The 57671-nt window shown below is 72.1% G+C and carries 40 protein-coding genes, 3 pseudogenes and 1 riboswitch (2 of these 44 only partly in view); of the genes and pseudogenes, 23 read left to right on the top strand and 20 right to left on the bottom strand.

What is annotated here, in order from left to right:
* The 3 genes and pseudogenes from J7F03_RS05685 to J7F03_RS05675 all read left to right on the top strand — a co-directional run.
* Positions 1–1173, top strand: a pseudogene (locus tag J7F03_RS05685) (isopeptide-forming domain-containing fimbrial protein) (its annotated part extends 54 nt beyond the left edge of the window); the annotation flags it as partial.
* 133 nt (positions 1174–1306) lie between these two features.
* Positions 1307–1450, top strand: a complete 144-nt coding sequence (locus J7F03_RS05680; RefSeq protein ID WP_214947573.1) for a hypothetical protein — start codon at positions 1307–1309, stop codon at positions 1448–1450.
* A gap of 989 nt (positions 1451–2439) precedes the next feature.
* The gene (locus J7F03_RS05675) at positions 2440–2709 is read left to right on the top strand and encodes a metal-sensing transcriptional repressor (RefSeq protein ID WP_251071485.1); all 270 of its coding nucleotides are present in this window, start codon (positions 2440–2442) and stop codon (positions 2707–2709) included.
* A gap of 17 nt (positions 2710–2726) precedes the next feature.
* Here J7F03_RS05675 and J7F03_RS05670 read toward each other — a convergent pair whose 3' ends face one another.
* From J7F03_RS05670 to J7F03_RS05660, 3 genes are all read right to left on the bottom strand, one after another.
* Complete coding sequence (locus tag J7F03_RS05670) at positions 2727–3542, bottom strand: lysyl oxidase family protein (protein WP_214947539.1); 816 nt, start codon at positions 3540–3542, stop codon at positions 2727–2729.
* A gap of 86 nt (positions 3543–3628) precedes the next feature.
* Positions 3629–4030 (bottom strand): nuclear transport factor 2 family protein, encoded by a 402-nt coding sequence (locus J7F03_RS05665; RefSeq protein WP_214947538.1) that lies wholly within the window; start codon positions 4028–4030, stop codon positions 3629–3631.
* Entirely contained in the window at positions 4027–5613 is a 1587-nt protein-coding gene (locus tag J7F03_RS05660) for a cytosine permease (RefSeq protein WP_214947537.1), read from the bottom strand. Before J7F03_RS05660 ends, J7F03_RS05665 begins: the two co-directional genes overlap by 4 nt.
* Before the next feature lie 147 nt (positions 5614–5760).
* Between J7F03_RS05660 and J7F03_RS05655 the strand changes: the two genes are divergently transcribed.
* Positions 5761–7278: a PucR family transcriptional regulator gene (locus J7F03_RS05655; protein WP_214947536.1), complete on the top strand. Its 1518-nt coding sequence runs from the start codon at positions 5761–5763 to the stop codon at positions 7276–7278.
* A 378-nt stretch (positions 7279–7656) separates the two neighbouring features.
* Here the strand turns inward: J7F03_RS05655 and J7F03_RS41925 are convergent.
* A pseudogene (locus tag J7F03_RS41925) lies at positions 7657–8090 on the bottom strand (MFS transporter); the annotation flags it as partial.
* Positions 8091–8192: 102 nt separating this feature from the next.
* Positions 8193–8861 carry a metalloregulator ArsR/SmtB family transcription factor gene (locus J7F03_RS05645; RefSeq protein WP_214947535.1) on the bottom strand — a complete coding sequence of 223 codons (669 nt, stop codon included), beginning with the start codon at positions 8859–8861 and terminating at the stop codon, positions 8193–8195.
* Between the two features lie 94 nt (positions 8862–8955).
* On the opposite strand from J7F03_RS05645, the gene J7F03_RS05640 reads away from it, so the two are divergent.
* The 4 genes and pseudogenes from J7F03_RS05640 to J7F03_RS05625 form a co-directional block, all read left to right on the top strand.
* Positions 8956–10314, top strand: coding sequence for a rhodanese-like domain-containing protein (locus J7F03_RS05640; protein ID WP_214947534.1), 1359 nt, complete (start codon positions 8956–8958; stop codon positions 10312–10314).
* Entirely contained in the window at positions 10311–11603 is a 1293-nt protein-coding gene (locus J7F03_RS05635; protein WP_214947533.1) for an MFS transporter, read from the top strand. The genes J7F03_RS05640 and J7F03_RS05635 overlap by 4 nt, the downstream gene beginning before the upstream one ends.
* An 87-nt stretch (positions 11604–11690) precedes the next feature.
* A complete protein-coding gene (locus tag J7F03_RS05630) occupies positions 11691–12098 on the top strand; it encodes a transposase (protein ID WP_214947571.1) in 408 nt (135 codons plus the stop codon).
* A gap of 230 nt (positions 12099–12328) precedes the next feature.
* Positions 12329–12514 (top strand): annotated as a pseudogene (locus tag J7F03_RS05625) (Loki-CTERM sorting domain-containing protein); the annotation flags it as partial.
* 231 nt (positions 12515–12745) lie between these two features.
* Here J7F03_RS05625 and J7F03_RS05620 read toward each other — a convergent pair.
* On the bottom strand, positions 12746–12919 hold the full coding sequence (locus J7F03_RS05620; RefSeq protein WP_214947532.1) for a hypothetical protein: 174 nt from the start codon (positions 12917–12919) through the stop codon (positions 12746–12748).
* Between the two features lie 619 nt (positions 12920–13538).
* Here J7F03_RS05620 and J7F03_RS05615 point away from each other — a divergent pair.
* The 7 genes from J7F03_RS05615 to J7F03_RS05585 all read left to right on the top strand — a co-directional run bounded on the left by J7F03_RS05615 (position 13539) and on the right by J7F03_RS05585 (position 20047).
* Complete coding sequence (locus tag J7F03_RS05615; protein ID WP_214947531.1) at positions 13539–14726, top strand: ATP-binding protein; 1188 nt, start codon at positions 13539–13541, stop codon at positions 14724–14726.
* Positions 14723–15565 (top strand): roadblock/LC7 domain-containing protein, encoded by an 843-nt coding sequence (locus J7F03_RS05610; protein ID WP_251071470.1) that lies wholly within the window; start codon positions 14723–14725, stop codon positions 15563–15565. The genes J7F03_RS05615 and J7F03_RS05610 overlap by 4 nt, the downstream gene beginning before the upstream one ends.
* Complete coding sequence (locus tag J7F03_RS05605; RefSeq protein ID WP_214947530.1) at positions 15558–15953, top strand: DUF742 domain-containing protein; 396 nt, start codon at positions 15558–15560, stop codon at positions 15951–15953. Before J7F03_RS05610 ends, J7F03_RS05605 begins: the two co-directional genes overlap by 8 nt.
* Before the next feature lie 3 nt (positions 15954–15956).
* A complete protein-coding gene (locus J7F03_RS05600) occupies positions 15957–16517 on the top strand; it encodes an ATP/GTP-binding protein (RefSeq protein ID WP_214947529.1) in 561 nt (186 codons plus the stop codon).
* A gap of 10 nt (positions 16518–16527) precedes the next feature.
* A complete protein-coding gene (locus tag J7F03_RS05595; RefSeq protein WP_214947528.1) occupies positions 16528–17907 on the top strand; it encodes a cytochrome P450 in 1380 nt (459 codons plus the stop codon).
* 104 nt (positions 17908–18011) lie between these two features.
* On the top strand, positions 18012–19259 hold the full coding sequence (locus tag J7F03_RS05590) for a cytochrome P450 (protein WP_214947527.1): 1248 nt from the start codon (positions 18012–18014) through the stop codon (positions 19257–19259).
* Positions 19256–20047 carry an enoyl-CoA hydratase/isomerase family protein gene (locus tag J7F03_RS05585; protein WP_214947526.1) on the top strand — a complete coding sequence of 264 codons (792 nt, stop codon included), beginning with the start codon at positions 19256–19258 and terminating at the stop codon, positions 20045–20047. The genes J7F03_RS05590 and J7F03_RS05585 overlap by 4 nt, the downstream gene beginning before the upstream one ends.
* 350 nt (positions 20048–20397) lie before the next feature.
* Here the strand turns inward: J7F03_RS05585 and J7F03_RS05580 are convergent, their stop codons facing one another.
* The gene (locus J7F03_RS05580; protein WP_214947525.1) at positions 20398–21714 is read right to left on the bottom strand and encodes an MFS transporter; all 1317 of its coding nucleotides are present in this window, start codon (positions 21712–21714) and stop codon (positions 20398–20400) included.
* A complete protein-coding gene (locus J7F03_RS05575; protein ID WP_214947524.1) occupies positions 21711–22949 on the bottom strand; it encodes an aminotransferase class V-fold PLP-dependent enzyme in 1239 nt (412 codons plus the stop codon). Before J7F03_RS05575 ends, J7F03_RS05580 begins: the two co-directional genes overlap by 4 nt.
* On the opposite strand from J7F03_RS05575, the gene J7F03_RS05570 reads away from it, so the two are divergent.
* Positions 22948–24375 (top strand): PLP-dependent aminotransferase family protein, encoded by a 1428-nt coding sequence (locus J7F03_RS05570; protein ID WP_214947523.1) that lies wholly within the window; start codon positions 22948–22950, stop codon positions 24373–24375. The genes J7F03_RS05575 and J7F03_RS05570 overlap by 2 nt on opposite strands.
* A gap of 140 nt (positions 24376–24515) precedes the next feature.
* Here J7F03_RS05570 and J7F03_RS05565 read toward each other — a convergent pair whose 3' ends face one another.
* From J7F03_RS05565 to J7F03_RS05555, 3 genes are all read right to left on the bottom strand, one after another.
* Positions 24516–24641, bottom strand: a complete 126-nt coding sequence (locus tag J7F03_RS05565) for an ALQxL family class IV lanthipeptide (RefSeq protein ID WP_189745961.1) — start codon at positions 24639–24641, stop codon at positions 24516–24518.
* An 88-nt stretch (positions 24642–24729) separates the two neighbouring features.
* Positions 24730–27585 (bottom strand): class IV lanthionine synthetase LanL, encoded by a 2856-nt coding sequence (gene lanL, locus J7F03_RS05560; protein WP_214947522.1) that lies wholly within the window; start codon positions 27583–27585, stop codon positions 24730–24732.
* 70 nt (positions 27586–27655) lie between these two features.
* Positions 27656–27847, bottom strand: a complete 192-nt coding sequence (locus J7F03_RS05555; RefSeq protein ID WP_214947521.1) for a hypothetical protein — start codon at positions 27845–27847, stop codon at positions 27656–27658.
* A gap of 206 nt (positions 27848–28053) precedes the next feature.
* Between J7F03_RS05555 and J7F03_RS05550 the strand changes: the two genes are divergently transcribed.
* On the top strand, positions 28054–29094 hold the full coding sequence (locus tag J7F03_RS05550) for a hypothetical protein (protein WP_214947520.1): 1041 nt from the start codon (positions 28054–28056) through the stop codon (positions 29092–29094).
* Here the strand turns inward: J7F03_RS05550 and J7F03_RS05545 are convergent.
* Positions 29063–32521, bottom strand: a complete 3459-nt coding sequence (locus tag J7F03_RS05545) for an NACHT domain-containing NTPase (RefSeq protein WP_214947519.1) — start codon at positions 32519–32521, stop codon at positions 29063–29065. The genes J7F03_RS05550 and J7F03_RS05545 overlap by 32 nt on opposite strands.
* Positions 32522–32726: 205 nt before the next feature.
* On the opposite strand from J7F03_RS05545, the gene J7F03_RS05540 reads away from it, so the two are divergent.
* Entirely contained in the window at positions 32727–32993 is a 267-nt protein-coding gene (locus J7F03_RS05540) for a hypothetical protein (protein ID WP_214947518.1), read from the top strand.
* 41 nt (positions 32994–33034) lie between these two features.
* Here J7F03_RS05540 and J7F03_RS41920 read toward each other — a convergent pair whose 3' ends face one another.
* Together J7F03_RS41920 and metE are read right to left on the bottom strand one after the other, a co-directional pair.
* A complete protein-coding gene (locus J7F03_RS41920; protein ID WP_214947517.1) occupies positions 33035–37693 on the bottom strand; it encodes a HEAT repeat domain-containing protein in 4659 nt (1552 codons plus the stop codon).
* A 191-nt stretch (positions 37694–37884) separates the two neighbouring features.
* The gene (metE, locus tag J7F03_RS05530; protein WP_214947568.1) at positions 37885–40182 is read right to left on the bottom strand and encodes a 5-methyltetrahydropteroyltriglutamate--homocysteine S-methyltransferase; all 2298 of its coding nucleotides are present in this window, start codon (positions 40180–40182) and stop codon (positions 37885–37887) included.
* 321 nt (positions 40183–40503) lie between these two features.
* Positions 40504–40650, bottom strand: a riboswitch (cobalamin riboswitch).
* A 196-nt stretch (positions 40651–40846) separates the two neighbouring features.
* On the opposite strand from metE, the gene J7F03_RS05525 reads away from it, so the two are divergent.
* A complete protein-coding gene (locus J7F03_RS05525; protein ID WP_214947516.1) occupies positions 40847–41962 on the top strand; it encodes a TDT family transporter in 1116 nt (371 codons plus the stop codon).
* A 352-nt stretch (positions 41963–42314) separates the two neighbouring features.
* Here J7F03_RS05525 and J7F03_RS05520 read toward each other — a convergent pair whose 3' ends face one another.
* Positions 42315–43259, bottom strand: coding sequence for a LysR family transcriptional regulator (locus tag J7F03_RS05520; RefSeq protein WP_214947515.1), 945 nt, complete (start codon positions 43257–43259; stop codon positions 42315–42317).
* 11 nt (positions 43260–43270) lie between these two features.
* Here J7F03_RS05520 and J7F03_RS05515 point away from each other — a divergent pair, with 11 nt between their 5' ends.
* From J7F03_RS05515 to J7F03_RS05505, 3 genes are read left to right on the top strand one after another with little or no spacing between them, the layout of a single operon-like run.
* Positions 43271–43444: a hypothetical protein gene (locus J7F03_RS05515; protein WP_214947514.1), complete on the top strand. Its 174-nt coding sequence runs from the start codon at positions 43271–43273 to the stop codon at positions 43442–43444.
* A gap of 58 nt (positions 43445–43502) precedes the next feature.
* Positions 43503–44771 (top strand): VWA domain-containing protein, encoded by a 1269-nt coding sequence (locus tag J7F03_RS05510; protein WP_214947513.1) that lies wholly within the window; start codon positions 43503–43505, stop codon positions 44769–44771.
* Positions 44771–45598 (top strand): hypothetical protein, encoded by an 828-nt coding sequence (locus J7F03_RS05505; protein ID WP_214947512.1) that lies wholly within the window; start codon positions 44771–44773, stop codon positions 45596–45598. Before J7F03_RS05510 ends, J7F03_RS05505 begins: the two co-directional genes overlap by 1 nt.
* 96 nt (positions 45599–45694) lie before the next feature.
* Here the strand turns inward: J7F03_RS05505 and J7F03_RS05500 are convergent, their stop codons facing one another.
* From J7F03_RS05500 to J7F03_RS05485, 4 genes are all read right to left on the bottom strand, one after another.
* Positions 45695–49426, bottom strand: coding sequence for a pentapeptide repeat-containing protein (locus J7F03_RS05500; protein WP_214947511.1), 3732 nt, complete (start codon positions 49424–49426; stop codon positions 45695–45697).
* Positions 49423–50541 (bottom strand): MoxR family ATPase, encoded by a 1119-nt coding sequence (locus J7F03_RS05495; RefSeq protein ID WP_214947510.1) that lies wholly within the window; start codon positions 50539–50541, stop codon positions 49423–49425. Before J7F03_RS05495 ends, J7F03_RS05500 begins: the two co-directional genes overlap by 4 nt.
* Before the next feature lie 135 nt (positions 50542–50676).
* Positions 50677–52803 (bottom strand): caspase family protein, encoded by a 2127-nt coding sequence (locus tag J7F03_RS05490; RefSeq protein WP_214947509.1) that lies wholly within the window; start codon positions 52801–52803, stop codon positions 50677–50679.
* Positions 52800–54035: a hypothetical protein gene (locus J7F03_RS05485; protein ID WP_214947508.1), complete on the bottom strand. Its 1236-nt coding sequence runs from the start codon at positions 54033–54035 to the stop codon at positions 52800–52802. Before J7F03_RS05485 ends, J7F03_RS05490 begins: the two co-directional genes overlap by 4 nt.
* A 192-nt stretch (positions 54036–54227) precedes the next feature.
* On the opposite strand from J7F03_RS05485, the gene J7F03_RS05480 reads away from it, so the two are divergent.
* Complete coding sequence (locus J7F03_RS05480; protein WP_308379112.1) at positions 54228–56558, top strand: immune inhibitor A domain-containing protein; 2331 nt, start codon at positions 54228–54230, stop codon at positions 56556–56558.
* A gap of 68 nt (positions 56559–56626) precedes the next feature.
* Here J7F03_RS05480 and tsaD read toward each other — a convergent pair whose 3' ends face one another.
* Positions 56627–57671: the 3' portion of a tRNA (adenosine(37)-N6)-threonylcarbamoyltransferase complex transferase subunit TsaD gene (gene tsaD / locus J7F03_RS05475; protein WP_214947566.1), read on the bottom strand. It continues 11 nt past the right edge of the window; the window shows 1045 of its 1056 coding nt (coding positions 12–1056); the start codon falls outside the window, past its right edge; it ends in the stop codon at positions 56627–56629.

Below are 57671 nucleotides of genomic sequence, written 5' to 3'. Positions count from 1 at the left end.
CTCTTCCACTCCGCCAGGAGCCCTCGTCCAGTTGCTGCAGCCGGGTGCCGCCGCGAGCTTCTGGAGCTTGAGCAGGCTCATCCGGATCACCTCCTTGGTCGTGCGGGCCACGCACGCGGGCTCGGGTCCGGGTACCACCCGTCCGGCCGGTCGGCCGGTCGGCATGTCCAAGTCAACTGCGGCCCCGGGTACAGCACATGCGCGCTGAGCCCCCACATTTCTTGCGCCGCCCACCAACGGGCCCGACCGTGGGCCGCGTACTCCGATCGGTGGAATACGGGCCCGCGTCCAGCGCGCCGCGGGCCCCACAACACGCCCGCCGGCGCGGTCACCGAGTTCCCGATTCCGGGCGGCGGCGCCCCGACCGGGATCGCCGCCGGTCCTGACGGCGCCCTGTGGTTCACCGAGTTCGGCGGCGAGAAGATCGGCCGGATCACCACGGCCGGCGCCATCAGCGAGTACCCCATCCCCACCACCTCGGGTCAGCCGGAGGAAATCACCGCGGGTCCGGACGACAGCCTGTGGTTCACCGAGCGCAACAGCGGGAAGATCGGGCGGATCAGCACGGCCGGTGTCATCGCCGAGTTCCCGCTGCCTTCCTCGGAGAGCGGCCCCTGGGGGATCACGACCGGACCGGACGGTGACATCTGGTTCGCCGAGACCGCGGGCCGGATCGGGCGTCTCGACCTGACCGAGGCCGACCTCGGGGTCGCGAAGTCCGACACCGGTTCCGACCCCGTGGAGGTGGGGCAGAGCGTGACGTACACCCTCACCGCCACCAACAACGGCCCGCAGACCGCCGAGGGGGTCGTCCTGAAGGACACCCTGCCCGCCGGGCTCCAGTTCGCCTCCGCATCCGCCGGATGCACCGCCTCCGGTACCACACCGGACGTCGTCACCTGTGAACTCGGGACGCTCACCGCCGGGTCCACCGCCATCAGGACCATCACCACCACGGCCACCACCGCCGGCCTCCACACCGACACGGCGGCGGTGGCCGGCGCCGTCTCGGACCCGGTCCCGGCGAACGACCTCGCCCCGGAGACCACCACTGTCGATCCGGACACGTGCTTCGGCGAGCAGCCGACGATCACCGGCACCCCGGGCGACGACCAGATCACCGGCACGCCCCAGCGCGACGTCATCCTGGCCCGCGCCGGGAACGACACCGTCAACGGGGGGGGCCGGCAACGACCTCATCTGCGGCGGTCGCGGCGCGGACACGGTCACCGGCGGCGCCGGCAACGACCAGATCTCCGGCGATGCCGGCAACGACATCCTGCACGGCCAGGCCGGCGACGACACCATGACGGGCGGCGACGGCGACGACGCCCTGTTCGGTGAGGTCGGCCGTGACACCCTCGACGGCGGCCCCGGCACCAACACCAATGACGGCGGTCCGGGCGCTGACGTCTGCACCAACCCCGCCACGGGCCCCGGCTGCCCGTAGGACCGCAGGGGGGGTGCTCCGGAGCGCCCCCCGACCGGGGTTTCCGCCCCGACGCCGAAATCCTCGCCTGGCGGTCGCCGGTAGGGGCAATAGGACGACAGCATGACGGGAGAATCCTCCGCCGCCCCGGCTGCGGCTCGGGGTGCCAGTGCGGGCAGCGGCCCGGACCCGACCGGAGCGGCGGTGGCGGCGGTGGCGGCGGGCGAGGCCGGCAACGACGTACTCAACGGCGGCACTGAGACGGCCGACGCGACCGAGACCACACGTGCGACGGCAAGGAGGGCAGTGACATCGCGATGGCCTGCGAGTCCGCCGTGAACGTGCCGTCACCGGGTGCATTGTCCGCATGATGCCGCGACCCCTGCCGCTCCCCCGGCGGCCCTCCCCGCGGCGTGCGCGGCCCCGGCGATCCCGTGCGGCCGACACCAGGTGGCCGAGGGCCGCGACGGGAAACGGCGACCCACCGCTCGACGGACTACGCAGGGCGCCCTCTGTCAGCGGCGATTCGCTGTCGGGGGCGCCGTCGCTGGGGAGAATCTGGGGAGAATGAAGCCGCGTGGCCGGAACTCAAGTGGGCAGGCGGCTACCAGACGCGGCGCGACCTCGGTCGCGCCACTCTTCGTGTTGAACAGTTTCAGGCTCGACACCTCCCCCTTGTTGCCGGCCTTCACCCAACACAGCGCCGCATCAGCGGGTGTCGGCGGCGGACGGGTCGGTGCGATAGTCGCACCCGATCGGGCGGGGCGGGTGATCGCCTAGGGATCGGGGATCCGGCCGTTGCCGCTCGCTGCGCCGGACTGCTTAACCCAGTGATCGCAGGAGCGGCCATGGCCTTCTCCTCCGTCCTCGTCGTCGGCAGCAGCCTGCGTCTGAGCGGCTTCCGGGCCCCGCCAACGGAGGAGGCCCTGGTGCCCGGTTACGTAGAACACAAGGACGACGTCATCAAACGCCTGCGGCGGCTCGAGGGCCAGGTCCGCAGGGTGCAGCGGATGGCGGACGGCGACATCGACTGCGTTGACGTACTGACCCAGGTGTCCGCGATCAACGCCGCCCTTCAGTCCCGCGCCGTGACCCTGCTCGACCCAACACCTCATCTGCTGCTTCACCGAGGCCATCGCCCAGAGCCGGGGCCAGGCCAAGGTGGACGAGGCAACCAAGGCCATCGCCCGACTGACACGCACGTAGTCCGCCGGCTTGGCGGCGTCGGGACAACCGTCCCTACGCGGAAGGCGGCTTCGCGTAGGGACGGTTCGCTGTAAGCCGGATGCAGCTCCGGTCAGGCGCCCGGACGTGGGCCGCCGACCCCCACCGGTACTCCCTGGCCGATCGTGACGTTCACGGATGTCGTCCTGGGGGCGGTCCGGTTGGTCTCGTGCAGGACGCCGAGCGGGTTTGTCGTCATCTCCAGCGTGTATTGCTGCGGCGGGAGATTCATCAACGCGCCGACGTCGAAGGACTGTCCGACCAGGTCCTTGGCGTAGACGTCCGCCCAGCCGACGGAGATGCCCATCGTCAGGGACGTCGCGTTGGCGTTGTGCGAACAGGAGTTGTAGACCGGGTTGACAGGGAACCCGGGGAGCGTGGAGTTCGCGATGTCCAGGTCGACCAGGCAGAACGCCACCTTCGGCGACTCACGCACCACCTGGCCGGCCCCGTTGATGAGCCGGTAGCGGGAGATGCCTTCCATGTGGAAGTGCTTGTGCTCCTCGTGGTACGTCATCCGCCCGACGGGCACCTCGTACGAGGAACCGTCAGAGCGGGTGATCCGCTGGTACGCGGGCAACACATTGTTTCCGGGAGTGGCGGCGGCCGCCTCCTCCCTGGTGCGCCGCCCGGTTACCTCCAGGGCGCCGGTGCCGAGGTTCGCGGGCGCGCCGGTGAAGCGGAGCCAGGTGATGCCGGTGACGGGCTCACGGACCAGGTCGTTGTCCGCGAGTTCCCGCTGGAGCGGTTCGAGGGCGGGTAGCAGATCCGTCGGGCCGTCGGTCGCCGAGGCCGGGCCGATGCCGGTGGCCAGCAGCGCGCCGAGCGCCATCGCCGCCGCGGCGATCCAGGTGCGGGCCGTGCGTCCGCTTCGTGCTGTGCGTCTCATGACTGTCCTTCCTGTGGTGGATGATGCCGTGCGCCCCGGGCGCGGTGCCCGTGGCCTACCCTCCCGCCCGAGTCGGGGAGCCGGTATCACGGCTCGGGCGAGAGGTGTTCGTGGACGACGAGCCAGCGCCCGTCCGGGGACCGCCGGAAGACGACGGTCTCCCGCTCCCGGACCTCCTCGCCGTCGGCGGCGTCCTTCGCGGCGAGGCGGGTGTGCACCCGGTGGGTCAGCACCGCCAGGCCGTCGGCGACGACGCGTACCTCGGTGTCGTCCGTACGGCAGCCCAGCACGCGGAACCCGTCCAGCTCCCAGGCACGCCAAGCGGCCTCGTAAGCGGCTCGGGTGGCGAGAAGGCCGTGATGCGTAGGGAAGAGGAACGTGGCGTCCTCGGCGAAGGCCGCGAAGTAGCGGTCCGTGTCGTGTGCGGCGAAGGCGGCCAGCAGTTCGGCGGCGGCGGTCCGTACCTCGGTTTCGGCGCCGGTGCTCATCGGTCCACCGTCGGGGGGCCGTCCACGGTCGGGAGCCCGTCCGCCGAAGCGGTCCGGCCGCCGGGCGCCGCCGGCTCGCCGGTCCTGCCGACGGCCTGCGCCGGGACCGGCGCGGCGTCGGCGGCCGCCGGTTCCCGCTGGGCGAGTTCACGCTCGCTGGCGGCCACCGCGGGTTCCTCCGCCGACAGATCCATCCCGCGAGTCAGGGCGTAGTACAGGGTCCCGGAGACGGCGAGCCCCACCACGAACGCCACGTCGACCCCGCCGAGGGCCTGGGCGACGGGCCCGGTGAAGGGGCCCATCACCATGAACGGCACCATCAGAAGCAGGCCCGTGCCGTAGGACAGCAGACCGCGCCAGGCCCAAGTGCCATAGATGCCGTCGGTGCGGAAGAGGTGGGTGATGGCGTAGTGGCCGCGCCGGACGAAGAAGTAGTCGACCAGATTCACCGCGGTCCACGGGATCAGCAGGTACAGCATGAGCAGCAGGGCGTTGCCCAAGGCGGTGGAGAAGTCGGCCGAGACGCCCAGGCCCACGGCGCACCAGACGACGGCGAGGCCGACGATGGTCAGCACCCGGGCCCGGCGGCCGGGGCGGAGCGGGCGGACCGAGTCGATCCCGGTGAGGACCGTGAGCATGCCGCTGTAGGCGTTGAGCCCCATGGTGGCCACCAGCGCGAGCACCGACAGTACGGTCAGGACGGCGCCCAGGCCGCCCACCACCTGGTCCCCGGCGTCGCGCGTGCCGGCCAGCGGGTCGTTCACACCGAGGGTGGCGGCCATCCAGGCGCCGATGGGGATGAGCCACATCGGCGAACCCGCGGCGCCGCCGAAGACGGAGGCGACGATCCGGGACGTCGGGGTGTCGCGCGGCAGATAGCGCGAGTAGTCGGAGACGTACGGGGCGTACGAGATGTTGTAGCCGGCGGCGGCGGTGAACTGCACCATGAAGGCGACCAGCGTGAAGCCCCCGGCGACCGGGGCCACGTCGGCGGGTCCGGTCACCCGGCCGACGAGGATGCCGATCGACAGCACCAGCCAGCACGGGGCCGAGCACCAGAAGAGCACCTGGAACGCCCGGTGGAGCCAGTCGTGTCCGTACACGGCCAGGACCACCGCGGCGACGGTGATGCCGATCCCGACGGCGGTCACGTCCCAGCCGAACACCGCGTTCAGACCGTTGCCGATGATGATCGTGTCGACGACGTTGAAACCGACGAAGGTGAACAGCGTTGCCGCCAGGGGCACGATCACTCCCCGGTAGCCGAACTGGCCCCGGGACTGGATCATCTGCGGCAGCCCCAGCTGCGGGCCCTGGCTGGCGTGGAACGCCATGAAGAAGGTGCCCACCGCCAGCCCGAGTGCGCTGGCCAGTACCGTCCATCCGATGGACAGGCCGAGCCCGGGGCCGATGAATCCGAGGGACAGGGTGAAGGGTTGGAAGTTCCCCTGGAACCAGAAGGGGCCCTGTTTCCACAGCTTGCCGTGCCGTTCGGCGAAGGGGACGTGCTGGATGGAGAGGCTTTCGATGACATCCGCGCCACTGTGCTGGATATTTGAGCGCTGGTCAGTCCGGACCGCCATGGACCCTCCCGTTGCCGTTCGCTCCGGGACACCACGACCCGGAACCGGAGGGCCTGAGTGTGCGGTCACCGTGATCCGGGCGGCAATTGTGCAACGCTCAAACCCGACCCCTTCCTTTGTGGGGCGCCACGATGCAGCATGTGCGCGATGACAGCACCGACAGCCGCCCTCCGGGTCCACGACCTCGTGCGTTCCCCCGGCCTCCAGCTTCGTGTCCTGGCCGGCGAGGACGGGCTGCACCGGCCCGTGTCATGGGCGCACGTGAGCGAGCTGGAGGATCCCTCCCCGTGGCTCCTCGGAGCGGAGCTGATCATGACGACGGGTATCGCGATCCCCCGGACCGCCGTCCGGCAGCGCGCCTACATCGAGCGGCTGGCCGACGCCGGCGTGTCGGCGCTCGCCCTCTCCGCCCATCTCCATGTACCGCCGTTGCGGCAGGAGTTCCTTTCCACGGCGGACGAACGGTCCCTACCAGTACTTGAGTTGCCCTTGCAGGTGCCCTTCATCGCCGTGGCCCAGGAGGTGGCCGCCGCTCTGCAGGCCGGCGCCCGGCGTCAACCGGGCGCACAGCTACAAGTTTTCGGCGCGCTGCGCTGGCTCGCCGCCGAGGACCTCACCGCCGCGGAACTCTTCCGCAGGCTGGAGCGGCTGTCCGGCTACTCGCTCTACCTGTGCACGCCCGCCGGAGGCCCCCTGCTGCCCGGCGTACCCGTACCCGCCGCGCGGCACGCGGCGCTGCTGCCCGACTCGGCCGACCCCGCCCCGACCGTCCCCGGTGGCTACGTCCTGCCCGTACCGGCGCCCGGCAGGCCCGCCGGATATCTGCTGGCGCTGGAACGGCAGGGCGACCGGCGAGGGGAGGGCGTGGAACCGGCAGGCCTCGGTGTCGTCCAGCACATAGCGACCGTCGCGGCACTGCAGGTCTCCATGGTGCGCCACGAGCGTGAGACGCTTCGCCGCCAGGGGGCGGAGACGCTCGCGGAACTCCTCCAGGACGCCCTGGATCCGGACACCGCCCGCCGGCACCTCACCCGCCTGGGATTCACCGCCGAAGCGGCCGCCCTCCTCGCCGTCCTCGACGGAGCGGACGACGGACCGCTCGACGACGCCGCGGTGGTGCAGGCCCTTGACGACTCTGCCGTCCCCCACCTGGTGCTGCGCCGCCGCGATGGGCTGTACGTGCTGCTCGCCGACTCCCCCCAGGCCCGCTCCGCCCTCACAGCCGTACCCCGCACCAGAGCCGGCGTCTCACGCCCCTTCACTCCTGGCGCGACCCTGGGCCTCGCCCGCCGCGAAGCCGTTCTGGCGCTCCGGCGGGCGGGTGCCTCGGGCGAATCCATGGTGGTGTTCAGCGACGACATGACGGAACGCTGGCTGCACGACGACCCGTCCGTCCTGCACGGGCTGGTGGACCAGGTGCTCGGCGCGGTGCTGCGGTACGACACCGAGCACGGCAGCGCACTGCTCCTCTCGACGCTGACCTGGCTGGAGCGGGACCGGTCCACCGAGGAGGCGGCGCGCGCACTCCACATCCACCCCAACACCCTGCTCTACCGCCTGCGCCGGTTCGCCGGACTCAGCGGCAAGAACCTGTCATCGACAGCCGACCTCACCGAGGTGTGGCTCGCGCTACGGGCGGCTCACCTGTGCGACCGATTGCCCTGACAGACCAACGCCTCCCGCAGACTCAAGGGGGCGTAGGGTGCGGATTTCAACGCTCTTTACGCCAGTTTTCCAAGTCGGTCAGTCCACTATCCCTCGCGAGCACGTCATCCGTCCCGGTCTGGCGGCGTGGCGGGCACCGTGTAGGAGAGCACACCTCCCTCTGCTGGGAGGCTGTTACCGGCCGGGACGAGGACGGCGCCGCTGATGAGGCCAGCGCCGACGAAATAGCCGACGTAGTCGGGTACCGGTAGCTTCGGCCCATGTGGCAGTCCGACCTGGGGCGAATCCCCCACACCCGCTGTCCGAACAGCACGGCCGGTGGTGACCCCGTCAGCTCCCCGCCGCAGAGATGCCGACGGCCGGCGAACTGGCACCTCATCACCGGCCGGTTCTCGAAACGGCGGGTGCCGAAGGCCGGGCGCCGACGGTGAGCACCGCCGCCATGCCTGACAGTGCGGCCGCTCCTACGAAAGGGGCGAGGGCTGCGGTGATGGTGGCGGGGGGGCGCTGAGGAGGGCGGAGAGGCGGCCGTAGTGGGTGGTGCCCCAGCGGTCGGTGACGGCGGTGGCCTGGAGGAGGGTAAGGTTGCCGCGGATGAGGCCGGCGGCCACCGCGATCAGGGTGAGTGCCGTCAGTGGGCCGGGTACAAGGGCCAGCGCGGCGGTGGTGGCGCCACCTGCGGCGACGAGGGCTGGGGTGCGGGTGGTGACGGTGGTGTGCCGGGCGAGGGTCGCGCAGAGGGTGCGGCCGAGGGTCTGGCCCGCGCCGCCGAGGCCGAGTGCCCAGGCTGCCTGGGTGGTTGAGGCCCCTCGCGGACCAGGCCGCAGGCAAGGCCTACGAAACGGGACGTCATCGCGGCTGGCTAGCACCCACGGCCAGGCCGCGAGTGCTCACCTCAGCGCACGTCCGTGGGATCAGGCGATCGCCGCTGCATCCACGGGCAGGTCGGCCAGACGCCACTCGAGCATGCCGTCGGTCAGCCGGACCGCCTTGCGGCCGCGTTCACGGAGGAGGCGCACGGCGTCGTAGGCCATCACGCAGTAGGCGCCGCGGCAGTAGGCAACCACCTCGGTTCCGTCGGGGAGTTCGGCGATGCGGTCGGCGAGTTCCGTGACGGGAATGGACAGCGCGCCGGGGATGTGGCCGGCCGCGTACTCCTCGGCGGGGCGTACGTCCAGGACGAGAATCTCTCCGGCCCGGGCTCGGGCCAGCAGTTCCTCCCGGCCGATCTCCACGGCGTCGTCGGTGCCCAGGTAGGCGGTGCGGGCGGGCTCGACCGCTTCCTGATGGGCCCGGGCGACCTGGCGCAGCAGCGCGTAGAGGGAAGCCACGTCGTCTCCCGCCAGCCGGTAATGGATGCGTACGCCCTCGCGGCGGGTGGCGACGAGCCCTGCCTGCTTGAGGGTCTGCAGGTGCGCCGAGGCAGTGGTCAGGTTCAGACCGGCGGCCCTGGCCAGGGCATCGACGGTGCGCTCACCCTGAGCCAGCAGGTCGAGCAGCTCCAGACGCTTTCCGCTGCTCAGAGCCTTGCCGGTGCGGGCGAAGGCGTCGTACAGCGCGGCCTTGCGCGTGGCGTCTCCCATGACCGAACTCCCATCATCCATAAATCCATGGAATATTATATCTAGTGGCGGGCGGGGAAGCGACCCGACCCCTACCCTGACATTGGAGGACGCGATGGGCTTCGCCGACGATCACCTCATCCCACTGGTCGACACGGGGCTGGGAAACAGCGCCTATCTCGTCGACCTCGGTGACGGCCGCGCCCTGGCAGTCGACGCGAGCCGGGACCTGCGCGTGCTGCGGGCCGCCGCTGCCAGGCGCGGGCTGAAGGTCGCGTACGCGATCGACACCCACCTGCACGCCGATTTCCTCTCCGGCGCCGTCCAGCTCGCCCACGACGACGGAGCCACCGTCTACGCCTCCACCGCCGGGCGGCGCGCTTTCCCCCACCACGGTCTGGGCGACGGCGACGAGAGAGATCTGGGCGGCCTCACCCTGCGGGCGCTGGCCACCCCCGGCCACACCGACGAGCACCTGTCCTTCCTGCTCCTGGACGGCTCCCGCGAACTCGGGGTCTTCACCGGCGGCTCGCTGATCGTCGGCTCCGCCGCCCGCACCGACCTGCTCGGCGCGGACCGGGCCGAGGAACTGGCCCGCGCCCAGTACCACTCGCTGAAACGCCTGGCCGAGCTTCCGGACGAGGTGGCGGTCTGGCCCACCCACGGCGCAGGCTCGTTCTGCTCCGCCCCGCCCGGGTCCGAGCGCACCACCACCATCGGCACACAGCGGCGGGCCAACCCGCTGCTCGCCGCCGACGACGAGGACACCTTCGTACAGCAGTTGCTGAGCAGCCTCGGCTCCTATCCCGCCTACTTCGACCGCCTGGGCGAGCTCAACCGCCGCGGACCCGCCGTCCTCACCTCCGCGCCCGCACTCCCGGCACTCGCCCCGGCCGAGGTACGGACGCTGCTGGGCAACGGCGCCCACCTCGTCGACGTACGCCCCGTCGCGGACTTCGCCGCAGGCCACATCCCCGGCGCGATCTCGATCGCCCTACGCGCCCAGTTCGCCACCTGGCTGGGCTGGCTGCTGCCCGCCGACACCTCGGCCGTCTTCATCACCGCACCGGGTCAGGACCTCGCCGAACTCACCTGGCAGGCCCTGAAGATCGGATACGAGCGGCTGGCCGGCCACCTCGACATGACCACCTGGACGGCCGAGGGCGGAGAACGGGAAACCATCGAACTTCTCACCGCAGACCGCATCACCGCCCGACCCGTCCTCGACATACGCCAGCACTCCGAGCACGCCGCCGGACACATCCCCGGCGCCATCGGCATCGAGCTGGGTGAACTGGCGGCTCGCGCCGGTGAAGCACCGGCCCGCGCCGTGGTCGCCTGCGCGCACGGCGAACGGGCCATGACCGGTGCAAGCCTCCTCCAGCGCGCCGGACACCACGGCCTCGCCGTCCTCGCCGGCGGCCCCGACGACTGGGCCGAGACCACCGGCCGCCCGCTCCAGGAGAGCCCGTGACCGCGACAACGCCCCAGGACGGCATCCGGCTCGGACTGCGCGCAAATCTCGCCCAGTTCACCCTGCTCGTCGCCGTCAACGCCCTGGTGGGCGGCATGCTCGGCCAGGAGAGAGTCGTCCTGCCGCTCCTGGCCGGCCAGGTCTTCCACCTGGCGGCCTCGGTGAGCGCGCTCACCTACATCCTGGCCTTCGGCGCCACCAAGGCGGTCACCAACTTCTTCGCCGGCACCCTCTCCGACCGATACGGACGCAAGCCCGTCCTCATCGGCGGCTGGCTCATCGCACTGCCCGTGCCCGCCATGCTCGCCTGGGGGCCCACCTGGGGCTGGATCATCGCCGCCAACATCCTGCTCGGCGCCTCCCAGGGACTGACCTGGTCCACCACCGTCATCATGAAGATCGACCTCGCCGGACCCGAACGACGCGGCCTGGCCATGGGCTTCAACGAGGCAGCCGGATACGTCGCCGTCGCCGCCACCTCTGTCGCCACCGGCGCCATCGCAGCCCACGCCGGGCTGCGCCCCGAGCCCTTCCTCCTCGGCGCCGCATACGCTGCCCTCGGCCTCGGCCTGTCGGTCTTCGCCGTACGCGAGACCCGTGAACACGCCCGCGCCGAAGCAGCCCTCCACCCCGCCCAGCACGGGACCGACACCCAGCTGACCACCGCACAGATAGCCCGACGTACCAGCTTCACCGACAAGGCCCTCTCCGCCGCCAGCCAGGCCGGTCTCGTCAACAACCTCAACGACGCCCTGGCCTGGGGCATCTTCCCGCTGCTCTTCGCCGCCCACGGACTGCCCATCGGACAGATCGGCGCCCTGGCCGCCATCTACCCGGCCGTCTGGGGCGCCGGCCAAATCCTCACCGGCTGGTGGTCCGACCGCGTCGGCCGCAAACACCTGATCACCGCGGGCATGCTGCTGCAGGCAGCGGCCATCGCCCTGATCGCCCTCGGAACCACCTTCGCCGTCTGGGCCATCGCCCAAGTCCTGCTCGGCCTCGGCACCGCCCTCGTCTACCCCACACTCCTCGCCGTCATCGGCGACGTCGCCCACCCCGCCTGGCGCGCCCGCGCCATCGGCGTCTACCGCCTCTGGCGCGACGGCGGCTTCGCCGTCGGCGCCCTGCTCGCCGGATCCCTCGCCGGCACCTACGGCCTCACCACCGCCATCTGGGCAGTCGCCGCCCTCACCGCCGCGTCCGGCCTCCTCGTCGCGGCCCGCATGTACGAGACCCATCCACGCCCTGGCCGCCTCCAACGTGAAGCCGACTCCCGTCACATGGAGTAATCGGGGCGGTAGAGGCTCGACCGGCAACCAGCAGGCACTCGCCGCCCTGCCGTAGCCAAGAAAGCCGCCACTCGAACCGGGTTCAACATCGACGCAGCCGGCAACGTCCCGTCCGGCGCGGGACGAACCACACGTGGCCTGGCCGAACGGCTGGACGTCATTCCCGGCGTCGGACCGGTCACCGCCCAGATCGTCCTCGCCGAGATCGGCCTGGATATGAGCCGTTTCCCCACCCCCGAACACCTCGTCTCGTGGGCCAAGCTATGTCCGAGAACCATCCAGTCCGGAGCGAAGAGCTCGGCAGGCCCCGCGGGCCAGCGGAATCCCTGGCCCAAGGGCGCCCTCGGCGAAGCCGCCAACGCCGCCGCCCGCACCGACACCTTCCTCGGCGCCCGCTACCGGCGCATCGTCAAACGCCGAGGCCACGCCAAAGCCATCGTCGCCGTCGCCCCCTCGATCCTCGTCATCACCTGGCACCTGGCACCTGGCACCTGATGAGTAGTCGGTCCCGCCGCCCGGATCGAGCCCCTAACCAGCGGTGATGCTCCTTCGCAGGCGGCCGCGGCTGGGGAGAATCTGGGGAGATGAAGGCCCGTTGGGGAGCGGCTGGGGAGGATCGGCTGCACAAACGGGCAGCACGGTGAAAGGGGCGGAAAGGCGGATCGCCGCAGGCCAGAGCGCTTTTCTAGTCGATTTCCCCAGGTCAACGGCGTGAGGGTGACGACTTCAAGAAGATCTCCTCGTGGGCCGCCATCTTGTTTGCACCCACACCCGTGGGAACCATCTACGGCATGAACTTCGAGACCATGCCGGAACTGAAGTGGGCAGCGGGCTACCCCTTCGCGATCCTACTGATGGCAGTGGTCTGCGTGACCCTGTACGTCATCTTCAAGAAGCGCGACTGGCTATAGACAGCCAGCCACGGTCGCAGATCAACTTCGCACTTGTGAATATAAGGAAATGGGCCGTCCGGCCTCCTGGAGAGAATCCGGGCTTCGCCCCTCGGGCCGCAGCCCTGGCCTGACGGGGCGGCTCCGCGATGCGCCAGCGGTGGAAACCCGATCCGGAGACCCCCAGGATTCTGCACAGCCGCTTTATGCCGCACTCCACATGGTGGTCGGAGATGAACCGCCGGCGGCCGGTCAACGACCCATCTCCTTCGCAAAATGCCGGGCAGCCTTGCGAAGGATTTCCTTCCGCAGCTCCAGCTCACGGACCTGCTCGCGCAGCCGCTTCAGCTCCTCCCGCTCCGACGGCGCCATCACGTCACCGCCGCTGCCGGCCATCGCCTCGGCCCGCCGGACCCACTGCCGCAACGACTCGCCGTTGACGCCGAGCCCCCCGGCCCCCGGCCCCCGGCCCCCGAACCGACCGTCCGGCCGCTTGACCGCACCAGCTCGACCGCGTCCCGCTTGAACCCCTCCGAATACCGGGCAACACCCACCAGAACACCTCCATCTCGGATCCCACGATCCGATCCTCAAGAGATGTTCACAAACAGGGGCAAACCCCCACACGCACTCGGCACCTGCGTACTGGGCGCCGCCACCTGCCGATGGGGTCCTTCAAGGGTCCGGTTGACGGTGCCTCAGATCGATGTGAGAGATTGTCACTCCTCTTATGAAGAGCTGATTGACGGATCGGTGACGAGAGGGGTGACGGATGGTGGATGCGGGGTGGAAAGACCATGTCAACCCGCTGCTGTGGCAGCCGGGTTGGGCGTATGCGGCGCCATAGCAGGCGTCCGGGGATGCGATGATCCGGTGATAGCATCCCGACATCTGTGATCTTGATCCATTTGACGCAGATGCTGACTCGCGATCGGCGGCATGCTCTCCGCGTAACAGCAGGTGAACCGTGCCGATCAGCTGTGTTGCGGGTCCTCGCGAGGTGGATCCGCAGCCGTCCGCATGCCATGCGCCGGGAAAGGTTTCCATGAATCGAGACGCACTTGTGTGGTGCTTGGTTGCGGTGGCGGCGATAGCCGTTGTCGCGGTCGTGGCACTCGTCGCCCGCAACAGAGCGCTGGGGGCGAAGAAGCAGCATACCGAGGCCGAACTGAGGCACCAGCTACTCGCAGCAGACAGCCACCTGAACTCGTCGCGCGCCGAGCTGCAGAGGTTCCGGAACGAGCAGGACGCCATGCTCCGCGAGGCCAAGGAAGCGGCGGAGGAGAACACCAAGGCCGTCCTCAAGGGTGCCGCCAGCTTCCTGCAGAGCCTCGCGGCCGAGCAGACGACACTTCTGGACGGCATCCAGCGCAAGTACGGCGGACACGCCGTCCTGAGCGACCTGTTGGACGTCAACCACGCCAACGCGCAGATGGCGCGCAAGGCTCAGGGCATCGCCGTCATGTGCGGTGCGCCGCTCGGCCGTCGCAACAGGCCCGCCAGCGTCTACGACGTGGTGCGCAGTGCCCAGGGCCAGATCCGCAACTTCCACCGGGTCGCCATCATGCAGCAGACCAGTCTCGCCCTGAAGGCGTCCGCTGTCGCGCCCGTCGCCCTCGCCGTGGCGGAGCTGCTTGACAACGCTGCCAGCTTCTCGCAGCACGACGCGCCGATCGAGGTGACGTTCCAGCGCGTCCAGAACAACCTGTGCATCGTCATCGACGACGCCGGTGTCAGCATGAACGACGAAGAGCGGCAGCGGGCGACCGCGCTGCTCTCCGGAGAAGTCGCCCCCCGTCTGTCGCAGCTCGGGACTCAGCCGAGGTTCGGCTTCCCGGTCGTCGGCCTGATCGCGCGTCAGCACGGTTTCAAGGTGGATGTCACCGGAGTCTCCCGATACGGCGGCGTCAGGGCCGTCGTCCTCTTGCCCGAGGAGCTGTGGACCATGGAGGAGATGCCGCCCGCCCAGGAGGCTCCGGTCAGCGATATCCGGCGCGCCCCCGAGAGCCGGCCCCAGAGCCCGACGTCGCGCACGATGCACGGTCTGCCCAAGCGCGGCGCACGCCAGGCGCCCATCGCGAGCGTCCCCGATCCCGACACCACCTCGCCGGCGCCGCGGACCCCGGGGGAGACAGGCCGCGCTTCCGGGCGCAGCCTGGGGGCCTTCCAGCGCGGCACGCTCTCCGGCCGCGACCTTGACGCCACCTCGCTCGAAGGGCCCGAAGAGGCATGACCGCAGACCTGTCGTGGATGCTCGAGGACATCGTGCACAACGTGCCCCGTGCACGGCACGCCGTCCTGCTGTCCGCGGACGGCCTTCCTCGCGGCGCGACGGAAGGCCTGGCCGAGAAGGATGTGCGCACCATCTCCGCCGCCATGGCCGGGATGCAGTCGCTCAGCCGGGCGACGGCCCACTTCGCCGGACCGGAGGAGGACCGGCAGTGGAACCAGACCATCATCGAGTTCTCGCATGGCTGGAGCTTCCTGATCGGGGCAGGGCAGGGCTCCTACCTCGCCGCCGCAGCCGCGCCCGATGTGGACATGCAGCAGATCTCCTTCCGCATGCACCGCCTTGTCGCCCGACTGGGCAACAACCTCACCTCACCGCCGAGGGTGAGCGCCGAGGACGCCGGAAGTGCGCGGGGGAACGCCCCCCGGCAGCAGAACTCCGGTGACGCGGGATTCGTCCTCGGCGAGCTCGACCAGGTGATGTCCGAGGTCAAGGGTGCCCGCCACGCGGTGCTGCTGGGATCGGACGGCCTTCCCCGCGGGGCGACCAACGGACTGAGCCGCGACCTCGCGGACACGATCTCGGCGGCCATGACGGGCATCCACGCCTACAGCCGGGTCACCTCCCAGTTCGCGGGGGTCATCGAGGAACCGGAATGGCGTCAGACGGTCATCGAGTTCCAGCATGGCTGGATCTTCCTGATGGCGGCCGGCCCCGATGCCTTGCTGGCCGCTGCCGCCGAACACGACTGCGACCTGGAGGAGTTCACCACGCGTCTGCACGAGGTGGTTCCCAGACTGACCGCGTCGGCGACACCGGGGAAGGGGACAGGCCATGCCTGACGGGCCCGAACAGGATGAAGAGCTGGAACTGACGTCTCCGTTAGTCCCCCTCTTCGTGATCACGAACGGACGAGCGCTGCCCCCGGACCACGAGTACGAGCACACGACGCTCGTGACGGCGGCGGCGGCAGAGAACGGACAGGCCGCGGCGCGCACGCTGTCCCCGGAGGCGGGACAGGTCATGGACCTGGTCGCGAACGGCTTCCTGTCCGTGGCCGAGGTGGCAGGGCACACGCACCTGCCCCTGGGCATCGTCCGCATCCTGCTGATGCAGTTGGAGGAGGACAGTCTCATCCTCGCGAGGAGGCCGATACCGCGCGCCGACCGTGTCGACAGAGAACTGGTCAGCGCCGTGCTCGAGGGCCTGAAGAATCGATTCGGAGCGTAACGCGTGTACCTGGATCCAGATGTCTCCCACGCGGTGAAGATCCTCATAGTGGGGCACTTCGGGGTCGGCAAGACCACCTGCATCGGCAGTCTCTCCGAGATCGAGCCCCTACGGACCGAGGAAGAGATCACCGAGGCCAGCGTGGGCTTCGATGACCTGTCGGGCACACCCGACAAGAAGACCACCACCGTCGCCATGGACTTCGGCCGGCTCACCCTCAGCGACACCCTGGTGCTCTACCTCTTCGGAACGCCCGGCCAGGAGCGCTTCAAGGAGATGTGGGAGGAGCTCTCCCGGGGCGCTCTGGGCGCGCTGGTCCTAGTCGACCCGGAGCGACTGCACGAGTCCTTCCCCGTCCTGGACCTCGTCGAACGTTTCGGCCTGACGTTCGCCATCGCCGTGAACCACTTCGAGGGCACCACGGACTACCCGCTCGACGAGGTGCGCGAGGCCCTGAACCTCACCGCCGAGACCCCTGTCGTGGAGTGCGACGTACGGGACGAGAACTCCTCGGCGCAGGCCCTCATCATCCTCGTGAAACACCTCATGTCCCAACTCGGCTAGGAGCGCAGGAATGCAACAGCCACTTGAACCGCAGGAGATACCCCCCGGCTGCCCCGCGCACGGGAACGTCCAGATGTACGGCCCCTCGTTCGGAGCCGACCCCGACAGCCACTACGCACAGCTGCGTTCGTTCGGTCTCAGTGCGCCCGTGGACATCGCCCCCGACGTCCAGGCCGAGCTCGTCACCAGCTACGACGCCGCCCTGTACGTGCTGCAGAACCCCGCCTCCTTCGTGCGCGACTCCCGCCGCTGGAACGCCCTCAACGAAGGGCGCGTCCCGGCCGACAGCCCGGCACTGCCCATGATGGGCTACCGCCCCAACGCGCTCTTCAGTGACGGTGCGGCACATGCCAGACTGCGTCGGGCCGTTACCGACAGTCTCGCCACGATCAACGAGCACCAGCTCATCAGGCAGACACAGCAGTCCGCCAACTACTTGATCAGCCAGTTCAGTACCGACATCCGCGGCCAGGCGGAGCTGATGGCCGAGTACGCCCAGCCGCTGCCTCTGCTGGTCTTCAGCGAGCTGTTCGGCTGCCCGCCCGAGATCGGCGACCGCGTGATCGCCGGGATCAGTGGCATCTTCGAGGGAACACCCGGAGCCGACGAGGTGCTCGGCGGGGCGCTCACCGAGCTGATCGACCTCAAGCGGCGGCGCCCGACAGCCGACCTGACGACACGTCTGATGGAGCACCCGGCCCAGCTGAGCGACGAGGAGGTGCTGCACCAGCTGGTCACCCTGCTCTCCGGTGGCACCGCGCCGCTGGCCGCGGCCATCGGCACCAGTAGCGCCCTGTACCTCGGAGAGGACTGGCAGGTCGGCCTCCCCGTCGAGGACGCGGTCTCCCAGACCCTCTGGAACTACGCGCCGATCGCCAACTACGCGGCTCACTACCCGACTCACGACGTCGAGCTCGGCGGCAGGGTGATCCGGGCCAACGACCCGGTCCTGATCTCGTTCGCCGCGGCCAACACCGACCCGAAGCTGACCGAACACCGCGAACAGCTCAGCGCCAAGGCGCACTTGGCGTTCGGAGCGGGCCCGCACGCCTGCCCCGCCAAGGACCCGGCTTTCATGATCGCCGTGACTGCCGTAGAGGCACTGCTCAACCAGCTTCTCGACGTCGAGATGCGGGTCCCGTTCAAGGCGCTCACCTGGGCGCCGAGCCCGTGGAGCCGCACACTGGTCACCCTCCCGATCCGCTTCACCCCGAGGGCTGTTCCCCAGGCAGCCGGGTCGGCCGGATCGAACGCGGGCCAGATGCCCCAGCAGCAGACAGCCGCCTCCTCGCCCTCCAACGCCGGCCCCTCGCGTACGAACGCCGGTGTCACCACGCAGCCCAAGGGCGGCCTGTTCAGCCGCTTCCTGGCGTGGACCAGGGGCGAGTGAGGCAAGTGTGATTCTAGTAACCTCCCGCGTACTCAGTGGTAGTGGATGCCTTAACGATCACATGGGTATGCATGGCGGCTGGTTCTCAGAAAGGAGCCGCCATCATGGGGGTTGCCACAACTCCGTCGTACGACCGCCGGGCGTCCGCCTCCCTCTTCTCCCGTCTGCGGACGGCCGGAGGGCAGGCCGACCCCTTCCCTATATACGCCGAACTCCGCTCGCGGGGCGAGGTGGTGCCCGCCCCCTGGGGCGGCTCCGTCGTGACGGGCTTCGCCGCCTGCGACCAGGTTCTGCGCAGCCGTCAATGGCTGGAGCCCGACAGGGAATGGCGGGAGCGCCAGGGGCCCGGGACACGCTGGAACGCGCCCTCCTCACGCGAGATGAGCAACACGCTCGCCGCGCTCAACCCCCCGGACCACACCAAGGTGCGACGCGCGGCGGGCACGTTCGACCGAGCCGCCATGGAGCGCATCGGCCGCAATGTGAACCGGACCGCGGATAGGCTCCTCGACGCCTTCACGGAGCGAATACGCACCGGCGAGGCGGACATCTCGGAGCTGGTCTGCGAGGAGCTGCCGGTGGCCACCATAGGTGACTGGCTCGGGCTGCCGCCGGCCGACTGGCCCAGGCTCCGGCAGTTGACACACGATCAGGTCTTCACCCAGGAGCTGCTGCCGTCGGCCAGCCAACTGGCATTGTCCGACGCGGCCACGGCCGAACTCCGCACCCATTTCATGGACCTGGTGCGTGATCGGCGCTCCCACCCCGGTGATGACCCCGTCACCCGGTGGATCCAGACGTGGGACGCGATCGAGCCCGACCAGGACAAGGCCGACGAGGCAGTCTACTTCCTGGTGTTGTTCGTCCTGCTGGCCGCCCTGGAAACCACCGGGACCCTCCTCTCGACGATGACACTCCGGCTCGTCGAAAGCCCGGAACGCTGGGACATGATCGCCGACAACCCGGACCTCGTACCCGGGTTCGTGGAGGAGACGCTCCGCTACGACCCGCCTACCCACGTGATCAGCAGGGTCGCCTCGCAGGACTCCGTGCTGGGAGGCGTCGAGATCCGCCGCGACGAGATGGTCCACCTCATGGTCGGAGCGGCGCACCGAGACCCGGCCAGACACAGCGACGCGGACCGGTTCGACCCCGCCCGCACGCCCGGCCACCTCGCGTTCAGTGGCGGCATCCACTACTGCCTCGGCGCGCCGCTGGCCCGCCTCGAAGCCCAGACCCTTCTCCGCCAACTGATCCGGCGCCTTCCCCGCCTCACCCTCGTACGCCCCCCGTCGATGGCGCCCCGTGTGGCGTTCCGGCGCCTGCTGAACCTGGACGTAGCACTCGCATGACCGAATCGACCCCCACCCCCACCCCCGTACGCGCCCGGACCGCTCCCAAGGCGATACGTGTCGAGCAGGACGGCCCCGTACTGCATGTCCGCCTCAACCCCTGGGGGCAGGACGACACGTTGGACACCGCAGTCCTCGACGACCTCGCCACCCTGCTCGACGACCTCCACGAGAGACCCGACGTCCGGATCCTGACGCTGTCGTCACTGGGTACGGACTTCTGCCTGGGCGCCGACCGCAACGAGTACCAGGAGGCACTGGCCGCCGATCCGTCCGGAGTGGCCCTGCGGCGCATCGCCGACAAGGCGCACCGCCTGTGCCAGGCCCTGGAGAACACTCACGCGGTCACCATCGCCCGGTTGCACGGGCGGGTCATCGGCGCGGGTCTCGCCCTCGCCTCCTTCTGCGATCTGCGCGCCGGTGCCGACACCAGCCGTTTTCGCATGCCGGAGGTCGGCATAGGGCTACCGCCGGCATGGGGCGGGGCGATGGGACGCCTGGTCTCCGAGGCCGGCACCTCCAGGATTCGCGAGCTCATGCTCACCTGCGACGTCTTCGACGCCGACACGGCCCACCGTATCGGTCTGCTCCACCGGACCGCCCCACTCGACCAGCTGGACAAGGTGATCGATTCCTGGACCAGGCCCCTCGTCCGACGCTCGCCCGAAGCACTCGTCCTGACCAAACGGATGCTGGCCGGCTACGCACGGGCGGACAGGACGGCAGACGTCTCCCTGCTCGACTCCCATCTCCTGGCAGCCGCTCTCCACCAGCACGCGAGGGGCTGATCCTCCCGGGCCGATCCGGGCGTCCGTCCCGCCACGGGCCGCCGAGGCACGGGGACGGCCGGGTACCTGGCGCGTGTGGCGGGCACAGTGCGCGGCGATGCACCTGACCACTCACGATCGGGTCGGGCACCTCTTCTCGGCCGGGGTGAGGTCCACTCGGTCGAGGAACAGGCAACTTCACAGCTCGACTTACCCCTGTCAGAGCCGCGAAGCCCGATTCTCGCGGGCGTCCCATGTCTTCCCGCTCCGGCTTCCACCGTTGGCGGCTCGGCATCCATTCGCGGCGTCTCACCGGGCACGATGTCGAAGGGCCCGACCGTTCGCGGTGGGGCCCTTCGACGTTCTCCGTGTCAGTCGACGGCGTGCCCGTCCGCTGCCGCCGTGACGGGTTCTTCCGGTGCCGACGGCAGGGCACGCAGTCGGCACACCGGGGACAGGACGAGCGCGATCAGCACGGCGGCGGAGCCGATCGCCGCCACGGTCAATGCCCCCCGGGCACCGATCCGGCCGGACAGCAGGCCCGCGAACAGGCCGCCGAGTGCGCCGCCGCCGAAGAGCAGGGTGCGGAAGACCGCCGTCATCCGGCCCATCATCGACTGCCGGGTACTGGCCTGGCGCAGGCTGACGATGACGACGCCGGCGACGCCGAGTCCGAGGTAGGTGGTGAAGAAGGAGATGACGAACATCCCCACCATCACCGGCCGGGGGCCGGCCGCCAGGACGATCAGCGTCGGGCCGATGAGGAGGGCCGACTGCGCGACGAGGTAGACGAGGCCGAGCCGGAAGCGCCGGATGACCTTGCGGGAGATCGCCGCGCCGATCAGACCGCCCACGGAGGCAGTGGCGAAGATGCCGCCGAGGGTCGCCGAGTCCAGGTGCAGCTCGCGCGTTCCGTACAGCAGGAACATCGTCCAAACGGTGATCATGGAGAAGTTGCAGCAGAACCCGATCAGGGCCAGCGACCGCAGAACCGGGTTCTTCAGCACCAAGCGCAAACCGTCCCGGAGTTCGGTCGGCATGTGCCGTCGTGCTGCCGGCGCTTCGGGACGGGGCTCGGGCGTGCGGATGAGCAACAGCGAGATCAGGGACACCAGATAGGAGAAGGCGTCGACGATCAGCGCCACGGGCGCGGTCAGGGCGCCGACCAGGACACCCGCGATCCCCGGCCCTGCCACATCGGCCGCCGATGAGGTCATCCCCATCTTGGCGCCGGCTTCCACATAGTGCTTGGGGTCGCGCACGAGCGTGGGTACGTACGACATCCAGCTCACGTCGAACAGCACCGAGGCGACGCCGACTGCGCAGGCGATCACCAGCAGCGATCCCAGACCGAGCGCGTCCGTCCAGTACAGGACGGGTACGAGGGCCAGCAGGATCATCCGGACGAGGTTGGCTCCGAGCATGATCCGCCGACGCCGGGCCCGGTCCACCCACACCCCGAAGACCAGGGCGAGACCGAGATACGGGACGAGCTGCAGGAATCGCAGGACACCGACCTGCTCGTCGGTGGCGTTGAAGGCGGTGATCGCGGTCAGCGGCAGGGCGAGGTTCGTGACCTGGGTGCCGAGGAGCGAGAGGGTCTCACCGAGCCAGAACTTGAGGAAGTCGCCGTTGCGCCAGAGGCTCTTCGTGGACGGCTCCTCGGTGCGTGTCCGCGTGGCGGTCATCGCCGTCCCTGGCCGGCGAGGTCCGCGACCACGTCCGCGACGTGGTCCACTTCCTCCTCGGTGTTGTAGTAGTGCGGCGACAGGCGCAGGCACCAGTCGACGTCCTTGTCCCCGAAGTCGAACTGTGCGAACTCACGGAAGCTGAGCGCCGAGTTGATACCGCGGTCATCCATGGCCGCCTTGAACGGCTGCGGCTGCCAGCCCGCTACGCCGAAGGTGACGAGCGCGGCAAGGCGCGGGCCGCGGTCGAGCACGCGCACCCCCGGGATCGGCGCGAGCCGGTCGCGGAGCCGGGCCGCGAGCGCCGGGGTCCGCCGCTCGATGGCCTCGATGCCGACCTTTCGGGCGTAGCGCGTCGCGGCGGCGCTGCCGAGCACCGTGGCGTACGGGAACTCCCACTCCTCGAACCGGGCCGCCGTCGCCACGGGCTCGTAGCCGCCCGGCTCGGTCCAGCGGGCCCCGTGCATATCGATGAACAGGGGTTCGTAGCCCGCGCGCAGGACGCGATCGGATACGTACAGGAATCCGGAACCGCGCGGGCCGCGGAGGAACTTGCGGCAGGTGGCGGTGAGGAGGTCGCAGCCGATCTCCTCCACGTCGATGACGAACTGGCCCACCGACTGGCAGGCGTCGACCAGGTAGAGCAGGTCCAACTCGCGGCAGTGACGGCCGATTTCGGCGACGGGCGAGACGAGGCCCGAGTTGGTGGGGACATGGGTGGCGGACACCAGGCGGGGGCGGTGGATCCGCATCAGCGCGGCCATCGCCTCCACATCGACCCCGCCCTCCGGGGTGTTGGGCGCGTGGACGACGCGTACGCCGAATCGCTTGCGCAGGGAGAGGAAGGCGATCTGGTTGGAGATGAAGTCGTCGCGGGTGGTGAGGATGACGTCGTCGGTCTCGAACGGGATCGAGGACAGGGCGTTGGCGTAGGCGTGGGTGGCACTGCCCGCGAAAGCGATGTTGTCGGGCGTCGCGTTGATGAGGGCGGCAATCTCCGTGTAGAACTCGCGGACTTCGGCGGCCCGGGCGGCCGACGCCTCGTAACCGCCCATCCGGGCTTCGAGGTTCAGATGGCCGACCATCGCGTCCCGCACGGGCGCCGCCAGCAGCCCGCAGCCCGCGTTGTTGAAGTGGATGACATGGCGGCACCCCGGGGTGTCGGCCCGCAGAGCGGCGACGTCCAGCTGAAGTGCTTCCTGACCAGAGCCAGAAGCGCTACTGTTGTCTCTCATGAATGACGGTAGCACTTCTGTCGAGTTGGCCGACAGCCTCCGTACGTTGATCTCCCGGCTGATGCCCGGCGACCGACTGCCGAGCAGCCGGGAGCTGATCAAGGAGTACCGGGTCGGCCCGGCGACCGTGGCGCGGGCCATCGCCGCACTGGCCGCCGAGGGCGCGGTGGTGACCCGGCCGGGCAGCGGGACGTTCGTGGCCCGGCGCGACCGGCTCCGCGACGCAGCCGGCGGCAGCGACACGGATACCGACTGGCAGACCGTCGCCCTCACCGACCGCGCCGTCGACACCCACCTGATCGCCGACCCGCTCGGCCCGCCACCGGCCGGGACGATCACGCTGGACGGCGGCTACGTCCACCGCTCGCTCCAGCCCACCCGGGCCCTGAGCGCGGCGCTTGCGCGGGCGGCACGCCGTCCGGATGCCTGGGACCGCGCCCCGGCCGGCGGCCTGATGGCGCTGCGCACCGTGTTCGCCCGGATCGTCGGCGGCAGCGTGACGCCGGAGGACGTGCTGGTCACCGCCGGCGGGCAGAGCGCCCTGTCGATCGCGTTCCGGGCCATCGCCGGGCCCGGCAGCCCGGTTCTGGTGGAGTCCCCCACCTATCCCCGGGCCCTGGCCGCCGCCCGCGCCGCGGGGCTGCGGCCCGTTCCGGTACCACTCGACGCCGACGGCCTGCGGCCCGACATGCTGGCCGACGCGTTCGCGATGACCGGCGCGCGACTGCTGTACTGCCAGCCGACCTACCAGAACCCGACCGGCACCGTACTCACGCCCGAACGGCGCCGCCAGATCCTCGATGTGGCGCGCGCCTCGGGCGCGTTCGTGCTCGAGGACGACTTCGCACGGCACCTGGGACACGGCGGCGCCGTACCGCGGCCACTGGTCGCCGACGACCGCGACGGCACGGTCGTCCACGTCACCTCACTCACCAAGCCCGCCGCACCGAGCCTGCGGATCGGTGCGCTGGTGGCCCGCGGACCGGTCATGGAGCGCATGCGCGCGGTGCGCCTGGTCGACGACTTCTTCGTCACGCGCCCACTCCAGGAGGCCGCGTTGGAAGTGCTCAGCTCACCGTCCTGGGACCGGCACGTCCGCTCGCTCGGTACGGCGCTGCGGGAGCGGTGCGCCGTGCTGGCCGCCGCGGTCAGCCAGGAGGTCCCCGGTGCGACCGTGGCCGGGTTGCCCACGGGCGGACTGCACCTGTGGGTTCGCCTGCCGTCGGGCGTGGACGACACCGTCCTCACCAGCGCCGCCCGGCAGCGCGGCGTCACCGTGAGCGCCGGCAGTCGCTACTTCGCCACCGAGCCGCCCGCGGCTCACCTGCGTATCGGCTTCGCCGCGACCGCCGATCACGCCGAGCTGACCGAAGGCGCACGTCGGCTGGGAGCGGCACTCGCCGACCTCGACCCGAAGGAAGGGTGAGGCGCGGTACGGGGAAAGACGCGGCGCCCCCTCGCCCAGGCGGGGCCCGGCGAGGGATGGCTGAGGGAGGGGACCGAGGCAGGGCTCCGGTCCCCTCCCGGGGGGCGGCTACAGGGGATCGCCGCCGGTGCGGCGGGCGATCAGCAGCCGCTCGTGTGCCAGCGGCAGGCCGTGATCAGCGCGGCGGCGTGCTCCTCGCCGCGGGCGTCCTCGGTACGGACGTCCTCGGGCAGGACCTGGAGGGCATCGATGTCGAACTCCGCCATGGCGGTCTCCTTCTGTGCGGATCGAACTGCGGATGGAACACCGGACCCGGATGGGCCCGGCAGCCGGTGGCCCACGGCCACCGGACACTCAGGGGTGGGCGGATTCGCCCTCGGGCAGCCAGGCTCGCGGGCCGCCGTACCTCAAGCGCAGCAGCAGCGAGAGGCTCCCGGCCAGACCGGTGGCGTACTCGGCCAGCACGGCCTTGCGGTTCTCGTCGGGCACCAGCAGCCGGCCATCGCGCAGCACCGCCTGGGCCGCCATGTGCTCGACCAGCAGCTCGGCTCCGGCCCGGTGGCGCGCATCGCCCGTCAGCTCGGCGGCGTCGAGCAGGAACTCGGCGTTGCCCGCGAGTCCGTGGCAGGTGGCGGGCGAATCGGTCACCCTGCCCGCCCTGACGGCGGCAGCCGCGCCCTCCACCAGGTCGGCCAGGCCCTCGTCGCGGGTGCCGGTGACCGAGCGGAGGCGGACCAGGAAGGTGCCCACGCCGGAGGAACCGCTGCACCAGTGCCTGGCCAGGTCCGGGGAGTCCGACAGGTGCCGGGCCCGGTCCACGGGCCACAACGTGCCTGCCGGGCCGCGGCGGGCGGCCTCGGCGAGGGTGGCGCCCGCCGCCACGGCCGCGGCGCGCAGCCGCTCGTCGCCCGTTGCCTCCCAGGCCAGGAGCAGGAAGGTACCGACGCCGGCCACCCCGTGCGCGAACCCGTAGTGCCAGGCACCCGCCAGACCGGAGTCGAAGTCCTCGGGCACCGGCCAGAAGATGCCCTCGGGCGTACGCCGAGCCGCTGCCAGCAGCCCTTCGGCGGCCTGCGCGGCACGGTCGAGGAAGCGCGGGTCCCCCGTGGTGCGCCAGAAGTGCAGCTGGGTCAGGCCGACGCCGGCCGCGCCGTGGCAGACGTCGGGGTTGGGCCACTCCACGGGCAGCGCCAGGGCGAGCGCGACGGCGCGTTCGGTGAGCGCCGCGTCCCGAAGCGCCCCGGCGGCGTCGAGCAGGGCCCAAGCCGTGCCCGAGCGGCCGAAGTGGAGTCCGGGCAGGTTGCCGGGCAGCGCCTCCTGCCGGTCCGCCGTCCAGAGCGCGGCCCTACGCAGCCCCGCGCGCAGGGCCTCCCGGGTGACCGGCGGTCCGTACGGGGAGCCGGCCGCGAGGTCGTCCGCGTGGCGCAGGGCCCGGGCGAGCACGCCCACTCCGCCGGCCGAGCCGTGCTGGAGGGCCACCGGGTCGCAGGTCTCGCCGAAGGAGTCCGCGGCCCAGAGCCGGTCGGGGTCCGCCGGGCGCATGGTGGCCAGCAGGTGGGCGATGCCGTCGTGCAGCAGCCGTGCGCGCACCTCCGCCGGGCCCGTGGACCCCGTGGACCCCGTAGCGCGGGCGGGTGCGGCGGGTGCCGCCGATTCCGCCGGTGCCGCGCCGCCGGCAAGGGCCTCCCGAGCCCGCTCCAGCGTCCAGCGGTCCGCGGGCGCGTCCCGCATCAGCCCCCGGACCAGCGGCCCGTGGCGTCGTACGAGCGGCTGGTCGCGGCCCAGCAGATCCAGGAGCCGGGACAGTCGCTCCTCGTCCGGGCGGGCCTCCGCTTCGGGCCGGTCACCCGCGAAGAGCGGATCGGCGCCGGTCAGGGCGTGCAGGACGGTGGCGCCCAGGGCGTAGAGGTCCACACCGGGCCCGAACGCGGGGGCCACCGGGTCGGCGGCGCGCAATTCGGGGGCGGTGTAGCCGGGGGTGGCGCCGAGCACCCAGCGTTCGCCCTCCTCGGCGGCCATCTCCAGGTCGATCAGCCGCAGCTGTCCGTCGGGGGTGACCATGACGTTGTTGGGGTTGAAGTCGTGCAGGGTGACGCCGAGTTCGTGGGCCGCGGCGACCAGGTCGAGCAGTTGCCGGACGAGGGAGTCGGCGGTCCGCTCGTCGGGACAGCCGGCGCCCTCCCGGATCAACCGCTCGGCCACGGTCCGTCGCAGCGTCGCTCCGGGAACGGACTCGGCGACCAGGAAGGTGCTGCCCTGCTGCTCGAATACCTCGACGACCCGGGGGACCCGGTCGGGGAACCGCTTGCCGAAACGTTCCAGCAGGGCCGCCTCCCGGCGCAGCAGGTCCCGTACGTCCAGCCCTTCGAGGCCGGCGCCCACATGGGGACGGGCCTGTTTGACGACCACCTGGGCGCCGGTGGCGGTGTCCTCCGCCCGGAAGACACCCCCCTTGTTGGAGTGCTGGATCGCCCCACGCACGAGGTAGCGCTCGTGCAGCAGCACGGGCTTCGCGGTGGCCGTGCTGCGGGCCGGAGCGACCGGGCGGCCCGGGAACGGGTCGCCCGCCCAGGACGGCGGGCTGTACCAGGCGTTGCGCTCGTCGGGTACCGGCCGGCCCTCGGGGTCCCTCAGGCGGGCGGCGAAGGCGCCGTCGGCCGTGAGCTCGGGGGCCGCCGCGAACACCCCGTAGCGGTAGTAGACCTGACTGTCCGGCAGGTAGCGCCGGTCGGAGAGCACCGCGGGACCGGGCAGCCCCACGGTGGCCCGGTGCAACTCCTCGGCGAGCAGCCGGAACTGCGTGTCGTCGACCGGGTAGACCGTGATGAACTTGCCGCCCCCACCCCGGGCGAAGCGCCCCGAGACCAGGGCGGCGACCCGCGCGGGGCTGGCCGCGAACTTGAACGGCGCCCGGTGGGCGGTCAGCACCTGGGCGGACCTGGCCAGCACCAGTGGGGCCGACAGCGGGGTGGCCGAGACGTGCAGCTTCCACCCCTGGGTCCGGCGGACGGCATCCCCCGGCCGGACGTGGCACCAGAACTCGCCCGTTTCCACGGCCCAGTCCTCCGGTGCCCCGGCCCGGCCGGCCTCGCCCCGCGCGAGGACGGCGCGTACCAGATCGGGCAGCAGCGCCAGGTCCGCGGGGCCCTCCGCGCGTGTCCGCCGCGGCCCGGTGAGGGACCGGGACGGAGTCTCGGGCAGTGATGACACGCTCTACGACCTCGCACTTCGCACTTCGCACGGCGGAACCAATGAGGCGGACGGGATGGGCCGGCGGGCCCTAAAGAGAGGGCCGGATGTTCTCGTCACCCCAGCTCGTGTCGAGAATGTCCGCGGCGAGGACCGCGGTCGCCCCGTCCCGCGCACCCAGATACCCATCGGCCGCCCCCGGCCCCGCCTCGGACCGGGCGGCGACGGAACCGCCGGCCAGCAGGACCGTGAGGAGGAACAGACAGCTGAGGGTTCGGGACATGGCGCAGCTCCTGGTTGGGAGATCGTGGATCGAGCGGCGAACGCCCGCGTCGGGCGGTTCGCGCCGTATATCGGCATATCGGCCTGATGGGTGTGGCCCGGCCGGATGCTCAAAGTTCATACCGGCACGCCCCCTTGGTCCAGCCCTGTGGGCTGGCAATAGCCTGCATGACACGGAAGTAGCAGGGCCGCATTACAGGGGAAATCATGACCACACATACCAATTCCATCGAACTGCCGCGACTGGACGACCGGGCCGTCGCCGTCTTCGAGTACGCGCTGTCGCAGGGCAGCCTCAAGAGGTGGCCGCCCGACGTACCCGAGGCCCTCGACATGACTCCGGAGGAGGTCGAGCGGGCTTGCCGCACCCTGCTGCTGCTCCGGCTGCTGCGCCCGGCGCCCGGCAGTCCCGAGGAACTGATCCCGGTCAGCCCGGACGCCGCCGCCGCGGAGGTCGTCGGCCCGCTGGAGGCCCAGGTCGCGCAGGCCGCCGCGCACGCCCAGTCCGTACGCGAGGACCTGCGCTCCCTGATGCCGCACTACCTCACCGCCCGGCGCGAACGCGACCACCGGCAGGGCGTGGACGTGCTGGCGGACCTCACGGCCGCCTCGGCGATGCTCACCGAGGAGTCGGCCCGGTGCCGGGAGGAGGTGTTCAGCATCCAGCCCGGCGGCGGCCGGGCCCCGCACCGGCTCGGGGACGCCATCGAACGGGACCTCGCGATGCTGCGCCGCGGGGTGCGGATGCGCACCCTCTACCAGCACTCGGCGCGCGCCAGCCTCTCCACACAGGGGTACGTCGAGACCCTCACCGGGGCCGGCGCCGAGTACCGCACCGCCGCCGAACTACCCGACCGGGCCGTGGTGTTCGACCGCTCGGTGGCCTTCCTGCCCCGACGTGTCGACGGCGGCCCGGGCGAAGGGGCCGTGCTGGTCCGGGACCCGGACGTGGTGGCGTACCTGTGCCGGGTGTTCGACCAGCAGTGGTCCGGCGCGACCCCGTTCCACGGCAGCAGCGAGGCCGCCTACAAGGAGGTCGGCCCGAGCCTGCGCCGGGCGCTGGTGGGGCTGCTGGCCGAGGGCGCGAAGGACGAGGTGATCGCCCGGCGGATGGGCATGTCCCTGCGCACCTGCCGCCGCCACATTGCCGACCTGCTGGAGGAGCTCGGCGCCGAGAGCCGGTTCCAGGGCGGCGCCCTCGCCGAACGCGCCGGACTCACCACTCCGGTGCCGCCCCGGCAGCGTTGAGCCAAGCCAGCAACTGCCGCAGCCTCAGCCGCCGCGACGCGTGGGTTCCCGGGCAGGTGATGAGTGTCTCGATATGGGCGGCGGCCTCGGCGTCAAGTCCCGCGGCCTGCATGTCGATGAGCAAGGAGAGCTCGACCCCTAGGGGAGGGTCCGGGAATCCGAGGGCGTGCTTCCACAGGCGCAGGGCGGCCTCCCGTTCCCCCAATGCCGCGAGCTCCGTGGCGAGTTCGCACACCTGATGCCATTTGACCCAGGGGTGGGTCAGCGCGGCATCGATGACATAGGGCACCGCCTCGCCGCCTTGCAGGGCGAGGAGCACGCGTAGGCCGCGCAGTGCGTCATCCGCATCGCCGGCGGGCAAGGTCACCAGCCGTCGGGCAAGGATGCCGGTCGCCTCGAGGTGGTCCTCCTGATGTCGCAGGACCTGCAGAACTCCTTGGAGCCAGTCGCTGCCGTCGGCCAGGGCCGGGGTGCCGTCCCAGATCTCCAGCAGGCGACCGGCCGCGCTGGCGCCTCGGGCCTTGAGCAGCACCCGCGTCGCCTCCTCGTACCCGCTACGAGAGCAGAAGGGTGTTCGCAACGCGAGCTCGGCGACTTCTCCCGCCTCGTCAGGCGCACCGCTGTTCAGGAGCACTTCCGCGACGGCCGGCCGGTCGGCGGGGGTGAGCGACCTCCCGCGGGAGATGCGGTCCATCACCCCGCCCACGCCGGCCGGCCCTGCCGCTTCCAGCCAGATCGTGACGGCGCTCCCCGCCTCGAACGTCCCCCACCGGCCGCCGCCCTGCACCTCGTCCGCCCAGTCGAGGGCCCCTTGCTCCTCGCCGAGGGACGCCAGGGCCTGTTGGAGGCGCGCAGGGACCCACAAGTAGTGCCCCGCGTCGGCGCCGCTGCGTTCGAAGGCCGTCCGGAGCTCGGAGCGTGCTTCCTGCCCGTGTGCCTTGGCCCACAAGGATGCCGCCCAATCCATTATGTGCTGGCCGGTGGCATCCCTTCGGAGCAGCGTCAGAGCCACACGGGCGGCGGCCCGGATGTCGCCGGACTTCTCCAACGCCTTGCCCACAGCCATGGGGCTGAATTGGTCGGTGGGCGGCCAGGACATCACGATCTCGGCCAGTTCCTCCCCCGCACCGGGCATCGCGGTGAGCCAGGCTTCGCTGGCCCGTTGTATGGAGTACCCCCCTGCGGACGGGTCCTCCAGTACCTTGCGGGCGAGCTGAACGGCGTCCGCGCGCATTCCCATCTGCGCGAGAGCCTGCGCCGCGTACGAGACGTCCCAGCTGTTCCTGCCGGGCTCCGCCACCAGTTCCCAGGCTCGCCGGCGGACCAGTTCCCGAGCCCGGTCGCCGAGTGCGACGGCCACGCGTGCGGCCTTGCCCAGCCAGCCGGACACATCGCTCAGCACCTCCCTGAGGAGTTCCTCCGTCAGATCCGGCGGTCCGCACCGGCTGAATGCCTCCACTGCGAGGAGCCGATTCCCGCCCGCGAGAATCCGGCTGCGGGCCATGCGCTCCAGCCTGTCCAGCACACCGGACTGCGCCCCGAGCGCACCCAGAGCCGCGAATGCCGCTTCCTGGTGGACCTCGTCGCGGGCGCAGCAGCCGATGCTCTCCAACCGGTCCACCAAGAGCCGGCGGTTGTCCTCCCCGAAGGCAACCCCCTCGGCGAGGAGCAGACCCGCCAGCAGCGGCCGCTCATGACCTCCGACCGTCCCGGTACGCAACCGGTCGGCGATCCGATCGGCCTCGCACTCCTCCCGCTCCGCCCACAGGCAGAGGACGAACATGGCCAAGGTCTGCTTGTCCTCGTCGAAGGCGCGCAGGATCCAGGACTCCAGGTCGGGGAAATCCGGGCCGATGCCCTCCGCGTACGACCGGGCGGCGAAGAACTCGGCGAAGGAGTGGTGCAAGAAGCGGTAGTCGCGCTGCTCCTGTACGAGCAGCCCTGTCCCTTGCAGAAAGTCCCTGACGTCGGTCTGCCAGTCCTCCAGGACGAGGTACTCACTGCCGTGTTCGCGCGTCCAGGCCAACGCCGCCTCGAACAGCGACTCCTCGCCCTCGAGCCGGTGCCGCCCGAGCGCCCCGAGGAGCCGGCGCTTCTGTCCGTCCAGCCAGAGGGTCAGGGCCAGTCGTTCCGGTTCGGACGCGTAACGTCGGCGCAGCTCTGCCCGGCCTCCGGCACGGTGTGTGAGGAGGTGCCCGAAGAAGCGCTGGTAGAGGCTGAGCCGGCTGGTCGGGAGCGGGTTCGCTGGGTCCACGGTGGCATTGACCGCCGCGATGGTGGCCAACAAGGGGTTGTGGACCAGTTCCTGGAGCCGGCTGTCCTTCACCTCCTCGACGAACCGCTCGGCGGCGGCCCGCGCCGACGCCTTGTCCCCGTACTGCGCAACGAACCACTTGTCGGCGAAGCCCTTCAGCTCCTCGGCGCCGAAGGGCTCCATGGTGTACTCGCCCACCGATGGCCCGCGCAGCGGAGCGAGCTCACCGTCGGGCAGCGGGCGGCTGGTGATCACAAAGCGGTAGTCCCCGTCCGTACGGGTGTGCAGCGCGATCATCCGGATGACCTCGGCGCGTGACTCCCGGTCGGCGACCTCGTCCAGGCCGTCCACCAGAACCAGCCAGCGTGCCCCCTGCACGCGGCCGCGGAAGAGCCCGGGATCGGGATCGGCGATCAGGCTGTGTCCCAGGCTGCGGGACACGGCCTCTCTCAGTACGGCGCTCCACGAGCCCGTCTCACCCAAGAGGGTGTGAGCGGCGACCTTGACGGGGAGCAGAGGCTCGTCGACCGGCGCCTCGAGGCTGGTGTCCTCCCGTAACCAGATGCGGGAAAGGGACCAGGCGAGGTGACTCGACAGCGTGGACTTGCCGGCACCGGGCTCGCCGGTGATCAGGAGATGCCGGTGCCGGACCATCGCCTTCGGCACCGGCAGCTGGGTTTCGGTGCTCTGGGTGCCGTCGTGGTGGGAAGTACTCACCGGCGGGAGCGCGTCGTGTCCTTCGGCCGACGACATTTCCTTGCGGCTCGAGCCGTCCCCCACCGCGTCGGGAATTCGGATCTTCTGCCTCACGTACACGGCGGACAAGGGTGGTTCGGCAACGCCCAGCCTGTCGTAAGGCAGCCGTTCCACCGCCTTGGCCTGGGCCTCCAGCAAATTGCGCACCATGAGTGTCGGCAGCGGCAGTTCGCTCCACGAGGACAGCCTGGGTGCCTGTGCCTGCCGGGCCGCGCTCGCGGCACGGTCCATGGCTTCCTTGGCCCGAGTCCAGACCGGCATGACGTCTGAGGTCTCACGCCCCAGGGCCACGGCGAAGGACCGGATGACCTCCGGCTTCACCATCCTTGTGGCGTTGCAGACTCCATAGACGACGTTCTTGTGGGCGATCTCCCCCCGCACCACGGCGTTGAGGCTCTCGTAGCCGGCGTCCGTCACAGCCTCGCGAAACCACGACGCCAGTTCCTCGAGTTCCGGATAGCGCTGCTGATCACCTTTCGGTGGACGGCCCCCGACCATCGCTCCCCCGTGTCGCCGACTGCCCCTTGATTTCCCGGAGTTTCTCAAGCGTAGAGGGAAACTCCGACCGGGTCGCAGAGTTGTGGCACACCCCTTCACCGCCCACTCTCGGCGAGGAGATCCCATGACTCAGTTCACAGCCGTCGATCCCGTTCTTGCTGCCGTTCTCATGACCGTCGGAGCCGCCATCGCCCTGGTCCGCGCCTGGATCGGCCACCGCACCGCCGTGAGGACGGAGGAGGAGCACACACGGCGCACCCGGATCGCCGTAGAGGGTTCGACACCGGCCCGCAGGGCGGCCGTGGTGCGCGCGTCCGCGGAGCTGGAAGCGGCCTCACGGACCAGGTCGCAGGCAGCGCCCCGGGCCTCGCGCCGGGTACGCGGCCTGTGACCGCGCCACCGCACGGCGACCCTGCTCCCGCCCGACTTCGACTACGTCGCGCGGCCCGTCCCGACACCTGGATCGGCTTCGGCGGTCGTGATCTGTTCGAGGACCTCTGTGTAGAGGAGCCGCTTGTCGGGACGGGCGTGGACGGCGGCGTGTCTGAGAGCGGGTATCGCCGGCGTGCCCATGGAGATGAGCCCCTCGGCCGCGGTCTTGCGGACGACGGGATGGGAGTGCTCCAGCATTCCGGTCACGGCGGGGATCGCGGGTGCCCAGTTCGCGTGGCAGAGGGTCCGGATCGCCGTGCGCACCAGGTCCGGCTGGGGGTCGTCCAGTAGGATCGACGTGTGGTGCAGGTAGGTCTGCCGGTCCAGCACGGCCCGCGAGGTCCGCTGGGCGTGCAGGCGGACCCTGGGCTTGGGATGGTGCAGCAACTCGCCGATCAGGTCCCGCAGGCCGGGGTCCTGGTCCGGGTCAGGGCCGCTGTGTCCCTCGGCCAGTCGCGTGAGCGCTTGGCGTATCCGCACCGGGTCGCCGGTGCGGGCCAGGTCCAACAGGTCCTGCCGGGACGGGGGTCGCGACGCTCCTGCCGACGCGGCCGGAGCCCGGTCACGGAGCGCTGCCAGCGCGGCGGCGTCCTGCCGTACGGCGTCCGGGCGGCGCAGCGGACCCTCGACGAGGAGCAGTCCGTCCGCGAGGTCGTCGCGGCCTTCGGCGCGCAGCCGCCGGCAAGTCCGCGTCAGCGCGGGGGTGCGCAGCAGGGAACGCCCGCCGAGCAGGTCGAGGAACCCCCAGGCGCCGGCGTCGAGGCGGTCGCCGAGGTGTTCCGCCAGTACGTCGGCGGGGACCCGGCGCAGCGCCTGCCCGGCCGCGGAGCTGCTGGACGGCGGGTCGTGCTCCCACCATTCCAGCAGCAGCGGGACCAGCGGTTCCAGGTCCCACGGGTCGAGCCGGCCCGCCGCGAGAGCGACCCTGTCGTGCAGGATGTCGTCCGCGCGCAGTTCCCTCTCGCCGAGGGCGCTCAGCATGCGGGCCGGCTCGACACCGACGGGTACGTCGACGCGGCCTCGCAGGAACGCTCGGAGCACGGGAAGCGCGGCCTCGGGCTCGGGCCACTGCGACAGCGCCAGGGCCGCGGTGTGCCGGCGGTCCGGAGCGGATGCCCCCAGCATGGCCAGCAGGCGCTCCCGCAGTGCGGTCGAACGGGGCTGGTCGAGGTCGTCGACGTGCACGGTCCGCGGTCGCGGCACCGGCGCGTGGGTGGTCTCGGCGATGGTCCAGGGTGGTGCGTCGAGGGGCTGGATGACCGTCATCCAGTCGATGAGGGCGGCGCGGACCTCGGGTCCGGCGGAGGCGTGGACATCGATCAGTGCGCTCAGGCGGTCCCGGGAGCCCGGGATGCCGTCGTGCTGCCGGCAGGACCGGCGGAATTCCTCCAAGGCGCCCGGAGTGCGCACTGCGTCGTCCAGCGCGGCTCGCCACGCCTCGGCCTCCGCCTCGGCTTTGGACGTGGCCGGCGCGCCGGCTGCAGGAGACCGCGGAGCGGCGAACGCGTCCCGCAGCACGGCGGTCTCGGCCTGCCAGGGGTCGGCGCCCAGCCGGGCCGAAGCGAGTGCCTGCTCGAGGTCGGCGCGCACCAGCACCGCGCCGAGGCCGCGGAGCAGCGCCAGAGTAGACCGGCTTCCTCCGGGTGCGCGGGGCAGCGCGCGTACCGCGTCGGCGACTGCCGGCTTCAGGGCCGCCGGCAGAGTCGGCGCGACCGCTTCGAGTACCGCGATGAGGTCGTGCCGGTCTTCGCCCGAGGCCTCGGCGAGCCCGTCGAGCAGGACCTCGGCGAACCGGGCGAATGCCGTCAGTTCCGCGGTCGTCCACGGTGCGGGACAGAGCCGCAGCGCGAGCCGCAGTACGCGGCCTCGGACAGCGGCTTCGGAACCGGCCAGGCAAAGCCAGTCCGCCAGCATGGGCCGCAGCACCCGTAGCAGGGCGGGGCGCGGCAACTCGTGCCTTTCGGCGATGCGCAGCGCGACGGACGGATTCCAGCCCTCCGCCGTCAGCGACGTGACATCCGCTGCGGTGTCCACCGCCGGCCGCGGCGCGGCGGGCGGGGTGATCCCGTGCTTGGCCATGACCGTCGACAGGTCCTCGATCGTGCCGGAAGCGAGGCCGACCCGCCCGGTCGCCACCAGGGTGAGCAGGGTCGGTGCGACCGGTGACGCCTGGTCGTCCAGTGCGAGGACCGAGCGCGACGGCAGTGTGCGGTCGAGGCCTTCCAGCAGCAGTTCGCGGGCGCGGCCGGCTTCGCTGTGCTCGGCGGCGGCGAGGACGGTCGCCGGGTAGGCGTCGCCGAGGATGGCGCGCAGCGCCTCGACGAGCGTGCCGCGCAGGCCCGGATTGTCGTGACGCCCGAGCCAGGAGAGCAGTGCCGGTACCGCCGTGGGCGTGCCCGCGCGGACCAGTACCGCGGCGGCGGTCTTCTTGATGTTCATGTTCGGATGGCCGAGGCACGCGGCGATCGCGGTGGAGGCCCAGCGGGCCCGCGCGTGGCCGAGGGCGAGCAGCGCCTGCCGGACGGTCTGGACGTCCTGGGCGGCGGTCAGCGAGATCAGGGTCGCCGACAACGCCTGCGCGTCGTCCCCCGTGGCGTCGCGGGCGAGCAACGCGATCACGTGCTTGCGCACGTGCCGGTCGCGGTGGCGAAGCAGTCGGTGCGCTCGCGCACGGGTGCGTGCGTAGGGGGCTCGGAGCAGGAGTTCGAGCAGGATCACCTGCTCGCCGCTCGACAGTCCGGGCCGGTCCAGCAGATCCAGCGCCATGGTCGCCACGAGTGCGTGTCCGGCCTCTGGTGCGGTCTGCGCGTCGAGCAGGCAGGACGGCCTGATCCGTCCCCGCTCGTGGAGGCGACGGCCCAGGCCGTGTACGGCATCCAGGACCTCCCGGGGTACCACGGGCTCCCCGGCCGGCTGTCCGCCTTCGAGTCGCGGGGCGGCCCCGCCCGGCTCCCGGGACGCCGCCAGCTCGGCCACGATGCGCAGGAGCAGGTCAGCGATAATCGGCAGCGTGCCGGCGCCGCCGTGGGCGGCCAGTCTGCACAGTGCCGCCACCGGCTCGTCCGGGTCCAGGTGGGAACTCAGGAGCGCCAGTTCCCGCTCGTCCGGGCCGCCGAGATCCGCCGAGATGCGGGCCGGCAGATCGGCCGGGTCGAGACGGGCGAGGAGGTTACGCCGCTGTGACGGATCGTGGGTCAGATGCCACAGCACCGAGAGGGCGCTGCCCCGTACCGCGCGGAGATGCGGCGCGATCACGCCCGCGCTCCCGTTCGGAGCGAGACCGAGCCCTTCCCTCAGCGCTGTCATCGTCCGGTGCCCGCCGATGGCCTCCAGGGCGTCCAGGGCCGCTGCGGGCGCCGACGGCAGGAGAGCGATCACGGCGTCCTCGGCATCCGCATGGCGCAGCGCACGGATCGCGGCGAGGAACGGCCCCGGCGCGGGAGCCGAGGGAAGGACGCGTGTGATCGCGTGCCCGATCGCAAGCTCCTCCGCCCCCTGTCCGGCCAGGGCGACCAGCAGCGTGAGCCGCCGCGGCCAGCTCGGATCGTCGGCGGGCGCGTCCACCAGGACACGGAACGTCGCCTGTCGGCAGGTGAAGAGGATCGTCGCGACCTCGTGGGGCGCGATCGAGTGATCGGCCAGAGCCAGGCCGATGATGGACGGGACGTGCGCATCGCGCGGGAAGTGCCCGCGCCGGTGGAGCCCGCGCAGGCATGTCACCGCCGGCCCGCCGAACAGCAGCGGGTCCGCTACAGCGATGGCCGTCAATGCGCCGATGTCATCGCGGTCCGCCAGGTCACCGAGCAGTTCCATGGCCCGCCGACGAAGACCCGGCGGCAGATCCGGACTGTCGATGACCTGCCGCAGCAGGCCGCGGTGCCCGTGATGGGCCGCGGCCGCGAGTGCGGCATCTGCCACCTCGGGCCGACTGTTCACCGGATCGGCGGCGAGAAAGGGAGACAGGCGTACCGGCTGCAGCGGATCCAACGCCGCCCACGGCTCGGCGAGTTCACCCAGTGCGGCCGCGACGACGTCGGCGCTGCCGGCACCGAGCAGGCTGATCACGTGCTCGCGAACCAGTGCGGGAGCCAGCAGACCGGCGTGCAGCCCCTCCCTGGCCAGCCGCAGCGCCGCGGCCTGCAACACCGGGTCACCGCTGTTGACCAGCTCGTTCACGAGTCGCTCAGGCCTGTGCGCGCGGATGACGGTCGTTTCCCGCACCGCCTGGTACAGCAGTTCGCCCGGAGGCTCCTTCCGGATCACCGTCGGCTCGTTCAGAAGCTCGGCGCACAGCCATGCGATCTCCACCCGTGCCGGCAGCTCGGCCGTACGCCACGACGGCAGGCGGCGCCCCCGTAGATACGGCCCCAGTCGTTCGTAGAGCCGCGCCAGGGCGAGCACCGCCTCCGGCGGTCCCTCCACTGACGCCGGCAGCAGCCCCGCGAACTCGGCCATCTCCCGCTCGTCGCCCATCCGATCCGGCGTGACGCGCTCGGCCAGGAGGACCAGCCCCAGATGCCGCAGGCGGGGATCGTCGTGCCGGATGAGCCGTGCGAAGACGGCCGGCGGGCAGAACTGCGCGTCGAGATGGCCGGCCAGCCAGCCGACGTCGGCTCGACGCACCGCGTCGTGGAAGGACTTGTCTGCCGGCGTCGTCATCGTCGGATGCTAACGGGGCCCTTCCCGGCCCCGCCAGCGAGATTCACCCGACGCGTCTCGCACGCCGTCGCCGCGCCGGCCCCGCGGCCCGAGCTCCGCCCGGCCGGGACCGGATCACCGATGGGGCCCGACGGGCCGGAACGGCGTGGGTGGGGTCAGGTGGGGTGGCGTTCCGGCCCGGGCGGGGGGGGTCAGGCGGTGGCTGTGGGAGTGGTCTCCGTGCGGACTTCGCGGGCCGCCGCCACCAGGTGTTCCAGGGAGGCGCGGGTCTCGGGCCAGCCCCGGGTCTTCAGGCCGCAGTCCGGGTTGACCCACAGGCGGTCGGCGGGGATGGCCTGCAGGCCCTTGCGCAGGAGGGCGGCCGCCTCGGCGGTGGAGGGGACGCGGGGTGAGTGGATGTCCCAGACGCCGGGGCCGACTTCGCGGGGGTAGCCGGCGGAGGCGAGTTCGTCGGCGACTCGCATGTGGGAGCGGGCCGCCTCGAGGCTGATGACGTCGGCGTCGAGGTCGTCGATGGCCTGCAGGATGTCGCCGAACTCCGCGTAGCACATGTGGGTGTGGATCTGGGTGTCCGGACGGACGCCGCTGGTGGTGAGGCGGAAGGACTCGGTGGCCCACGCCAGGTAGTCGGCGTGGCCGTCGGCGCGCAGCGGCAGCGTTTCGCGCAGTGCGGGCTCGTCGACCTGGATCACCGAAGTGCCCGCCGACTCCAGTTCGTCGACCTCGTCGCGCAGGGCCAGCGCGACCTGCCGGGCGGTCTCGCCGAGGGGCTGGTCGTCGCGTACGAAGGACCAGGCGAGCATGGTGACCGGCCCGGTGAGCATGCCCTTGACCGGCTTGGCCGTCTGCCCTTGGGCGTACGCCGTCCAGCGCACGGTCATCGGATCGGGGCGGGAGACGTCGCCGGCCAGGAGCGGCGGGCGCACGTAGCGGGTGCCGTAGGACTGGACCCAGCCGTGCTGGGTGGCGAGGTAGCCGGTGAGCTGCTCGGCGAAGTACTGGACCATGTCGTTGCGTTCGGGCTCGCCGTGCACGAGGACGTCGACGCCGGTCTTCTCCTGGAAGGAGACGACCTCTCGGATCTCCGCCTTGATGCGCTCCTCGTACTCGGCGGCGTCGATGCGTCCGGCGCGCAAGTCGGCGCGGGCCGTGCGCAGTTCGTCCGTCTGTGGGAAGGAGCCGATGGTGGTGGTGGGCAGCGGCGGCAGGGACAGGTGGGCGCGCTGGGCGGCGGCGCGCTCGGCATAGGGCTGGGGGCGGCGCCCGTCGGCGTCGGTGACGGCCGCGGTGCGGGCGCGGACGGCGGGGTCGTGGGTGATCGCGGAGGTGGCGCGGGAGGCCAGATCGGCGCGGTTGGCGGCGAGTTCGGCGGTGATCGCGCCGGTGCCCCGGGCGAGTCCGCGTGCCAGGGTGGTGATCTCGGCGGTCTTCTGGCGGGCGAAGGCGAGCCAGCGCCGGACCTGCGGGTCGATGTCGCGTTCCGCGTCGGCGTCCAGGGGGACGTGGAGCAGGGAGCAGGAGGCGGCGACGTCGACGCGGTCGGCGAGGCCGAGGAGGGTACCGAGGGTGGTCAGCGACTTCTGGTAGTCGTTGATCCAGATGTTGCGGCCGTTGACCACGCCCGCGACCAGGCGCTTGCCGGGGAGGCCGCCTACGGCCGCGAGGTCGGCGAGGTTCGCCGCGGCGGCCCCGGTGAAGTCGAGGGCCAGGCCCTCGACGGGGGACTTGGCGAGTACGGGAAGGGCGTCGCCGAGCCGCTCGAAGTAGGAGGCGACGAGGAGCTTGGGCCGCTCGGTGAGGGGGCTGAGGGCGCCGAGTTCGCGGTAGGTGCGGGCGGCGGCGTTCAGTTCGGCGGGGGTGCGGTCCTGGACGAGGGCGGGCTCGTCCAGCTGGACCCACTCGGCGCCCGCGGCGCGCAGTGCGGCGAGGACCTCGGCGTAGACGGGCAGCAGCCGGTCGAGCAGGGTGAGCGGTTCGAAGTCGGCCGCGACCCCGGGGGCCGGCTTGGCCAGCAGCAGGTAGGTGACCGGCCCGACCAGCACGGGGCGTGCGGTGTGGCCGAGGGCGACGGCTTCCGTGAGTTCGGCGACCTGCTTGGCGGGATTCGCCGTGAACCGGGTGTCGGGGCCCAGTTCGGGGACGAGGTAGTGGTAGTTGGTGTCGAACCACTTGGTCATTTCCAGCGGGGCGACGTCCTGTGTGCCGCGGGCCATCGCGAAGTACCCGTCCAGGGCGTCGAGTTCGACGGCGGTGCGGTGGCGGGCCGGGATCGCGCCGACCATGACGGTGGTGTCCAGGACGTGGTCGTAGTACGAGAAGTCGCCGGTCGGGACCTCGCCGATGCCGGCGTCGGCCAGCTGCAGCCAGTTGGCGCCGCGCAGTTCGCGGGCGGTCTCCCGGAGGGCGTCGGCGCTGACGCGGCCCTTCCAGTAGCCCTCGACGGCCTTCTTCAGTTCCCGGTTCCGGCCCTGGCGGGGGTAGCCGTACACGGTGGCCCGTGCCGCAGCGGATGTCGCGGTCCCGCCGGTCGTACTCGTCGTCGTGCCGGTCGTCGTGCCGGTCGCACTCGTCGTCGTGCCGGTCGTACTCGTCGTCGTGTCGGGCGTGTCGGTCGTCACGGAACTCTCCTTCGCGAGCGTGTCTCCATGGACCCGGCGACGGGCGAGAGCGCGAAGGGTGACGCACCGGGCGGTCCGCCGGCAGCGCGTACACATGGGTACGCGCGGGACGTCCGCCTGATATGTGTCGCCGACCCGCCCACGAGGTCACCGGGATTTCCGCGCGCGATCGGTCGCGCACGGGCAACGGGCAGGTCTTCGGACTCGCGGGCACCTCTGCCGGGGGCAGACACCTACCGGCCGTCGCTTCCCAGACCCGTCCGGGCCCAGTGCGTATGACGGCTTTCGTTCCCACTCACCGCTGCGGGGCAGTCCCGGATTCCCACCGGGTTCCCTCTTGCGACGCGCCCCGTCTGGCGGACGGGGGCGAACCAGCTGCATCCGCCAGCCTAGGGCGCTCGGCTGAGTACGAGTAAACCGATCCACATCGCGGACGGTGAAATGAGACACGGTGGTCGCCGCAGGCCCGCCATGACTCGCCGTCCCGTCCGAACGCCGAATGGTCGGGGCGCCGGGGCCGGGTCACCGTGGACACATGACCACACCCGCCCCGCCCAGCTCCGCGATCCGCCTCGAAACCGGCTCCACGGGCTCGCGCGTGCGGCATCTCGGCCCCAACTGGTACGCGAGCGTGATGGGTACCGCCATCGTCGCCAACGCCGGCGCGGCCCTCCCCTGGCACGTCCCGGGCCTGCGTACGGCGTGCACGGCGGTCTGGGCGCTGTCCGCGGTGGTGCTGGCGGTCCTGCTCCTCACCCGGACGGCCCATTGGGCCCGCCACGGCGACCAGGCGCGCGCCCATCTGCTCGACCCGGCGGTGGCCCCGTTCTACGGCTGCCTCTCCATGGCGCTCCTGGCGGTGGGAGGGGGCACGATGCTGGTCGGGAAGGACTGGATCGGCGTGGGCGCGGCCGTCGCCGTGGACACGGTGCTGTTCACCGCCGGAACGGCGGTAGGGCTGCTCGTGGCCGCCGCCATCCCCTATCTGATGGCGGCGCGCCACGAGCTGAAGCCGGGCAGCGCCTCGCCCGTGTGGATCCTGCCGGTGGTCGCGCCGATGGTCGCCGCCGCACTGGGACCGCTGCTGATCCCGCACCTGCCGGCCGGCCAGTGGCAGCAGGCACTCCTGCTCGGCTGCTACGCGATGTTCGGCCTGAGCCTGCTGGCGACGTTGTTCCTGCTCCCCATCGTCTTCGCGCGGCTGCTGGCCGGCCCGCGGCTGCCGCTCGCCCTGACGCCGACGCTGTTCCTGGTCCTCGGCCCGCTGGGGCAGTCCACGACGGCGGCGAACAACTTCGCCGATGCCGCGCCGCAGGTGTTCCCGGCCCCCTACGCCGAAGGGTTCAGGATGCTCGCGGTGCTCTACGGGGTGCCGACGATGGGGTTCGCGCTGCTCTGGTTCGCCCTGGCGTGCGCGGTGGTCCTGCGCGCCCGGCGCCAGGGCATGGGCTTCTCCATGACGTGGTGGGCCCTCACCTTCCCCGTCGGCACCTGCGTGACCGGCGCGGAGGGGCTGGCGCGGCACACCGGTCTGACGGCCTGCGCCTGGCTCGCCGGCGGGCTGTACGTGTTCCTCGTACTGGCCTGGCTGGTGGCCGGGTTCCACACGCTGCGCGGGCTGTTCGCCGGAACCCTCGCTCCGGCGTCGTAGCCGGTCCGGTGCGCGATCCGGTGCGGCGCGACCCGGTGCTGCGCGACCCGGTGCGGCGCGACCCGGTCCGGTGCGGCGCGACCCGTACGTGCCGCTTCCCCGGCCGGGCCGGTGGCCGGACGGGGAAGCGGCGGATGCGGAGGCTACGGGCTACCGGGCTGCCGGGGCTGCCGGGGCTGCCGGGAATCAGAAGAGGTCGGCGAAGAACTGGTAGCCGGTGGGGTCCCCGGGCATCTGCCAGTGGTGTCCCTGCTTCATCGGAGGATTACGACTTCATCCTCCGGCGGGGAGTTCCGGCCCGGTAGCGGTAACGGATCGATGGATCCATAGAGCGGATCTATGACCGGGGAGGTCATGCCCGGCCCTCGCGGGTCGGGGCCCCCTCGGCGGCGAGGTGCCTGCGGGCGAGTGCGTACAGGTCCCTGGCCGGGCCGGTCGGGCGCCTGCCGGTGGGCCAGACGGCGCGCAGCGAGCGGCCGAGGTCGAGGCCGGTCACCGCCGGGGACCGCAGGGTGCCGGCGGCCAGTTCGTCGGCGACGGCGAGCGAGCTGAGGACGGCGGGTCCGCCGCCGCCCGCCACGGCGGTCTTGATGGCGGTGGTGGAGGCGAGCTCCAGGAGGGCGGAGGGCTGCCAGTCGGGAAGGTGGGCCGTGATCGCGCGCTCGAAGGCGGTACGGGTACCCGATCCCGCTTCCCGCTGGATCAACGAGGCTCCGGCGAGTTCCTCGAGGGTGATGGCGGTGCGCCGCGCCCAGGGGTGCGCCGGTGCCACGACGACGAGCAGGCGGTCCCTGGCCACGGGGCGGCTCTCCAGCCCCTTCGGCGCGCGGGGGCTCTCGATGAAGCCGATCTCGGCGCGGCCCTCCAGGACCGCCCGGGCGACGTCGGCGGAGTTCCCCGATTCGAGTGCGACGCTGGTGGCGGGATGCTGCGCGCGGAGCCCGATGAGCCACTTGGGGACCAGGTACTCGGCGACCGTCTGGCTGGCCGCGACCTTCAGGTGCGAGCTGCGCCGTTCGCGCAGGGCTCCGATGCCGGCGTCCAGCTCGTGCGCCGCGTCGATGACGGTACGGGCCCACTCCGCGATCAGCGCACCGGCCGGCGTGGGCTTCGAGCCGAGCGCGGAGCGCTCCAGTACGGGCAGGCCGACGAGCTTCTCCAGATAGCGGATGCGGGAGCTGGCCGAGGGCTGGCTGATGCCGTGCGCCTCGGCCGCCCGCCCCAGACTGCCCAGCTCGATGACGCTGAGCAGCAGGTCGAGGGCGGGCAGGTCGGGGACGCGCGGCGAGATGGGCATAGAGCCATTCTATGGATGCATCGATCAACGCGGCGGCCTCCCCGCCCCTGCGGTTCCCGGGCCCGCGCACGACCGCCACGGTGGTGTGGCGCCCCTCGCGAACGTCACCACCGCCGTTCGTCGCGCACCGTGACGGACGGGCGTTCGCCCTGTCCGTGACCGCCGTCACCGCCACGGTCGGATGAGCCTCCCGCGTGCGGCGCTCGGTTTGGCGGGCGGGGGGAATCTCAATACGATCCGGCGATGATCACTAGAAGATGGGTGGCGGCCGGTGCGTGCGGTCTGCTTGTCACCCTGGCTGCCGGGTTGTTCCCGGCAGGTGCCGTCGCCGGTGAACCGGTGGCGAAGGAAGCGCCCAAGGTCGAGTTGGTGCTGGACGTCAGCGGCTCGATGCGCGCACAGGACATCGACGGACAGTCTCGGATGTCCGCCGCCAAACAGGCGTTCAACGAGGTACTGGACGCCGTGCCCGCCGAAGTGCAGCTCGGGATACGGACGCTCGGCGCCGGCTATCCCGGCGACGACAAGAACCAGGGCTGCAAGGACACCAAGCAGCTCTACCCGGTCGGGCCGCTGAACCGGACCGAGGCCAAGACCGCGGTCGCCACGCTCGCCCCCACCGGGTGGACGCCGATCGGGCCGGCCCTGCTCGGGGCTGCCGAGGACCTCAAGGGCGGCGACGCCACCCGGCGGATCGTGCTCATCACCGACGGCGAGGACACCTGCGCCCCGCTCGACCCCTGCGAAGTGGCCCGGGAGATCGCGGCCAAGGGGATCCACCTGGTCATCGACACCCTCGGGCTCGTCCCCGACGCCAAGACCCGCAGCCAGCTGATCTGCATCGCGGAGGCCACGGGCGGCACGTACACCTCGGTGCAGCACACCGCCGAACTTTCGGGCAGGGTCCGTCAGTTGGTGGACCGGGCGGCCACACCGGCAGTCAACCCGGTGGCCACCGAGGGCGCCGAGGAGTGCCGAAGCGCTCCGGAGTTGAAGCCGGGCCTCTACAGCGACCGCGAGAGCTTCGGCCAGCACCGCTGGTACCGGGTGAGCGTCAAGCCCGGCCAGGAGCTGCGGGCTTCGGCGAGCATCGGGGCCGACCGCGCCGTCAACAACGACTACGGCATCCTGCTGCGCGCCACGACGCTGAGCGGGCGGGAGATCGTACGCGGCCAGGAGGCCGGGGACGGGCGTACCGACCTGATCTCCTCCGGGCTGCGCTATCCCAAGAGCGGCAGCGGGGACGACGAGGACGCGGAGCCGGCGGAGACCGTGTGTCTGCAGGTCAGCAACTCCTTCTCGGCGCCCGCCGCCGTCAAGACCACCCCGGGCATGCCCGTCGAGCTGACCATCGACGTGGTGGACGGCCCGGACGTCGCGAGTGACGTGGCCGCCTTCGGCCTCGGGCGCGGCTGGTGGCTGATCGGCGTACTGGTGCTCACCGGCTTCCTGGCCGGTCTGGTGTGGGGCTGGGTCTCCCGCTGGCGTATCGCGGTCTGGAGGACCAACTGATGAGTGCCGTGAGAAGGACCGCAAGGGATGAGCGAAGCGCACCCCGCGCAGACGGCGTACGAGGTGTTCGGCGCGCGCTGACCGCCGCGCTGCTCGTGGGCGGCGGCCTGCTCGGTGTGGCGGCCTCGCCGTCGCCGTCGCCGAGCCCCAGCGGCGGTGCGCAGGAGCCGACCGAGGCCGGCACGGCCTTCCGTACGGCCACCCCGGTCCGGCTGGGCCAGGAGGCCACGGCCGACGCCTCCACCGGCGACTACCTCTACTGGGTGCTCCCGCTGGACTCGGGACAGCGCGCCACCGTCAAGGCGTCCGTCACCCTGCCCGCCGCAACCGGCCGGCACGCCGCCTCGACGTGGCAGCTCGACGTCTACGACGGTCTGCGCCGCCGCCAGCCCTGCATGTACGGCACGCAGACCGGTACGGCCGCCAAGGACGCCGCGACGATCGACCTGTCCTGCACGCTGCGCCCGGTCCGCTCGGGCGCCGACCAGTGGGGCAACGACCCGCTGAAGGGCGCCTATTACATCCGCCTCACGGTCACCGACCTCGCGCAGGAGGACCTCGGCCAGCCGGTACGGGCACGCCTGCGGGCCGAGGCGAAGGACGTCGGCGGCGCCTACGCGGCGGACAACACGCTCGCCGCGCCGCTCGTCCCCGGCGCGGGCACCGCTGCCGGTGTCGAACCGGAGGGCGGCTGGTCCGGCGCCTGGTGGTCCGACCGCTGGCTCTGGACGGCGGCCGGCGGGCTGCTCGCCGCGCTCGCCGGCATCGGCGGATACCGCCTGACCCGGGGCGCGGGCCGTCCGGGACGGGTGCCGCCGGGCACCTGACCGCCGGGCACCGGCCGCGGGCGCGGGGCCTTCCGGCCCCCGGCCCCGGCCGGTGCACGCCCCGATCACCGGGGCCGGGGCGCCCGTTGCCCGAGCTCACCGTTCCGACTCGCCCGGCAGGGGGTCGAGGACGAAGGTGACGGCACCCGGCCGGGTCAAGGGAACCCGCCACTCGTAGGGGAGCCAGGACGGCTGGGCGAAGTACGTCTCCACGAAGTCGGCGGTGTCCGCGAAGTCGGCCCGCTCGAAGGTCGTCCTCTCCTCGAAGTGCACGTGCGCGAAGCGGGCGGTGGCGGCGAAGGTGGCGTGGTCGAAGGAGGCCTGGCCCCCGAAGCGGACCCCCTCGAAGGCCACCGGGCACCCCCAGACGGTGTGCGCGAAGGAGGCCCGCCCGAGGAAGGCGGAGAGCGCCCATTCGTTCCCGCCGTGGAAGACCGTGTGCGCGAAGTCGGCCGCCCCCCGCACCCTCGTCCCGCTCATGAGGGTCTCACCCCACAATTCCGCCCAGGCCATGTCGAATCCCTGGACGAACAGGGCGTGCTTGAAGCCGGCGCTGCCGCCGAAGTCCGCCCTGCCGAACCGCGCGTCACGGTCGAAGGTGCTCCCGTCGAAGGCGCCGCCGCGGCGGAACACGGTCCGCCCGAAGGAGGCCGTCCCCTTGAAGCGGGAGGACTCGAATCCCGCCCGCTCGTCGAAGACGGCACGGTCGAAGGACGTGCGGTCGTCGAACTCGGCTCCCACCGTGCTCCATTCGTCGACGAAATGCGCGCGCTCGAAGGCCGCGGCCCCCATCCGGACGTGTCCCGTCGAGGGGTCGCGCAGATGGTGCAGCAGGCGTTCGAGGAGGCCGTCGGCGAAGGTGGTGCCCCGCAGGTCGACGTCCCCGCCGGGCCTGAACTCCCTCAGCTGGGCGGCCTGTTCGTCCGGCGCAAGGTGGGCGAGGCAGTACTCGCGGGGCCACATCCGGATGCCGACGCATCCGGCCGGGTCCGCCGCCGTGGCACCGTACCCGCAGTGCTGCCAGTCGACCGCCGGGTCCTCGACCCTCAGCCCGGCGTCGATCAGGGCCCTGGCCATGTCGGCGGGGGTGTCCAGGCAGAACCACCCGGCAGGGCCGCCTCCGGCCCCCTTCCCCGGGCCGGACGTTGCCGGCGGCTCCTCCGCCTCGACCTCCGACTCGACCTCCGACTCCGCCTCCAGGTCGACGTCCGGGTCCATCCGCTCGACCCTGAGCGAGTCGAGACCGCCGACGTCGCGCAGCGACTCGCCCGTCACCAGGACGATCGCTCCCGGTCCGGCCCGCCGGCCCAGCCGCGCGGCGACCGCCTGCCGGCGGACGAGCCGTCCGGCCTCCTCCGGCGCCGGTCCGCTCACTCCTTCCCCGTCGGCGGTGAACTCGCCCCTGGCCAGGGCCACCGCCAGGGAGACCTCCCACTCGCCGGAGCCCGCGCGCAGCCGCGCCAGGGCTCCGGGCAGAGCGGCAAGCAGCAGCCCCGCCTTGCCGAGGGCGTCCGGATCCGCAACCGTGACGCACAGGACCCCGTCCTGCGCCGGGGCGGACATCCCCATCACGCCGGTCTCCCCCTCCGCCTGCATGAGGAGTTCGACCATCGCCGACTCCACCGACCGGCCGATCGGCCCCACGGCCACTTCGGTCCGTACCGCCAGACAGATGCCGGAGATCTCGCTCCCGGCGCGCGCGTGAGCCGTCAAGACCTCGCGGAATCCGGGCTGTTCGAGGAGCGCCCGCCCCGACAGGAACACCATCCGGTCCGGCCAGACGGTGTGCACGATGCCGGCCAGCCGCCCGCCGCGGGAGACGGGGGCGCCCACGTAGTGGGTCCAGGGCTGCGGTTCGGAGGAGAGCCGGACGATCTCCCCGTTCCGCTCCCCCTCGTACGGCAGGGCCTCGCCGGTCAGCGAGGCCGGCTCGCCCTGGTCGGTGAAGCCGTCGACCCGCAGCCGGGCTCCCTCGCCCGCACCTTCGCCCCACCGCGGTGGCGGCCAGGCCCGCGGATCCACCAGGTCCTCGTCGGCCAGCAGCAGGAACACCGTGGGCGTGGCCCCGTCCCACCAGACCGAGCGGCAGGACAGCTCGCGGCCGCCGGCCCGGACCCACGCGATGGCGTTGCGGCCGATCCCCTCCCCGACCGCCAGGACCATGCGGGCGGACAGCAGCACGCCGACCGACTGCGGCTCCGGCGTCGGCTCGAAGCGGACCCGCACCACGCGGTCGGCCAGTCCTGGTTCCGGTCGGGCCGCCGTGGCGAACGGGATGGAGCCGTCCGGCACTTCGCGGCGCCCCTCCGCGCCGTCCGTGAGCCGGATCGCCGTGAAGTCCCGGCCGGTGCCCCGGTGTCGGGACATGTACTCCCACACGCGCCGCCGGACCAGCTCCCGTACGGCGGCCACGTCCCCGCGCAGCTGCGAGCCGAGCAGTGCCTCCCGTACCCCTGGCAGGAACTCGAACTCCGGCTGGTCCGTTGCTTGTTCGGCTCCCCAGGGGGCGAAGAGGCCGCCCAGCGCCACCTCCGCGAGGTGGCTGTGCTCGGAGTCCCGCAACAGGGAGCGCCGTACGAGGGTCATCACGGGCAGCGTGAGCGGTACGGCGGCCAGGTGGGCGGCGAGCCGCTGGGCGGTCGGGGAGGCGCTCGCGCGGAAGCGCTCGATCGCGTCCAGGGGGTCCGGGAAGGGGTCCGAAGGCTCGGGAGTCTCGTACGCCGCCTCGTGCTTGGGCTCGGCGTCCAGCCGCAGGCAGGCCAGCCGCCGCCAGCGCCCGTCCCCGGAGACCACGCGGATCAGCCGGGCCAGGCTCCCCGAGGCGATGCCGACCACCGGGACCACCGCCCCGCCCCCGCGGGCCCGCCGGACCATCGGTACCCGCTGCCAGGAGCGGGTGGCGGCCGCGGGGCGGTCCGCGCGGACGGCGAAGGGGACCGGGCTGACCGCGCCGCGCGTCCAGAGCCGCTCGGGCAGGACGTTCAGTACGGCCACGGCGTTGTGCGCGGACCACTGCCGGAGCACTCGGCGCAGGGGGGCTTCCCGCCAGCCGCCGGCCACCGTGTCGGAGAGGACCAGGATCAGCCGGCGGCCCGCCGGGTCGGCGAGCTCCAGGGGGTTGCGGGGCGGGGTGTCGCGGCCGTGCGCGACCATGGGGGTGCCGCCGGGGCCGGTGCCCGTGAGCCGCCAGGCCCGCACGTCGCGGAAGACTCCGCTGCGGGTGAGGACCCCGCGCACCTCTTCGACCAGGTCGGACCAGAGCAGCATCGAGTGGTGCGCGTCCACGACCAGGGCCACGTCCAGCCAGCGGCTCTCGGCGGGGCGCAGGACCGGGGTGAGCACCATCCGCTCGATGCTGCGCTCCACGGTGAGCTGTTCGTCCAGCTCCTCGCCCGGGCCGCCGATGTTGCGGCGGCCCACGGGGCGCAGGGCGCGCATCAGGGCGAGCGGGTCGTCGAGGGACGGAGCGCGCGGCAGGCGCAGCGCGGTGCCCCGGCGGGCCGCCGCGGCCGCCGGGACGGCTCCCGCGGCCTGCCCGGCGGGGTCGCGGGGAACGGCGGGTCCGGGCCGGGCCGCGGGAAAGAACTGGGCGGCGGCTTCCTCGTCCGCCCGGAGGTCGGCGGGTAACTCCGCTGCGGGAGCGGGTCGTTCGGTGGCGGGCGGCGGCTCCGGATCCGTCGGCGTCGGCCCGGCGGCCTGCGGGCGGTCCGCCGCGTCCACGCGCGTGGCCAGCCACAGGATGTCGGCGATCTCCTCCGCCCCGACGCCGGGGCGGGGGCCGCCGTCCTCGCCGCCTTCGGCGAAGGCGGCGAGGAGCCTCTCGATCACGCGGAGGGCCCGGTGAGGTGGTGCATGACGGTGGCGATGAAGCGTTCGCGTTCGTCGGGGGCCGACCAGGCTCCGGCCAGACGGAGTTGGATGGCGTTGAGGAGCTGGTCGGTGGCCAGGTCACCGTCCTCGGCCCGGTCGAGGAAACTCTGGGCGAGCTCGCGGTACTCGCTGTTGTGCTCGATGTCCACGCCGAGCCGGCCGCGCACGATGCGGGCGAGCTTGTCGATCTTCGGCGGTTCGAGGTGGAGCCGGACGCAGCGGCGCAGGAAGGCCGGCGGGAAGTCGCGTTCGCCGTTGCTGGTGAGGACGACGATGGGGAAGTACCGGCACTGCACGCGGCCTTGGGTGATCCGGACGGCGGCGTCCGGGTCGTCGTCGGTGCCGATGGCGACGGTCGGGTCCTCCTTCGCGAGCCGCGCGAGTTCGGGGATCACGAAGCCGCCGTCCTCGAAGACGGTGAGCAGGTCGCCGGGGAGGTCGATGTCGCTCTTGTCGATCTCGTCCACGAGCAGGACCCGCGGCCGGTCCTGGGGCAGCAGGGCCGTGCCGAGCGGGCCGAGGCGCAGGTAGCGGGCGATGGACGGGCCGCCGGCGACGGGGTCCGGGGCCGCCGCCGGGCCCGCCTCGGCCCCCTTGACGCCCGCGGCTCGCGGGGCTCCCGCGGCTGCCGTGACGCCTTGGGCGGCGCCGGGCGTGCGCAGCTGTTCCAGCCCGGCCTCCTGGAGCCGGCCGATCGCGTCGTAGAGGTACAGCCCGTCGCGCAGGACGGTGCGGCTGGTGACCGGCCAGTGCAGTACGGGGCCCAGGTCCAGGTCGGAGGCGATGCTGTAGGCGAGCGTGGACTTGCCGACGCCCGGTTTGCCGGTGATGAGGAGCGGCCTGCGCAGGTGCAGGGCGGTGTTGACCACATCCTTCTCGGGTTCGTCGGGTGCGTAGCCTTCGCCGCGCCGCCAGGTGCGCTCCCATGCCGGTCCCCCGCAGCCGGGGGGCGTGTACCCCGGGTCGGGTACGCCGGTGAAATCGCGCCAGGGCGGTGGCGGTCCGGCCTCCAGCCTGGCCCGGCGCTCGGCGGCCTCTCCGGTCCCGTGGTACAGCCACCAGTCCTTCGCCACTGCCTGTGCCTCCCTCTCGTATCACTGCTGCTGTCGCTGGGGGTGTCGGAGTCGGTGTCGACGCCGGCGTCGGTGTCGCCCGGGGACGGGCATCGGGGTCGGGGCGGAGTCGGGGGTGGAGTCGGGGGCGCGGGTTCAGGCCAGGGACCGGAAGGTGAGCGTGTCGTCGGGATCGTCCCACAAGAGGACCAACCGGTCTGCCCCTGAGGACTGTTGTCGCTTGCCTCCGGGGGCGCCCGCCGCCGCGACGGCGGCCGCCCGGCGCACCTCCCGTACGCGCGCGGGCAGTGCGAGCACGTCGAGTGCGCCGGGGTCGGGACGCCCGTCGTCGCCGGCGGGCGCGAGCAGGGCCAGCAGGTCGTGGGGGTCCGCCGCGGCGGCCGCCGGGGCCGGGCGGCGCCAGACCGCCACCGGGACGCCGCCCTCCAGTACCGCTTCCACCGCCGCCTCCGTCCGCGCCCCGCTCCGCGTGTGCGCCAGGACGCACGCCGGCGCCGGCGCCGCCCCCAGCTCCATGCCGAGCCCGTCGTGGACCTCCGCGTCGGCGATCACCCGGACCGCGTCGGCGTGCCGGCCGCCCTGGGCCCACAGCCAGCGCCATTTGCCCCGCCACTCCGCGCCGGTGTCCTCGCGTTCCTGCGGGCAGCGCACCACCACCTGGTAGACCAGCCCGAGGGCCCGGGTCCGCCCGCCGGGGCCGCGCGGGACCGGCCACTGGTCGAAGTCCAGGTCCAGCAGTTCGTAAGGCACGTGGAACTCGATCCGCTCCACCGCGTCGGACGGCCGCCCTGCCTCGGCGTGCCCGCCCGACGCACGGCCCACACCGCCCAGTTGGCGTACGAGTTCGTCCCGGATCGCGTCCAGCCGCACGGGTTCGCCCTCCGACTCCCAGATGTGCTCGGACGCCTCCCGCCGGACGGGCCCGCCCTCCTGCTCCCGGACGCGTTCGGGCGCGTCCCGCCGCAGCCACATCCGGGCCAGGAATCCGCCCTCCCCGCCCGGCGGCGGCTCCAACCGCACGTGCAGGGCCGTTCTGCGCGGCGGTGGGGGCGGGGGCGGGAGCACGGGCAGGGCGAGGCGTTCGAGGGTGGTGCTCACCCAGTCGCGGAGCCGGTCCGCCCACCGCTCGTCGCCCGCGCCGGCCCGTTCGCCGAGGAACCGTACGAAGGGCACCGCGAGCGGCATCCCGTCCGGGCCGCCGTGGCGTTCGTCGAGGTCACAGGCCACCGCCAGCAGGGTGTCGCCCGGCAGGCCGCCCTGGAGCGGGGCCGCGCAGCCGGTCGCCCGGAACGCCCACGCGTACGCCTCGTAGGCGCATCGGGGCAGGTCACGGCCTTCGAAGAGCCGGCCGAGCCCGTCCCAGGCGGCCTGGTCGAGGCGGGCCGCGCGCGGCTGCGTCACCCCGGGCTGGTCCTCGTCGAGGAAGGAGCAGGCGTCCCAGTCCCGGTCCACGACGAACTGCGGGAGCTGCCAGCCCTCGCCGCGCTCGCGCAGTTCACCGAAGGTGCGGTGGATGGAGCGGGCGGTGTCGGCGAGGCCGGCGACGCCCTCCCGCACGGAGCGCTCGCCGAGTTCGCCGAGGAGCGCCTCGGTGAAGCGGCCCGCGCCGCGCTCGGCGTCGTTCTGCGCGGCCTCGCCCTCGCGGGAGGCGTACAGCCGGAACTGCCGCCGCCCGGGGACGGTGACGCCGCCCCCGTAGTCGCTGGTGCCGAAGTTCCACCGGGCGTCGCGCGGCGCGTCGACGCGGCAGGCGTCCACCAGGGCCGCCTGGAGCGGGAACCGGCGGTGCTTGACGAGGTCGGTGCGCCACCAGCGCAGCGCGGAGTCGAGGTTGAGGTGGCGGATCTGGCCGGGGCGGGCGTCGGCGCAGGGCAGCATCAGCTCGCCGCGCCGCGGTTCGGTGTAGCCGTGCCCGGCCCAGAAGATCCACAACAAGTCGCCGTCGCACTCGGGGAGTTCGTCGAGTAGCGCCGATTTCACGTTCTCCTCGGTGGCCGGCCGGTAGGTGCCCCGCAGGGCTTCCAGCTCCGCCGAGGCCGACCAGTCGAGGGCGTCCGGGTCGTCGAGCGGGGAGAGCAACAGCCTTACGTGGCCCGGCGGCACCTGCCCCGGCCCGGTCAGCCAGCGGGCGAACCGTAAGGCGTCGCGGGCCGGTCCGCGCAGGTTCCAGTGGTGGCTGACGGCATAGCTCTCGACCCCGGCGACGAGCGCGAAGGTGCGCCGCGGCCCCAGGGTCGGGGGCAGGTAGCCGGGGGGAATCACCCGATCTCCGCTTCGTCCACCGCCTGTTCGATGCGCGCGTAGAGGGAGTCCTGTTTCCAGTAGGCGCTGTGACAGGCCGGGAACGGCTGGCCGCTGCCGATCTCGTGGTCTCTGACGCGGGGGTCGCCGGGGAAGACGGGCTCGGCGAGGTACGAGAGCACGTCATGGCGGTCGTAGACGTTGAGCCAGCGCGGGAAGGCGTACGGGAGCGACGCGGCGGGCGCGATCCCCGCCAGCGCCCCGAGTTCGTGGAGGAAGGGCGCCTGCGATCCGACGGTGACGAGCAGCGCGGCCCCGGGAACGGGCTCGCCGCGGGCGGCCGCGAGCGCGAGGAGGTCCACCAGGGCGATGCCGCCGAGGCTGTGTCCGATGAGCACGGTCGGTCCCGGCTCGGCGGTGATCCGGTCGTGCAGGAAGGCGCGCAGGCCCGCGCCCCGGGCCTGGTAGCGCAGGATGTCGCCGAGGGCGGGGGTGGCGCCGACGGTGAGGGAGCCGCGCCAGGCGTTGAGCAGCGGCTGCGTGGTGACGCGCATCGCGAGGCGGCCGAGGACCGCGGCCGCGCGGGCACCGGGGACCCGGGCGTCGCCGCCGAGGCGGGTGGTGAGCAGCTCGACGAGGCGGTCGCGTTCGGCGCCGGTGCAGTCGGCCTCGGCTCCGGCCGAGGCGAGCGCGGCGGCGGTCACCGCGCGGGCGAGGGCGGTCGCCAGCTCGCGGGCCTGCGGCTGTCCGGTGGCGCGGGCGCCGGCGCGGGCGGCCTCGGCCGAGCGGGCCACGGTCTCCAGGGCCGCCGGGAATCCGGCGGCGAGGCCGGTGCCGAGCAGCAGCGCGGCCTGTTCCCCGCCGTCGGGCACCCCGCGGACGCCGGCCAGCAGTTCCAGCACGCCGGCCCCGGCGGAGCGGACGCCCGGCATGGCGAAGGCGTCGTCGTCCGCGCCGGTTCCCGTGTCCCAGCCAGCCTCGGCCAGCACCCGCACCTCGCACAGCGGGTCGGCGATCAGCAGCGCCCACTCGGCGGTCTCGGCGTCCCCCGGGCCGGGGGCTCCGTCGGGGGCGCGCAGTCCGGGCACGGACCGGCCGTCGGCGCCGAGGGTGGCTCCGAACCGCTCCCCCCAGAAGCAGGAGTCGACGGCCCCGTCGGGGAACCGGGCGGTCAGCCGCTCCCGGACCAGCCCGAAGAGGGTGTCGTGCCGCTCGCGCCGCACCCCCGTGCCGTGCACAAACAGAAATCGCATCGCGGCTCCGCCCCCTCGCACAGTCGTCCCCCGCTCGGCACGATAGCGCCGCCCGGCGAACGCGGCCCGTGGAACGGCGAGTTCACGTGTGCGTACACCGACACCTATCAATCACCTGTCACATGTGAAATATTACTCGCGCTTCGATCCGAACTCCCGGAAAGGCCAGCCACCTTGCGCAGACTCGCTGCGGTGGGAGCGGCGATATCCCTCGCCCTCCTCGCCGCCCCGGCACTCGCCGGCTCCGCACTCGCCTCCACCGCGCCCCCTTCCCCTCCCCCGGCCGGACAGCAGCAGGCCGAACAGGCCGCCGCCCCGCCGCTCGCCCCGCTGGAACTACAGCGCCAGGCCCTGCGCCGCCAAGCACTCGAAGACATCGCGGCCGGCGCGGGCGGCGGCCGCGCCGCCGGCCTGCGGGCCGAGGCGGACGGCACGCTCCCGCGCCAGGCGAAGGTCGGGAAGCGGTACGTCGAGCTGGCCCAGGAGCGCAAGGACAAGGTCTTCGTGATCCTCGCCGAGTTCGGCGACCAGGTGGACAACACCACCGAGTTCGAGGGCAAGCCGCGCTTCGGCGGCACCCCAGGCCCGCTGCACAACACCATCGCCAAGCCGGCCAAGGACGACAACCACACCCTGTGGCGCAAAGACTTCGACCGGTCCTTCTATCAGAAGCAGTTCTTCTCCACCGATCCGCAGTCGGCATCCATGCGCGCCTACTACCGGCTCCAGTCCTCCGGCCGCTACGACATGGACGGCACGGTGAGCGACTGGGTCAAACTCCCCTGGAACGAAGCCCGTTACGGGACCGACCACTGCTCCGAGGCCGGCCAGTGCCGGACCAACTGGGACATGATCCGGGACGCCACGGCCGCCTGGTACGACTCCGAGCTCGGAAAGGGCCGTACGCCCGAACAGATCAAGGCACAGCTCGCCGAGTACGACGTGTGGGACCGCTACGACGCCGACCACGACGGGAACTTCGACGAGCCGGACGGCTACCTCGACCACCTCGTCGTCGTCCACGCGGGCAAGGACGGGACCTGGGGCGGCGGCCCGCAGGGCAAGGACGCCGTGTGGGCCCACCGCTGGTTCGCCTATTGGAACCAGGCCGGCAGCGCGGGCCCCGAGGGCAACAAGGCGGGCGGCACACCGGTCGGCGACACCGGTATCTGGGCCGGCGACTACCTGACCGGCGGCGAGAACAGTGGCGCCGGGCTCTTCTCGCACGAGTTCGGGCATGATCTCGGCCTGCCGGACCTGTACAGCTCGGACGGGGACAACAGCGTCAACTTCTGGTCGCTGATGTCCTCCGCCTCCTACCTGGGCAAGGGCCGCAACTCCACCGGCGAGTTCCCGGGGGACCTCGACCCGTGGAGCAAGCTGCAGCTGGGCTGGCTCCAGTACACGGAGGCGGACGCGGGCCGCACCACGCGCGCGACGCTCGGCGTCTCGGGGTACAACACCGAGGACCCACAGGCACTGTTGGTGCATCTGCCGCCCTCGCTGACCAAGACCGAACTGACCGACCCGTACGAGGGCGGCAGCCAGTGGTGGAGCGGCACCGGCGACTTCATGGACAACACCCTGTCCCGCACGGTCGACTTGACGGGCACCGGGTCCGGGACGGCCGCCCGGCTCGACGCCCGGGTCTGGTACGACATCGAGCAGGACTTCGACTACCTGACGGTGGAGGCCTCCACGGACGGCGGGGCCGCATGGACGGCGCTGACCGGCACGGTGGACTCCGCGCCGATCGGGGCGAAGGGGATCACCGGCACCTCGGCCGGCTGGGCGCGGCTGTCCGTCGCGCTGGACCGGTTCGCCGGGCAGAGCGTGCAGTTGAGGCTGCGCGTCACCTCCGACAGCAACACTCACGGCAAGGGCGTCACCTTCGACGACATCCGCGTCACGGCGGCCGACGGGCGTGAGCTGCTGCGCGACGGGGCGGAGCAGGGCGCGAACGGCTGGACGGCCGTCAAGTGGTCGCGCACGGAGGGCCGTACGGGCAGCGAGCAGCACCCGCGCGCGTACTTCGTGGAGAACCGGCGCTACACCGGCTACGGCAGCATGCTGAAGACGGGGCCGTACAACTTCGGCTTCACGGGCGACAAGGTGGAGTTCTTCCCGTACCAGCAGGGCGCGTTGATCTGGCTCTGGAACACGGCGCACAGCGACAACGTCACCAAGTCGCACCCGGGAGAGGGCATGCTACTGCCCGTCGACGCCCGGCCGGAGCCGCTGACGTTCGCGGACGGCACGCTGCTGAACGCCCGCGCGCAGACCTTCGACGCCACCTTCTCGCTCGGGAAGAGCGACAGGATCGTCCTGCACAAGGCGGGCGCGCCGACGGTGATCCCGGCGCGGCCGGGCGTACCGGTCTTCGACGACCGCCACGGGTCCTACTGGGACGCGCGGCTGCCGCAGCTCGGGGTCAAGGTGCCGGACACCGGGACCCGGATCGCGGTCGTGAAGGAGGCCTCGGGCGGGGCGGTGACGACGGTGCAGGTGAGCCCCTCGCGGTAGTCACAGGCCGCCGGCGGCCCCGGTCCTGCGGGGTCCGGCAACCGCCGGCAACCGCCGGCCCGCACCGGTCAGACCAGGGCCGGCGGGTTGAGCGAGGCGTACTCCAGTGGTGCGGACGGGTCGATGGTCAGCTGGTGCGGGGCCGGCTCCACGCCCGCCCGCACCAGCAGGTCGCCGATGGCGGCGATCATCGCCCCGTTGTCGGTGCAGAGCGTCATCGGCGGCACTCGCAGCTCGATCCCGGCGGAGGCGCAGCGCCGCTCCGCCAGCTCGCGGACCCGGGAGTTGGCGGCCACTCCGCCGACCACCACCAGGGTCCGTACCCCGTACTCCCCGCAGGCCGCGACCGCCTTGCGGGTGAGCACGTCGGCCACCGCCTCCTGGAGCGAGGCCGCGCCGTCGGCGACCGGCGGCTCCTCGCCCCGCAGCCGGTGGCTCTCGGCCCAGCGGGCGGCGGCCGTCTTGAGCCCCGAGAAGGAGAAGGAGTACGCGTACGGGTCCCCCGAGCGCGGCCCGCCGGTCAGCGGACGGGGGAAGGCGACGGCCTTGGGGTCGCCTCCGCGGGCGGCGCGGTCGATGGCCGGGCCGCCCGGGTAGGGCAGGCCGAGGACGCGGGCGACCTTGTCGAAGCACTCGCCCGCGGCGTCGTCGAGGGTGTCGCCGAGGTGCAGGATCGGCTCGCGCACGAGGTCGCGTACGAGGAGCAGCGAGGTGTGGCCGCCGGAGACGATCAGCACCACGCAGGGCTCGGGCAGCGGCCCGTGCTCCAGGGTGTCGGCGGCGACGTGGCCGGCCAGGTGGTGGACGCCGTAGAGCGGCAGGCCGAGCGCGTAGGCGAGGGTCTTGGCGCCGGCCAGGCCGACCTGGAGGGCGCCGGAGAGGCCGGGACCGGTGGTGACGGCGATCGCGTCGAGCTGGTCGGCGCGCAGCCCCGCCTGGTCGAGGGCCTGGCGGACCACGGGGTTGAAGGAGTGCAGGTGGGCGCGGGCCGCGATCTCGGGGACGACGCCACCGAAGCGGGCGTGCTCGTCCATGCTGGAGGCGACGACGTGCGCGAGCAGCCGCCCGTCCCGCACGATGCCCGCCCCGGTCTCGTCGCACGAAGACTCGATC

Source organism: Streptomyces sp. ISL-43, from assembly GCF_018614195.1.
Classification (GTDB): domain Bacteria; phylum Actinomycetota; class Actinomycetes; order Streptomycetales; family Streptomycetaceae; genus Streptomyces.
This window is presented reverse-complemented; position numbering and strand designations above follow the sequence as displayed.

Coding starts and splice junctions, on each gene's coding strand:
- J7F03_RS05680 (WP_214947573.1), top strand. CDS start 1,307: ATGACGGGCGGCGACGGCGACGACGCCCTGTTCGGTGAGGTCGGCCGT.
- J7F03_RS05675 (WP_251071485.1), top strand. CDS start 2,440: ATGGCGGACGGCGACATCGACTGCGTTGACGTACTGACCCAGGTGTCC.
- J7F03_RS05670 (WP_214947539.1), bottom strand. CDS start 3,542: ATGAGACGCACAGCACGAAGCGGACGCACGGCCCGCACCTGGATCGCC.
- J7F03_RS05665 (WP_214947538.1), bottom strand. CDS start 4,030: ATGAGCACCGGCGCCGAAACCGAGGTACGGACCGCCGCCGCCGAACTG.
- J7F03_RS05660 (WP_214947537.1), bottom strand. CDS start 5,613: ATGGCGGTCCGGACTGACCAGCGCTCAAATATCCAGCACAGTGGCGCG.
- J7F03_RS05655 (WP_214947536.1), top strand. CDS start 5,761: ATGACAGCACCGACAGCCGCCCTCCGGGTCCACGACCTCGTGCGTTCC.
- J7F03_RS05645 (WP_214947535.1), bottom strand. CDS start 8,861: ATGGGAGACGCCACGCGCAAGGCCGCGCTGTACGACGCCTTCGCCCGC.
- J7F03_RS05640 (WP_214947534.1), top strand. CDS start 8,956: ATGGGCTTCGCCGACGATCACCTCATCCCACTGGTCGACACGGGGCTG.
- J7F03_RS05615 (WP_214947531.1), top strand. CDS start 13,539: ATGAATCGAGACGCACTTGTGTGGTGCTTGGTTGCGGTGGCGGCGATA.
- J7F03_RS05610 (WP_251071470.1), top strand. CDS start 14,723: ATGACCGCAGACCTGTCGTGGATGCTCGAGGACATCGTGCACAACGTG.
- J7F03_RS05605 (WP_214947530.1), top strand. CDS start 15,558: ATGCCTGACGGGCCCGAACAGGATGAAGAGCTGGAACTGACGTCTCCG.
- J7F03_RS05595 (WP_214947528.1), top strand. CDS start 16,528: ATGCAACAGCCACTTGAACCGCAGGAGATACCCCCCGGCTGCCCCGCG.
- J7F03_RS05590 (WP_214947527.1), top strand. CDS start 18,012: ATGGGGGTTGCCACAACTCCGTCGTACGACCGCCGGGCGTCCGCCTCC.
- J7F03_RS05585 (WP_214947526.1), top strand. CDS start 19,256: ATGACCGAATCGACCCCCACCCCCACCCCCGTACGCGCCCGGACCGCT.
- J7F03_RS05580 (WP_214947525.1), bottom strand. CDS start 21,714: ATGACCGCCACGCGGACACGCACCGAGGAGCCGTCCACGAAGAGCCTC.
- J7F03_RS05570 (WP_214947523.1), top strand. CDS start 22,948: ATGAATGACGGTAGCACTTCTGTCGAGTTGGCCGACAGCCTCCGTACG.
- J7F03_RS05575 (WP_214947524.1), bottom strand. CDS start 22,949: ATGAGAGACAACAGTAGCGCTTCTGGCTCTGGTCAGGAAGCACTTCAG.
- J7F03_RS05565 (WP_189745961.1), bottom strand. CDS start 24,641: ATGGCGGAGTTCGACATCGATGCCCTCCAGGTCCTGCCCGAGGACGTC.
- J7F03_RS05555 (WP_214947521.1), bottom strand. CDS start 27,847: ATGTCCCGAACCCTCAGCTGTCTGTTCCTCCTCACGGTCCTGCTGGCC.
- J7F03_RS05550 (WP_214947520.1), top strand. CDS start 28,054: ATGACCACACATACCAATTCCATCGAACTGCCGCGACTGGACGACCGG.
- J7F03_RS05540 (WP_214947518.1), top strand. CDS start 32,727: ATGACTCAGTTCACAGCCGTCGATCCCGTTCTTGCTGCCGTTCTCATG.
- J7F03_RS41920 (WP_214947517.1), bottom strand. CDS start 37,693: ATGACGACGCCGGCAGACAAGTCCTTCCACGACGCGGTGCGTCGAGCC.
- J7F03_RS05525 (WP_214947516.1), top strand. CDS start 40,847: ATGACCACACCCGCCCCGCCCAGCTCCGCGATCCGCCTCGAAACCGGC.
- J7F03_RS05520 (WP_214947515.1), bottom strand. CDS start 43,259: ATGCCCATCTCGCCGCGCGTCCCCGACCTGCCCGCCCTCGACCTGCTG.
- J7F03_RS05515 (WP_214947514.1), top strand. CDS start 43,271: ATGGATGCATCGATCAACGCGGCGGCCTCCCCGCCCCTGCGGTTCCCG.
- J7F03_RS05510 (WP_214947513.1), top strand. CDS start 43,503: ATGATCACTAGAAGATGGGTGGCGGCCGGTGCGTGCGGTCTGCTTGTC.
- J7F03_RS05505 (WP_214947512.1), top strand. CDS start 44,771: ATGAGTGCCGTGAGAAGGACCGCAAGGGATGAGCGAAGCGCACCCCGC.
- J7F03_RS05485 (WP_214947508.1), bottom strand. CDS start 54,035: ATGCGATTTCTGTTTGTGCACGGCACGGGGGTGCGGCGCGAGCGGCAC.